Origin of the sequence: Pseudomonas fragi (assembly GCF_002269505.1) — a bacterium.
Classification (GTDB): Bacteria; Pseudomonadota; Gammaproteobacteria; order Pseudomonadales; family Pseudomonadaceae; genus Aquipseudomonas; species Aquipseudomonas fragi_D.
The window spans coordinates 1-57,001 of record NZ_NQKQ01000028.1; the positions used below are offsets into that span (position 1 = coordinate 1).

Annotated in this window: 61 protein-coding genes (1 of these 61 cut by a window edge); 20 read left to right on the plus strand and 41 right to left on the minus strand. The window is 56.3% G+C overall.

Translation table 11 applies throughout. From position 1 onward, the window contains the following. The first annotated feature begins 286 nt into the window (after positions 1-286). Entirely contained in the window at positions 287-985 is a 699-nt protein-coding gene (locus CJU81_RS19790; protein WP_016779215.1) for an OmpW/AlkL family protein, read from the plus strand. 58 nt (positions 986-1,043) lie between these two features. On the opposite strand, the gene CJU81_RS19795 is transcribed toward CJU81_RS19790, so the two are convergent. The 3 genes from CJU81_RS19795 to CJU81_RS19805 form a co-directional block, all read right to left on the minus strand. Then, positions 1,044-1,973 (minus strand): NAD-dependent epimerase/dehydratase family protein, encoded by a 930-nt coding sequence (locus tag CJU81_RS19795; RefSeq protein ID WP_095037942.1) that lies wholly within the window; start codon positions 1,971-1,973, stop codon positions 1,044-1,046. Continuing rightward, a complete protein-coding gene (locus CJU81_RS19800; protein WP_095037943.1) occupies positions 1,966-2,853 on the minus strand; it encodes a sugar nucleotide-binding protein in 888 nt (295 codons plus the stop codon). The genes CJU81_RS19795 and CJU81_RS19800 overlap by 8 nt, the downstream gene beginning before the upstream one ends. 144 nt (positions 2,854-2,997) lie before the next feature. Continuing rightward, complete coding sequence (locus tag CJU81_RS19805; protein WP_095037944.1) at positions 2,998-5,112, minus strand: mechanosensitive ion channel family protein; 2,115 nt, start codon at positions 5,110-5,112, stop codon at positions 2,998-3,000. 673 nt (positions 5,113-5,785) lie between these two features. Between CJU81_RS19805 and CJU81_RS19810 the strand changes: the two genes are divergently transcribed. The 18 genes from CJU81_RS19810 to CJU81_RS19895 all read left to right on the plus strand — a co-directional run bounded on the left by CJU81_RS19810 (position 5,786) and on the right by CJU81_RS19895 (position 26,806). After that, positions 5,786-7,513, plus strand: coding sequence for an AMP-binding protein (locus CJU81_RS19810; RefSeq protein WP_095037945.1), 1,728 nt, complete (start codon positions 5,786-5,788; stop codon positions 7,511-7,513). A gap of 229 nt (positions 7,514-7,742) precedes the next feature. Further along, positions 7,743-8,672 (plus strand): hypothetical protein, encoded by a 930-nt coding sequence (locus tag CJU81_RS19815; RefSeq protein ID WP_095037946.1) that lies wholly within the window; start codon positions 7,743-7,745, stop codon positions 8,670-8,672. A 29-nt stretch (positions 8,673-8,701) separates the two neighbouring features. After that, complete coding sequence (locus CJU81_RS19820; protein WP_095037947.1) at positions 8,702-8,953, plus strand: acyl carrier protein; 252 nt, start codon at positions 8,702-8,704, stop codon at positions 8,951-8,953. Between the two features lie 31 nt (positions 8,954-8,984). Next, the gene (locus CJU81_RS24160) at positions 8,985-9,863 is read left to right on the plus strand and encodes a hypothetical protein (RefSeq protein WP_217902764.1); all 879 of its coding nucleotides are present in this window, start codon (positions 8,985-8,987) and stop codon (positions 9,861-9,863) included. Further along, positions 9,860-10,432: a hypothetical protein gene (locus tag CJU81_RS19830; protein WP_095037948.1), complete on the plus strand. Its 573-nt coding sequence runs from the start codon at positions 9,860-9,862 to the stop codon at positions 10,430-10,432. The genes CJU81_RS24160 and CJU81_RS19830 overlap by 4 nt, the downstream gene beginning before the upstream one ends. Positions 10,433-10,434: 2 nt before the next feature. Continuing rightward, entirely contained in the window at positions 10,435-11,424 is a 990-nt protein-coding gene (locus CJU81_RS19835; protein WP_095037949.1) for a ferritin-like domain-containing protein, read from the plus strand. A gap of 14 nt (positions 11,425-11,438) precedes the next feature. Further along, on the plus strand, positions 11,439-12,416 hold the full coding sequence (locus tag CJU81_RS19840) for a 3-oxoacyl-ACP synthase (protein WP_095037950.1): 978 nt from the start codon (positions 11,439-11,441) through the stop codon (positions 12,414-12,416). A 1-nt stretch (position 12,417) separates the two neighbouring features. Then, a complete protein-coding gene (locus tag CJU81_RS19845) occupies positions 12,418-13,593 on the plus strand; it encodes a pyridoxal-dependent decarboxylase (protein WP_095037951.1) in 1,176 nt (391 codons plus the stop codon). A gap of 10 nt (positions 13,594-13,603) precedes the next feature. Continuing rightward, on the plus strand, positions 13,604-15,178 hold the full coding sequence (locus CJU81_RS19850; RefSeq protein ID WP_095037952.1) for an acyl-CoA ligase (AMP-forming), exosortase A system-associated: 1,575 nt from the start codon (positions 13,604-13,606) through the stop codon (positions 15,176-15,178). Positions 15,179-15,182: 4 nt separating this feature from the next. After that, positions 15,183-16,178 carry a hypothetical protein gene (locus CJU81_RS19855; RefSeq protein ID WP_095037953.1) on the plus strand — a complete coding sequence of 332 codons (996 nt, stop codon included), beginning with the start codon at positions 15,183-15,185 and terminating at the stop codon, positions 16,176-16,178. 36 nt (positions 16,179-16,214) lie between these two features. After that, on the plus strand, positions 16,215-19,217 hold the full coding sequence (locus tag CJU81_RS24165; RefSeq protein WP_217902765.1) for a citrate/2-methylcitrate synthase: 3,003 nt from the start codon (positions 16,215-16,217) through the stop codon (positions 19,215-19,217). Positions 19,218-19,292: 75 nt separating this feature from the next. Further along, a complete protein-coding gene (locus tag CJU81_RS19865) occupies positions 19,293-19,955 on the plus strand; it encodes a class I SAM-dependent methyltransferase (RefSeq protein ID WP_095037954.1) in 663 nt (220 codons plus the stop codon). Positions 19,956-20,018: 63 nt separating this feature from the next. Continuing rightward, complete coding sequence (locus CJU81_RS19870) at positions 20,019-21,041, plus strand: TauD/TfdA family dioxygenase (RefSeq protein ID WP_176464882.1); 1,023 nt, start codon at positions 20,019-20,021, stop codon at positions 21,039-21,041. Between the two features lie 2 nt (positions 21,042-21,043). Beyond that, positions 21,044-22,048 (plus strand): ATP-binding cassette domain-containing protein, encoded by a 1,005-nt coding sequence (locus CJU81_RS19875; protein WP_217902766.1) that lies wholly within the window; start codon positions 21,044-21,046, stop codon positions 22,046-22,048. Beyond that, positions 22,041-23,132 carry an ABC transporter permease gene (locus tag CJU81_RS19880; protein WP_095037956.1) on the plus strand — a complete coding sequence of 364 codons (1,092 nt, stop codon included), beginning with the start codon at positions 22,041-22,043 and terminating at the stop codon, positions 23,130-23,132. Before CJU81_RS19875 ends, CJU81_RS19880 begins: the two co-directional genes overlap by 8 nt. A 47-nt stretch (positions 23,133-23,179) precedes the next feature. Continuing rightward, the gene (locus tag CJU81_RS19885) at positions 23,180-23,722 is read left to right on the plus strand and encodes a permease (protein WP_095037957.1); all 543 of its coding nucleotides are present in this window, start codon (positions 23,180-23,182) and stop codon (positions 23,720-23,722) included. Continuing rightward, on the plus strand, positions 23,719-25,158 hold the full coding sequence (locus CJU81_RS19890) for an FAD-binding oxidoreductase (RefSeq protein ID WP_095037958.1): 1,440 nt from the start codon (positions 23,719-23,721) through the stop codon (positions 25,156-25,158). The genes CJU81_RS19885 and CJU81_RS19890 overlap by 4 nt, the downstream gene beginning before the upstream one ends. Positions 25,159-25,228: 70 nt before the next feature. Next, complete coding sequence (locus CJU81_RS19895; protein WP_095037973.1) at positions 25,229-26,806, plus strand: aldehyde dehydrogenase (NADP(+)); 1,578 nt, start codon at positions 25,229-25,231, stop codon at positions 26,804-26,806. A 122-nt stretch (positions 26,807-26,928) separates the two neighbouring features. Here the strand turns inward: CJU81_RS19895 and CJU81_RS19900 are convergent, their stop codons facing one another. Both CJU81_RS19900 and CJU81_RS19905 read right to left on the minus strand, forming a co-directional pair. Beyond that, positions 26,929-27,453: a single-stranded DNA-binding protein gene (locus CJU81_RS19900; RefSeq protein ID WP_095037959.1), complete on the minus strand. Its 525-nt coding sequence runs from the start codon at positions 27,451-27,453 to the stop codon at positions 26,929-26,931. Positions 27,454-27,462: 9 nt separating this feature from the next. Continuing rightward, complete coding sequence (locus tag CJU81_RS19905; RefSeq protein ID WP_095037960.1) at positions 27,463-28,854, minus strand: MFS transporter; 1,392 nt, start codon at positions 28,852-28,854, stop codon at positions 27,463-27,465. Between the two features lie 197 nt (positions 28,855-29,051). Between CJU81_RS19905 and uvrA the strand changes: the two genes are divergently transcribed. After that, positions 29,052-31,886, plus strand: a complete 2,835-nt coding sequence (gene uvrA / locus CJU81_RS19910) for an excinuclease ABC subunit UvrA (protein WP_095037961.1) — start codon at positions 29,052-29,054, stop codon at positions 31,884-31,886. Positions 31,887-31,952: 66 nt separating this feature from the next. Here the strand turns inward: uvrA and bfr are convergent, their stop codons facing one another. The 36 genes from bfr to rpoB all read right to left on the minus strand — a co-directional run. Then, positions 31,953-32,417, minus strand: coding sequence for a bacterioferritin (bfr, locus tag CJU81_RS19915; protein WP_016779187.1), 465 nt, complete (start codon positions 32,415-32,417; stop codon positions 31,953-31,955). A gap of 164 nt (positions 32,418-32,581) precedes the next feature. After that, entirely contained in the window at positions 32,582-34,021 is a 1,440-nt protein-coding gene (locus CJU81_RS19920; RefSeq protein ID WP_095037962.1) for a catalase, read from the minus strand. Between the two features lie 173 nt (positions 34,022-34,194). Then, positions 34,195-34,581: a 50S ribosomal protein L17 gene (gene rplQ / locus CJU81_RS19925; RefSeq protein ID WP_016779185.1), complete on the minus strand. Its 387-nt coding sequence runs from the start codon at positions 34,579-34,581 to the stop codon at positions 34,195-34,197. Positions 34,582-34,623: 42 nt separating this feature from the next. Continuing rightward, the gene (locus tag CJU81_RS19930) at positions 34,624-35,625 is read right to left on the minus strand and encodes a DNA-directed RNA polymerase subunit alpha (protein ID WP_003176403.1); all 1,002 of its coding nucleotides are present in this window, start codon (positions 35,623-35,625) and stop codon (positions 34,624-34,626) included. 22 nt (positions 35,626-35,647) lie between these two features. After that, positions 35,648-36,268, minus strand: a complete 621-nt coding sequence (gene rpsD / locus CJU81_RS19935; RefSeq protein ID WP_003444359.1) for a 30S ribosomal protein S4 — start codon at positions 36,266-36,268, stop codon at positions 35,648-35,650. 17 nt (positions 36,269-36,285) lie between these two features. Then, the gene (gene rpsK, locus CJU81_RS19940) at positions 36,286-36,675 is read right to left on the minus strand and encodes a 30S ribosomal protein S11 (RefSeq protein ID WP_007924177.1); all 390 of its coding nucleotides are present in this window, start codon (positions 36,673-36,675) and stop codon (positions 36,286-36,288) included. Positions 36,676-36,705: 30 nt separating this feature from the next. Next, positions 36,706-37,062: a 30S ribosomal protein S13 gene (gene rpsM / locus CJU81_RS19945; protein ID WP_016779184.1), complete on the minus strand. Its 357-nt coding sequence runs from the start codon at positions 37,060-37,062 to the stop codon at positions 36,706-36,708. 129 nt (positions 37,063-37,191) lie between these two features. Further along, on the minus strand, positions 37,192-37,308 hold the full coding sequence (rpmJ, locus tag CJU81_RS19950; RefSeq protein ID WP_002555468.1) for a 50S ribosomal protein L36: 117 nt from the start codon (positions 37,306-37,308) through the stop codon (positions 37,192-37,194). Between the two features lie 32 nt (positions 37,309-37,340). Continuing rightward, positions 37,341-38,669 carry a preprotein translocase subunit SecY gene (secY, locus tag CJU81_RS19955; RefSeq protein ID WP_003444361.1) on the minus strand — a complete coding sequence of 443 codons (1,329 nt, stop codon included), beginning with the start codon at positions 38,667-38,669 and terminating at the stop codon, positions 37,341-37,343. Beyond that, positions 38,670-39,107, minus strand: coding sequence for a 50S ribosomal protein L15 (rplO, locus tag CJU81_RS19960; protein ID WP_016779182.1), 438 nt, complete (start codon positions 39,105-39,107; stop codon positions 38,670-38,672). Between the two features lie 3 nt (positions 39,108-39,110). Continuing rightward, positions 39,111-39,287: a 50S ribosomal protein L30 gene (gene rpmD, locus CJU81_RS19965; protein WP_003186033.1), complete on the minus strand. Its 177-nt coding sequence runs from the start codon at positions 39,285-39,287 to the stop codon at positions 39,111-39,113. Positions 39,288-39,289: 2 nt separating this feature from the next. Then, positions 39,290-39,790, minus strand: coding sequence for a 30S ribosomal protein S5 (gene rpsE / locus CJU81_RS19970; RefSeq protein ID WP_003186035.1), 501 nt, complete (start codon positions 39,788-39,790; stop codon positions 39,290-39,292). 3 nt (positions 39,791-39,793) lie between these two features. After that, on the minus strand, positions 39,794-40,144 hold the full coding sequence (gene rplR / locus CJU81_RS19975) for a 50S ribosomal protein L18 (RefSeq protein WP_016779181.1): 351 nt from the start codon (positions 40,142-40,144) through the stop codon (positions 39,794-39,796). Positions 40,145-40,154: 10 nt separating this feature from the next. Then, positions 40,155-40,688, minus strand: coding sequence for a 50S ribosomal protein L6 (gene rplF, locus CJU81_RS19980; protein ID WP_016779180.1), 534 nt, complete (start codon positions 40,686-40,688; stop codon positions 40,155-40,157). A 12-nt stretch (positions 40,689-40,700) separates the two neighbouring features. Continuing rightward, positions 40,701-41,093, minus strand: coding sequence for a 30S ribosomal protein S8 (gene rpsH / locus CJU81_RS19985; RefSeq protein ID WP_003444366.1), 393 nt, complete (start codon positions 41,091-41,093; stop codon positions 40,701-40,703). Positions 41,094-41,304: 211 nt separating this feature from the next. After that, a complete protein-coding gene (gene rpsN / locus CJU81_RS19990) occupies positions 41,305-41,610 on the minus strand; it encodes a 30S ribosomal protein S14 (RefSeq protein ID WP_003444367.1) in 306 nt (101 codons plus the stop codon). 13 nt (positions 41,611-41,623) lie between these two features. Continuing rightward, complete coding sequence (rplE, locus tag CJU81_RS19995) at positions 41,624-42,163, minus strand: 50S ribosomal protein L5 (protein WP_003444368.1); 540 nt, start codon at positions 42,161-42,163, stop codon at positions 41,624-41,626. Positions 42,164-42,185: 22 nt separating this feature from the next. Further along, a complete protein-coding gene (gene rplX, locus CJU81_RS20000; RefSeq protein ID WP_016779179.1) occupies positions 42,186-42,500 on the minus strand; it encodes a 50S ribosomal protein L24 in 315 nt (104 codons plus the stop codon). Positions 42,501-42,511: 11 nt separating this feature from the next. After that, complete coding sequence (rplN, locus tag CJU81_RS20005) at positions 42,512-42,880, minus strand: 50S ribosomal protein L14 (protein ID WP_002555479.1); 369 nt, start codon at positions 42,878-42,880, stop codon at positions 42,512-42,514. A gap of 23 nt (positions 42,881-42,903) precedes the next feature. Beyond that, entirely contained in the window at positions 42,904-43,170 is a 267-nt protein-coding gene (rpsQ, locus tag CJU81_RS20010; protein WP_003194644.1) for a 30S ribosomal protein S17, read from the minus strand. Between the two features lie 2 nt (positions 43,171-43,172). Beyond that, on the minus strand, positions 43,173-43,364 hold the full coding sequence (gene rpmC / locus CJU81_RS20015; RefSeq protein ID WP_003444371.1) for a 50S ribosomal protein L29: 192 nt from the start codon (positions 43,362-43,364) through the stop codon (positions 43,173-43,175). After that, positions 43,364-43,777: a 50S ribosomal protein L16 gene (gene rplP, locus CJU81_RS20020; protein ID WP_016779178.1), complete on the minus strand. Its 414-nt coding sequence runs from the start codon at positions 43,775-43,777 to the stop codon at positions 43,364-43,366. The genes rpmC and rplP overlap by 1 nt, the downstream gene beginning before the upstream one ends. A 12-nt stretch (positions 43,778-43,789) precedes the next feature. Beyond that, positions 43,790-44,476 (minus strand): 30S ribosomal protein S3, encoded by a 687-nt coding sequence (gene rpsC / locus CJU81_RS20025; protein ID WP_003176422.1) that lies wholly within the window; start codon positions 44,474-44,476, stop codon positions 43,790-43,792. A gap of 13 nt (positions 44,477-44,489) precedes the next feature. Further along, positions 44,490-44,822, minus strand: a complete 333-nt coding sequence (rplV, locus tag CJU81_RS20030; protein ID WP_003444373.1) for a 50S ribosomal protein L22 — start codon at positions 44,820-44,822, stop codon at positions 44,490-44,492. Between the two features lie 13 nt (positions 44,823-44,835). Next, positions 44,836-45,111 (minus strand): 30S ribosomal protein S19, encoded by a 276-nt coding sequence (rpsS, locus tag CJU81_RS20035; protein WP_003232420.1) that lies wholly within the window; start codon positions 45,109-45,111, stop codon positions 44,836-44,838. Positions 45,112-45,127: 16 nt separating this feature from the next. After that, complete coding sequence (rplB, locus tag CJU81_RS20040) at positions 45,128-45,952, minus strand: 50S ribosomal protein L2 (protein WP_095037963.1); 825 nt, start codon at positions 45,950-45,952, stop codon at positions 45,128-45,130. 14 nt (positions 45,953-45,966) lie between these two features. Beyond that, the gene (gene rplW, locus CJU81_RS20045; RefSeq protein WP_003444375.1) at positions 45,967-46,266 is read right to left on the minus strand and encodes a 50S ribosomal protein L23; all 300 of its coding nucleotides are present in this window, start codon (positions 46,264-46,266) and stop codon (positions 45,967-45,969) included. Continuing rightward, entirely contained in the window at positions 46,263-46,865 is a 603-nt protein-coding gene (gene rplD, locus CJU81_RS20050; RefSeq protein ID WP_016779176.1) for a 50S ribosomal protein L4, read from the minus strand. The genes rplW and rplD overlap by 4 nt, the downstream gene beginning before the upstream one ends. Before the next feature lie 12 nt (positions 46,866-46,877). Beyond that, positions 46,878-47,513, minus strand: coding sequence for a 50S ribosomal protein L3 (gene rplC, locus CJU81_RS20055; protein ID WP_003444377.1), 636 nt, complete (start codon positions 47,511-47,513; stop codon positions 46,878-46,880). Positions 47,514-47,594: 81 nt separating this feature from the next. Further along, positions 47,595-47,906 carry a 30S ribosomal protein S10 gene (gene rpsJ, locus CJU81_RS20060; protein WP_003186070.1) on the minus strand — a complete coding sequence of 104 codons (312 nt, stop codon included), beginning with the start codon at positions 47,904-47,906 and terminating at the stop codon, positions 47,595-47,597. A gap of 144 nt (positions 47,907-48,050) precedes the next feature. Next, the gene (gene tuf, locus CJU81_RS20065; protein WP_003444379.1) at positions 48,051-49,244 is read right to left on the minus strand and encodes an elongation factor Tu; all 1,194 of its coding nucleotides are present in this window, start codon (positions 49,242-49,244) and stop codon (positions 48,051-48,053) included. A 35-nt stretch (positions 49,245-49,279) separates the two neighbouring features. Beyond that, positions 49,280-51,385: an elongation factor G gene (gene fusA, locus CJU81_RS20070; RefSeq protein ID WP_095037964.1), complete on the minus strand. Its 2,106-nt coding sequence runs from the start codon at positions 51,383-51,385 to the stop codon at positions 49,280-49,282. A gap of 30 nt (positions 51,386-51,415) precedes the next feature. Further along, a complete protein-coding gene (gene rpsG, locus CJU81_RS20075) occupies positions 51,416-51,886 on the minus strand; it encodes a 30S ribosomal protein S7 (RefSeq protein WP_019824369.1) in 471 nt (156 codons plus the stop codon). A 123-nt stretch (positions 51,887-52,009) separates the two neighbouring features. Then, the gene (gene rpsL / locus CJU81_RS20080; RefSeq protein WP_002555494.1) at positions 52,010-52,381 is read right to left on the minus strand and encodes a 30S ribosomal protein S12; all 372 of its coding nucleotides are present in this window, start codon (positions 52,379-52,381) and stop codon (positions 52,010-52,012) included. 216 nt (positions 52,382-52,597) lie between these two features. Next, entirely contained in the window at positions 52,598-56,797 is a 4,200-nt protein-coding gene (gene rpoC, locus CJU81_RS20085; RefSeq protein ID WP_095037965.1) for a DNA-directed RNA polymerase subunit beta', read from the minus strand. 64 nt (positions 56,798-56,861) lie between these two features. Further along, positions 56,862-57,001, minus strand: partial view of a DNA-directed RNA polymerase subunit beta gene (gene rpoB / locus CJU81_RS20090; RefSeq protein WP_095037966.1) — the final stretch only. Its footprint extends 3,934 nt past the window's final position; 140 of the gene's 4,074 nt are visible here — the last part of the coding sequence; its start codon lies off the right edge, out of view; its stop codon occupies positions 56,862-56,864.

Consider the following 57,001-nt stretch of genomic DNA (forward strand, 5'->3'; position numbering starts at 1 on the left):
TTAATACCTGTAAACGATGTACCCGGTCTTAAACGTAAACGATGTACCCGGTTTCTACCCACCCTGGCCCTCTCCCAGAGGGAGAGGGGACTAAAAGCAAAAGCAGGTTTGCGCAACGCCCCCAATCAGCCCCCTCTCCCTCCGGGAGAGGGTTGGGGTGAGGACGCTCTTGGCAATTAACGAATTTTTCACAACTTCACGCTTTCATTGAGCTGGGTCAACTGAACAGGCCCGGGCGCTCATTACCATTGGTTATATAAATTTTAAATATCCCAATGGAGCTCCCATGCACAAGTCTTTGCTCAGCGCAGCCGCCCTTGCGCTCGCCGTCGTCGCACCTCTGGCACACGCGCACACGGAAGGCGACATCATCGTCCGTGCCGGTGCCATCACGGTAAACCCTAAGGCCGACAGCTCCAGCGTCAAGGTTGACCAGGGCCCGCTGGCAGGTGCCGATCTGGGCGGCAAGGCGACCATGAGCAGCGACACGCAATTGGGTCTGAACTTCGCCTACATGATCACCGACCATGTGGGTATCGAACTGCTGGCAGCTACACCGTTTGAGCATGACGTCAAACTCAAGGGCACCGGCCTGGCAGCCGCCAACGGCAAACTGGGTACCCTCAAGCACTTGCCGCCAACCCTGAGCGTTGTGTACTACCCGCTGGACTCCAAGTCGGTATTCCAGCCTTACGTCGGTGCCGGTATCAACTACACCTGGATCTACGACGAACACGTTGGCAGCCGCGCCAGCGCCGAAGGTTTCGACAACTTCAAGGCAAAAAACTCCTGGGGTATGGCATGGCAGTTGGGTGCTGACTACATGCTGACCGACAACATCATGATCAACGCCCAGGCGCGCTATATCGATATCGATACCCGTGCCACCGTGGAAAACAACGCCGTTGCACCGGGCACTCGTGCCAAGGTCAACGTAGACGTTGATCCTTGGGTTTACATGGTTGGCCTGGGCTACAAGTTCTAAACCCGGCAATCATAAAAAAGGCGCCTGTGAAGGCGCCTTTTTTGTGGGCAAAAGTTGCTTAGCGGCCTAGCAGACGCGCCAGCCCGACGCTCATTGGCGTGGTTTCACCCAGTGTAAAGCGTTGCAACAGACGGCTGTTGTCGGCCCGGGAGTGACGAATATCACCCGAACGGGCCGGGCCGTGGCTGATCGGCGGCAACTCGCCGACGACTTCGCTCAGGGCCGCAAGCATTTGGTTGAGCGTAGTGGCTTTGTTCAGGCCAACGTTCACTGCGCCTTCTTCAGCGTTCTCGGTTTCAACGGCTTGCACCAGAATCTTGACCAGATCGCCAACGTAGACGAAGTCACGCGTTTGTTCACCATCACCGAAAATGGTGATCGGCAAACCCTTTTCAGCGCGCTCACTGAAAATGCTGATCACGCCCGAGTAAGGCGAGGATGGATCCTGGCGTGGGCCAAAGATGTTGAAGAAGCGGAAGATAACCGGCTCAAGGCCATGCTGGCGACGATAGAAATCCAGGTAGTACTCACTGGACAGCTTGTCAGCCGCATACGGCGTCAGCGGTGCTTTAGGGGTGTCTTCAACAATCGACTCACCTTCGCCGTTATTGCCGTAGACCGCAGCACTGGAAGCGAAAACAACGCGCTTGATGCCCGCCTCGCGCATGGCTTCGCACACGTTCAGGGTACCGATGAAGTTGCTTTGATGGGTACGCACCGGGTCGTCTACCGAGGCTTGCACCGAAGCAACGGCTGCCAGGTGAACCACCGCGCTGCAACCGGCCATGACTTTGGCAACCAGCGCGGCATCGGCCACATCACCTTCAATCAGTTCGACCCGCGAGTTGTCCATTGGCAAGTTGCTGCGTTTGCCTGTGGACATGTCATCGAGAATTCTTACGGAGTAGCCTTTGGCCAACAAGGCGTCAACCAGGTTGGAGCCAATAAAACCGGCGCCACCGGTGATTAAAACGGGAGCATCAACCATGACGATAAAACCTGTCCAGTAAAGCGGGAAGAGCCGCACGCCAGGCGCGAGGCTTTATCCCGAAGGTGTGTAGAATTTTTTTGCAGGCCAGCACCGCGTGCTGGGGCTCTTCGGCTGCATCCGGGCGCGCGGCATGTGCCTGCGGTGTAGGCGCTTCAATTGCCAGCGGATGTTGCAGGTTGCGGGCTTCGGCCAGGATCGCCTGCCCCAGCGCCAGCGGGGTTGTCGCTTCATGCCCGGCGTAGTGGTACGTCCCCCACAGCGGCGCCGCGCAATCAAGCTGTTTGAGTACCGAGATAATCACCCGCGCGGCATCATCCACCGGCGTCGGGTTGCCCCGTCGGTCATCGGCCATCAACAGCTCACCCGGCTTTTCGGCCTGGGCCAGAAACCGCCCAAGCGTGCCATCGGGGCTGTCATCGAGCAGCCAGCCAAAACGCAGCAACACATGTTGCGGGCAAATCGCCCGCACACTTTGCTCGATACGCCACAACGCCTGCCCACGGATTCCAAGCGGGACGGGTTCGTCCTTTTCGCTGTAGGCCGTTGCACGCGAGCCATCGAACACCCGATAGCTGGAAGGTTGCAGCAAGGTGATGTTGTGATGCTGGCACAACTCGGCCAAACGCTCGACAGCGCGTTCCTGACTAGCAAGCCGGGCCTCGCTTACTGACTGCGCCTGAAACCAGTCGAAGTAGTAGGCCAGGTTGATGACGGCATCCGGGCGGGTGTCATCGAGCAACTGCGTGAGGCTCGCGGCGTCCCAACCGTCTTGCGGCGGGCGCGGGGCTAGGAAATTGATGTCTTCCTCGGCTCCCAGACGAATCAGCGCCTGCCCGAGGGCATTTCCGCCGCCCAATAACATAAGGCGCATTCGCATAAAGTATGCAGGCTCAGTCTATTCAGAACGATGATGTATACCAGAAAATCAGCCGTGAAAGCTGCTGACCATAATCAAGATAGCCGTATTTTGCGGGTTTCTGACCCACTCGTCACTGACAAACTGCCTCATGCTAAAAGGCCTTCATTGAGATCTGGGCGGAACATCCGTCAGTAATACGCCAGACCGCTGCGCCAAAGCCTGCGCTGGCGGCGTTTGTTCCGGCTCACGCACGGGCATCAGAAACCCCTGTGGATAATGTTGCGCGAAATGTACATCTGCCGACTTATCCACAAGCTTTTTCAGCCGGTCGTTGAACGCCCGGCTCACGGTGTTCTGCGCCCCGGACATGGTCCGGAACTGCGCAGTGATGGTCACGCCGTCGAGGTTCATGCTGTCGACCCCGAAGATCGTCAGCGAACCTTGCAGGCTAAGCCTGAGCAACGGGTCTTCACTGATCTGGTTCCCAGCCTCGCGGATCAGGGCCGTGGCTTTATCCATATCCGTGTCATAGGTGAACTGCACTGAGAAAAAGGCATAGGCAAACTGCCGCGAATGGTTGATCACCGCCTTGATTTGCCCAAAAGGCACCGAGTGGACAAAGCCACGCGAGTCTCGCAAGCGCAGGGTACGGATGGTCAACCCCTCGACGGTGCCGGCATGAGCGGAGTCGATCACCACCCAATCGCCGACCGAGATGGTGTCTTCAATAATGATAAACAGCCCGGTGATCACGTCCTGCACCAACTGCTGGGAACCAAAGCCGATGGCCAGGCCTATCACCCCGGCGCCCGCCAGGAAGGGCGCGACGTTCACCCCCAGATTGGCCATTGTGGTGATGGTGCAGATCACCACCAGAATCACTTTTATGGCGTTGCGCGCCAACGGCAGGATGGTTTTGATCCGCGTACTGGGCTCATGGCTGCCGCGCCGGTTGGTGGCAGGTTCCAGCGCCTGTTGGATAGCCGTATCGAGCACGACCCAGGTCAGCCACGTCACCAGCAAGATCAGCAGAATATGGCCCAGCGAATCACTGATGACCTTGCCGGTACTGCTGTCAGAAGCAAAGGCCAGCAACGAAAAACCCCAGATTTTCGCCAGCAACTCAATAAAGGTCACGGCCAGAGCAATACGCAGCAATGCATACACCACGCTTATAAAGCGCTCTTTATAGGCACCCGCATGCTGAGTTCGCGAGCGGAAGGAATGGTGCAAAACCGTGCTCAAAAAAACCGTACCGATCAGCAAACCCGATGTCAGCAACGCACTGCGCAAAGCTCGCTCGCTGCCCTCCCCTACGCCCAGTAAATTGCGCGCGCTGACCAGCAACATCAGCAACACAGGCCAATACCAGAGCACCGAAAAAATACGTAATGACTCCTGCAAGGCGGGTTGCCCCAGGCGTTGTGCCAAAGCCCGATTGCGTATCAGGTGGGCGACTGGACGGCGCAGCCGCACCACCAGCCAGGCAAAAATGCCGCAGGCAACCAGCCCCGCAAAAACCGATAGACAGCTGGCAATATTGCCACCGATTTGCAGCGCAATTTGCGGGCTGCCCATCGCATCACTCAACGCCGAAGAAAAGCCGATCAGGAACAACGGGGTTTTCGAGTACTTGCGAATGATCTGCACCGCACGCCGCTTGTGCCCCGTCTCGAACAAGGTGCTGAGGGACAGCACCAGTGCCACGCAAAACACCCCGCCGCTACCGGCATAGGTCAGGCTCAGACCGAACGAGCGGCCCAGTGTGTCTTGCAAGAATCGGCTGGCGTACAGGGTTAACAACAAGGACAGCAGCGCTGGCAGCATATACGGCGCCACATACCTGACCAGTGCCTGAACCCGTGGTCGGGTTGCAATATAGCGTGCTGCCACCAGATAACGCGCCAGCCATCGCCCGGCAAACATCAGCCCGAAAAACGCGCCAAACCAGATAACCGACAACAGGAAAAAATCGGCCAGCCCGCTCCATGAAGGATGGCTGGATGCCTGCTCGACCAGTACCCCCACTTCGTCTGCCGCACGCTCAGTACGCAGCCCCCAGGTATCCAGCAGGTGCATGCTCAGGCCCAGTTTGTCCTGAACCTCGTCCATGCCAGCACCCAGCGCCCCCAGCAGACCGCCATCAACCAGAACCGGCGGTTTGCCATCTGTCTCTTCGGCCTTGATCACGGACGCCAGCGTGGGCGCGGCATGGAGCAGGCCGTTGCCTGAAAACAACACGACGAACAACAAAATCAACGTTTTGAATTTGAACAAACCCGGGGGCCTCCTGAGCATCCTTGATAAGCCGACCGAATCGAAGTAATTAGGCTCGATACGGGGTGTGCCTGCATTTCGATCAAGGACAGCATAGTCAATGTCACGTCGGGTGCCGGAAATAATCGGCCGGGGCCTGCCTGAAGTTGCCGGCATCCAATACACAACCAGACAAAATGTGTAGCCTTAAAATCAGCCATAACAGCCGCAATAAACACCCGACAGAGGATCCCGTGTTAAATAAATGACAAACATCACTATTGCCGGAGCACTTTGACAACCCGGATAAACAAAAACTTTAAAACTCGGTTTATCTTGCACTCCCCCAAAGACTGACTAAAGACTGCACTTATCACTTATAGCGCCGCTATAGACTACAAAAACAAACGGCGACCCAAGCTGCTTAAATAAAAAACGCACACTACAGCGCGCCCAATGTTTAGAACATTAAACGGCTGCAAACTCACTTCAAAACCAGGCAGTACCGCACAGCACCAGCCAACATGAAAGATTATGAAAGTTTCAACTGACATATTTACAAACACTTTTTCATCCCATAGAGTCAGTCACACCGGGCACTACAGGTTTGTATGCTCATTCGAGCGTTGTATTGAATTTGTAATATTTAACAGACTTGTTTGACTGACTTCCCGGAGATCGGAAATTGGAAACAATGATCGATGCTATTTTGTCTGCCTTGGATAATCCACAGCAAAGCGCACTGCGCCAAATTACTGTTATAGAAGAGAACGGGGAAGAGAAAAGCATTTCCTATGCGGCGCTGGCACAACAAGCATTGGCAGTCTCTTCAGCCCTGAGCGAACTTGGGGTTGTTCGTAATGACCTGGTTATTCTTGCCCTTCCGGCATCTATCGATCATTTGTTACTACTGACTGGATGCGTTTTGATTGGCGCCTTGCCTTGCACCGTCGCGTTGCCTGGAAGGCTCATGGCAGACTCACCGCGCAACCAGATACATGTTGCCTGTCAATTGTTTGCCCCGCGCCTGCTGATCGCATCCGAAAGCAACACCCCCGCACTCCAGAGTTTGCTTGCCCGCCTGCCTGTGCGTGTGGTGTCGAGTGCAGAGGTGAGTGTCGCTGCCAGCGCAGGTTTTCCAGTGCGTGTGGAACGCTGCCAACCGGACAGCGGCCATCATGTGCAACTGACCTCGGGCTCGACCGGACGGCCCAAGGCCGCCATCCTCAGTCATCGCAATGTCATCGCCAACGTGCGTGGTATCGGCGGTGTGGTTGGCTACAGTGCCGAGCGCGGCGACGCCTCTGCCTCCTGGCTGCCGCTGCATCACGACATGGGCCTGGTGACGCTCCTGTCGAACCTGTATTACCAGGCGCCGCTGCTATTGATGCAACCGGCCAGTTTTATTCGCAACCCGCTTGGCTGGCTCAAACGCATGTCCAGCTTTGGTGCAACCACCACGGCGGCGCCAACGTTCGCCCTGCAGTATTGCATTCGCCGTTACCGCGAAGCGTCAATGAAAGAGGTGGATCTCAGCAAGTTGCGCAATATTTTTGTCGGCGCCGAAAGGGTGGATGAAGTCTGCCTGAGGGATTTTGCACAGACATTCTCGCCACACGGTCTTTCACGTTCTGCGCTACAACCCTGTTACGGCATGGCGGAATCGACGTTGGCGGTGACCATGCATAATACGAACTTCAATTATGACGCGCAGGCGCTCTCCTACGTCATTGCTGACCGTATCGACTCCAGTGCGGTGATCGACCATTGGCAGGCACGGCGCGCCGACGAGAACACTCACAGGGTCGAAACCGTACTGTCGATGGGCCGGCCGATTGAGGGCATGCAAGTGGCTGTGAGGGCCTTGGACCGTTCCGACGCCAAGGACCGCGAAGTAGGCGAGATATTTATACGCGGCACCTCGGTCATGTCCGGTTATTTGCCCGCCGACGGCCAGACCGAGCAGTACCAAAGCGGCGACTGGTTTGCCACCGGCGATATAGGCTATCGAGTAGATGAACACGTGTTTGTACTCGGCCGCAAGAAAGAACTCATCATCATCCGTGGCAGTAATTATTTCCCCCATGAAATTGAAGACGTCATTGCCTCGCACCCATTATTGGCCAGCGGTGGTAATGCAATCGCGGCCTTCGGCATCTACGACGAAGCGCAGAGAACCGAGAGCCTGGCCATTCTGATTGAGCTTGAAGCGAAACAGAATCAAATAGAGCTGCGCACCCAACTTCAAAACCAGTTGCGCGAGAAGTTTGGATTTGGTGCCCACGCCATCACCTTCGTAGCACCCGGAAGTTTGCCACGCACCACCAGCAACAAACTTAAACGCCTGGAGTGTCGGACAATTTACCTCCAAACAGTAGCGGACAATAAAGACAAGACCGATATAGAGCAGGTTGTTATTTAAAGTACTCGCAAGCCAGCGACACCGACAGTCTGACGCACTGCAACTTTTAAATACTGGATCACTCACTATGCACACCTTGACGCAAGGTGGGGATACGGGTTTGTCACGCCATTCATTATTGAATCTGTGCGCGCAACCGGTACTTCACCGCTTATCAATATATGGCGAACTTCCTGCTCACTTGATCCAGATTATTTCGCGCGCTTGCGTGCGACTGTTGGATTCAGACATGTTGATATCGCAGACGATGCAAAACTACGAGTCTGCCGAACAATTAAACCGGCCCTCGGTGGCCCTGTCGCAGCCGACCCATGACCTGGAACTTATTCTGGAGCGCATTCAGCAAGACGGTCTGGCGTTGCACTACCGATCTTTCATGCAGAACTTCGCCCATTTGTTTTCGCTGTTCCTGACACCGGATCAATATGCACGGGCCCGCGCCAGCATTGATGCCGGCAGCGCCCTGCGCTTCCTGATGAGCGATGCCGGCGGCCCTTCCCTCACTAGCTGGCGCACTATTGCGCAGCCGGAAGGGGATGGTTTCAAGCTGCATATCGACAAGGTATGGGGCATGTACGCCAACCTTGACGGTATGGCAATCGTTGCCGCCCGCACGCCGGGCTCGTTTTTCCCGTCGGCCTTCCTGGTCTGGCCCGAGCAATACAAGACCCTCAAGCGAACCCTCTGCGGCGAGCCCTTTCTCGGCGATGTCGTGCAGTTGGGTAACGCCAAGGGCACGGTGCAGGTCGCCCAGGAGGATCGCCTGACAGTGGGCGGGCCTGCGGTACTCAAAAAATATCTGACGACGGTACGGCCTTTTCTGGTGCGCGCACTGATGGCCCATGTTGACTGGCTGGAAAGTCAGGGACGCCTCGAACTCACGCCGGACGAACGCGCGTCCCGCGACTTCATCGCCGCCGCCGCCCGCGCCAAGACGCTCTCCGATCGCTACGAGAGCGAAGACGTGCAGCGAGTGCTGGCACTGAAACTCGCCTCCAATGAACTGCTTTTGCATCTGGTCAGCCGCGGCGCCGTGGCGAGTTTTCTCGACCAGCGTGACCTGTTGGCGTTTACCAAAATGGAAGGCAGCTCTTACCGCTGTTACCACGAATTGCGCGCCAGCATGCGCGTAGCCAAGCCTGAATCCGACTCACTCTAATCCGCTCTAACCCCCCAGGAGAAGCACCTATGACAACGACAACTGAAACCCTCAACACGCTGGAACTTCTGAAAAAGGAAGCCGCCAAGATCCTCAATATCGAAACCGTTGATACCCATATCGGCTTGGGCGAACTGGGTATCGATTCACTCAATGTGGTTGAACTGATCGTCTATTGCGAACAGCTCTACGGATCCATTGATCCTGAGCAACTCAACATCACGCAGTACACCACCCTGGAGCAAATCGACACCCAGTTGCATCAGCAACAAGTCGCCTGATCGCCAGCCACCCTCATACCAGAAGCTCAATATGTCGAACTCGCCGCCCTTTGCATCAACGCCGTCACTTGGCACCGTTCCGGCTTTCACGGTCCATACGCTAGCTTACCTGCGCACAGAAACACCCTTTGTGTCGCCTCAGGTCAGCCTGGAGGATGCAGCGTTGGCGCTTGGGCAGCGGGTAGCCGATGAGGCTTGCCGTTATGCAAGCGACGCAGGCCCTATCGACGATTACGTGGTGAGCTCTACCGTGCTGTCACAGTTTCTGGCTGACGGTTCGCCCCATGCAGGTTATTTCCAGGAGGCGATAGCCACCCGTTACGGGCGCTGTCCTGACTGGGTAACCAACGCCTATGAATGCACAGGGTGGGGTTTCATCCTGCGCTATATCCAGAGCAAGGCGCAGTTCAACGGGCGTCGCAGGCTGTTACTGCAGATTGTCGATGCGGACATCCACAATTTTACGTACTGGTTAGGCAACAACCGCTGGGGCAAATCCGGTTTTGGCATCTGCACGTTAGTGATTGACGTGAGTCCAGAAGCCCAAAACATGCTGGTCATCGGCACTTCAAGCCAGGCTAATGCGCTGCTGCAATTAGGGCGAAACCTGCGCAGCTTCACCGAAAGCCGGCCTGGTTTAGGCATCGCGGTACCGTTTTTTCCAGAGATGTCACGCCGCGCCCTGTTCAAGTGCTTCGACACTTCTTGTGTGCACGCCGACCATTACCAACGCTTCGGTCATTCCTTCGGCAGCGACCCCTGGCTTTCGCTACTGGGCGAGCTTGGCGCGGGCTCCGCGCACACCGGCAGCGACTGCATCGTGTCTTCGCTGGCAATGAACGGCTATTTTTCGATTGCTCAGATAACGCTCGCGCCCGATCTGCACTATGCACTGGAAGGTGAAATGTGAAGAACGCGCAAACCTGTTCCCTGCTGTTGCAGCGCAATCCGGATTACAACCTGGCAATCCCTTGTTCGGCTCGCAACCTGCCACTGTTCGAAACGCAAGACTATGCACGCCGAAGTGTGTACGCACACGACAACTCCACGCCTGTGCTGGTCAACAATCAGCAGTACTACACCCTGCTGTCGACGCTGGCCCGGCGTATTTGGGACAGCTGCGGTGAGCAAACGCTGCTCCTGGCGCAAGTCCGAATGCCTTCCATCGACCTTGCGCTGCCAAAAAACCTGCTCGATCCACGTGTGACGCTGGGCGCCCATCTATGCAATGAAGCCTTGTTCTGGGCACACCAGATCCAGACACCGGTGGTCTGGATCAGCGCTGAACAGATTCGGCGCGACCTGTGGGACGGCGGCGATAACCTCGTGCACATCGCAGCCTGGAATACCGCACAAACGCCAGCCATCAACGAGTGGTTCTTACCCGACCTGGACTACTTCGCGGCGCAGGTACATACATCACCTGTGCATGAGCAGTTCACGACCTCTCAACCGAAATGTACGCACGTACAGAGGTGATCATGCAAACCAAGCACGAACAGACACTGGATGATGGCCAGCCGATCAAGTGGAATTTTTCGGTCGAGGCTTATATGTCTCAGACCTACGATTTCAGCGATGACAGCTTGAATGCGCTGTATCAGAAAACCAAGGCCAACCAATGGGATGTCAATACCGACATCGATTGGAGCTACGAGCTCAATCCAGACAATCCACTGGGCATGCCGGACGGCACACTGCTGATCTACGGCACCGATGTCTGGAACAAAATGAATGAACAAAACCGTGCCGAAATTCGTCATCACTCGCAAGGCTGGACCCTGTCACAGGTACTGCACGGTGAACAGGCTGCCTTGATCTGCGCATCGAAACTGGCGGTGGCAGAAGAAAGCCTCTCGGCCCGCCTCTGTGCCGCCGGGCAAATCATCGATGAAGCCCGTCATATTGAAGCTTTCGGTCGCCTGGTGAATAGCAAGCTGCCCATCAGCTACCCCATGAGCAAGGCGCTTAAAGGCCTGCTGCAAGACACCATTACCACCAGCAAACTCGACATGACCAACCTTGGCATGCAAGTGCTGGTCGAGGGCATTGCGCTGTCACTGTTTCAAAGCATGGTCGCCTACACCAAAGACCCTTTTATCAAGGACCTGATGACGCGCATTCAGCGTGATGAGGCGCGCCACTTCGCCATTGGCCGTATCACGCTGGGCAGCGTGTACAAGGAAATGAGCAGCACTGAACGCAAGGAACGCGAAGAGTTTGTGGTTGAAGGTGCTTACACCTTGTACGAACACCTGTGCGCCGACGACATCTGGGAACCGATGGGCTTATCCAAAAAAGAGTGCAGCCACCTGGTCAGGAGCTCGGATGTAGCCAGCTCCATGCGCCGTTCCATTTTCCGGCGGCTGGTACCCACCATCCGTGAAATGGGTTTGCTGACGCCCCGTGTAAGCGATGCCTTTGAAAAGCTCAAAGTGCTGGACTACGCCGCCATGCCAATGCCGGCTTAACAGGAAATACAGTCATGACGCCCTCAACTACTGCGGCAACAAACAGCCCCGCCCCCTTCACGATAGGTATTGAAGCCGCCGCTTACGAATTACCCGGCGAACGCCAGGACATCAATGACTGGGCTCAGCAATACAAGTTGCCCGCCGAGCGCATTGAAATGATCCGTAATGCGGGTTGCCGTTATTTCCATGTGGCACCGGACATCGACGAGGTCGAGCTGGCCAAGCGCGCGGTCGCTCGCCTGCAAGACGAGCACGGCTTCAAGGGCAGCGACATCGGTGCGGTAATCCATGTGCATACCGGGCTGTTCAGCGTACCACCTGCGCCACGCAGTCTGCCGCTGGAAGTGTCGACGGCATTCGGCATAAAGCCTGTCTGGGCCGGCTCGATCGCACAGCTCAATTGCTCGTCGATCAGCGTCGCCATTCAGATGGCCCAGGCCTTGATGAAGGTGCATAGCCAATTGCATACAGTGCTGATCGTGTCATCCGACCGGGTCTTTATCGAGCGTTACCGGGTATTGCAGGCGAGCATCTTAAGTGATGGCGCGGGGTGCTTGCTGGTGACCCGTAACAGCCGCCGTAACCGGGTCGGTGCAACGGCCGTGCGCAACTATGGCAGCTGGTACCTGGGTTCCGTGACCAATAACGCGGTGAAACAGGCCATGTTCAATCTGGAGTGGCACTACACCCGTAAAGTCATGATGGAAGCCGTGGCCGACTGTGGCGTGGCGCTCAGCGATTTCTCCTGCATTTTGCCTTACAACTCCAACCACTCTGGCTGGAACGCGTTCTGTAACGCCATGGCGATTCCCTCCACCACGCTTTATTCAGACAACATCCTGCACAAAGGCCACTCCTTTGGCTCGGATCTGGCGATCAACCTGGCCGATATTGGCTTGAGCAAGGTCGATGCGGGCGCACACCTGATGAACATAACGGAATCGGACAACGGTTCATTTTCGGCATTGACCCTTCATCCGGTGAATTGAAATGGCAGTGACCAACGCCTGCGTGCCTGAAAAGATCGACGCCGCAACGACCGACCAATGGCTGCTGAGTCTGAAAACGCCGTGCTATGTACTGGACCCCACCGTCGTAATGGCGCGTTACGCTGATTTGCGCGAGCGTTTGGGTACACCGTTGATTGTGTCGCTCAAGGCCAATCCCAATCTGGATTTGTTGATCCGCTGTGGCCACGCCTTCATCGACGGTGTAGAGCTGGCCAGCCTGGGTGAACTCGATATTGTCGCGGGTCGCATCAACGCCCCCAAATACGTGAACAATCCGTCGATGGATGAAGCGTTCATGCGCGCGGCCCTGGCCTCTCGCTGCATCTTCATTATCGACAGTCTGGAGCAGGCGCAGCGGCTGATTGGCGTCATCGGTAAACAGGCCGCGCCGCAAACGGTATTGCGCTTGAATGCGGGCCAACTGGTCAGTTCGGGCAAACACGTGGCGGACCATTTCGGCATGAGTCGCCACGACGCCTTACTGACGACGGTCGCATTGGCCCAGGCCAACGTGCCCATCATCGGCCTCCATACCTTTGCGGGCTCCAATAGCTTTCACATTGATGACAAGGGTGCCGATGCCGCCGCCCTTGCCCATGCGCTCGCAGCCTTCGCGCCCCAAGTCGCACGACTTACCGGCCTGCCCGTAACGTTTCTTAACGTCGGCGGCGGTTTCTCCGAGCACTTGCACAACCAGGCACAGACGTTTGACGCGTATCGCCAGCGTATTGCCCCGCTGCACGAAGACTTCAAGGTCGTCCACGAGTCCGGGCGCGGCGTCTTCGCTGGCGCAGGCACGTTCGTGACCCGCGTGCGTTCAGTCAAAGCCTTGGGCGAACGTTACGTTGCCGTCTGCGACGGTGGCCTGAGCCACAACTTCCTGCTGGCCAAAACTGAATCCATGTTGAAGAACTACGCCCAGCCGCGCCTGCTGCGGCGCCAGCAGGCACCCGTTGACGCGCCCCTGCTGGCGACCCAGTTCGTGGGCAGCACCTGCAGCCGCGCCGATGTGATCGGCTGGAATCATGCCGTGTCGGCCCCGCCGAGCGTGGGCGACCTGGTGATCTTCGAGAACTGCGGCGCCTATAACCAGACGTATAGCGTCAGCGCTTTTCTCTCGCAAAGCCCCGCACACACCTATATCCACCAATCCTAGGGACGTCACCATGACCGCCCACATCAGTTTGTACGACCTGTTGAAAGACAGCGCCCAACACCATGGCGAGCGCCGTGCGTTCGCACAAGGCGCAAAGATGGCGACTTATTGCGAACTGCTACAGGACGTGCGCCTGACGGCAGCGAGGCTGGCCGATAGCGGTGTGCAAGCAGGCGAACGCGTCGCTGTCTATGCGGGCAAGCAGTACGAAACCGTCGTCATGTTTCTGGCGATCAATGCCCGGGGCGCGATTCTGGTGCCCATCAATCCTCAGCTCAAAGAGCAACAGGTGCGCCATATCCTGCTGGACAGCGGTGCTCGCTTGCTCGTCAGTACGGGCCCACGCCTCAGACGTATCGAGGCGATGGTGAAGGACATCGAAATCGATACCTGGGCACTGGAAAAACTACAGTCCGACACCCCGAACACGCCGACCGATGCGGCGGATGTCGACACATCCAGCGCCGTCACAGACAGTGATTCTGCGGCCATTTTGTATACCTCCGGCTCAACGGGGCGGCCCAAAGGTGTGGTGCTGTCGCAACGCAACCTGGTGTCTGGCGCCGATAGCGTCGCTCATTATCTGGGCTTGCGGGCCGATGACGTCATCCTCGGAATATTGCCGCTGAGCTTCGATGCCGGACTCAGTCAACTGACCACAGCGCTGGTCAGCGGTGCTTGCTACGCGCCGCTGGATTTCCTGCAAGCGGGCGAAGTCCCGACGTTCTGCGAAGCCCATGGCGTCACCGTGATTACCGGCGTACCGCCGCTGTGGATGCAACTGGCGTCAGTGCAATGGCCACAGCCTGCCGGCGCACGCATTCGCTGCTTTGCCAATACCGGCGGGCATATGCCACCGCCTTTACTGGAGAAACTCAAAAGCGCGTTTCCCCATGCGCTGCCCTACCTGATGTACGGCTTGACCGAGGCTTTCCGCTCGACCTATCTGGCACCGGAAGCGGCCGTCACCCGGCCCGACTCAATCGGCAAGGCGGTCCCTAACGCAGATATTCGCGTGATGCGCCCGAACGGCACCGAATGCGCCGCTGGAGAGCACGGCGAGTTGGTGCACCGGGGGGCGTTCGTCACGCTCGGGTACTGGAATGACCCGGAACTGACCGCCCAACGCTTTCGTCCCTGGCTACACCCGGACCGGCAGATTTCGCGCGCCGAAACAGCGGTCTGGTCGGGCGATATCGTCTACCGCGACAGCGACGACTTTCTGTATTTCGTTGCCCGTAGCGACGACATGATCAAGACCTCTGGCTATCGCGTCAGCCCCACCGAAGTCGAAGAAGTCCTGTTTACCGTGGATGACATCACCGAAGCGGCAGCGTTTGGTGTGCCGCATCCGCAACAGGGCGAAGCCATCATCATCAGCCTGTTCGCCCACCCGCAGATTCAGACCAGCGCCCAGGCACTGATCAAGCTGTGCAGGGACAAACTGCCGACCTATATGGTGCCGCTGCATGTGTCCTTCCATGACTCGCCTTTACCGCGCAACCCGAACGGCAAGATCGACCGAAAGCAGCTGAAGCAGCAGTTTTCCGAGTTTTTCTCCCCCTCACTTACGGTCACGGAATAGCCTCATGCTTCGAATCCGCGCTATCGCTTCTCAGGTTCCCGACACGACCCCATTCCGGGCGGTACAAGCCCAGGAAAAAAACATCGGCTATGGCCATCTGTTGTACAAGTCGGCGGTCTTTTCCATGCCTCGCGGCAGGGGCAGGATTGACGCCGAAGAAGCGCTTCGGCTGCTCCCCACGGCGAACATCGCACTGCCCGTAGCACCCCCTTTGCAAAGCGGCGCCGACCTGGCGCTGGAAGCGGTCGCGCGTTTGCGTGAACAGGTTTCGGCAGAAACGCTGGCACAGGTGACCCACATTGTGGTGACCAATAGCGCCCTTAACCAACGCATTAATGAATCGGTCGCAGGCCGTATCCAGCATGCACTGGGTTTGCCCAAAGCGTTGCCTTTCGCCATCGGCCAATCGGGTACTGCCGGCGTATTCAACGCACTGAGCATGATCGAAGCGTTGGTCAGCCTCGGCGGCAAAGTGCTGTTGGTAGCGTCCGATAAGTGGCTTTACCCGTTCTTTCGCGCCTGGGGTGATCTGGTGGTGTACGGCGACGGCGCAGCCGCCATCTTGCTCGATGGCGAGGGGCAGGCTTCGCCTGGCTGGGGAGTGATACGCGCCTCGGCCATGCACTATGGCGCGGCCATCGACAACCCCTGGGGACTGACGCCTGCCGCCCTGGCTGAACGCCTGCATCCGCTGGCGGTGAGTGCAGCGCAAACAGCGATCGAGCGCTCCGGCCTGAGCGCCAGCGATATCGATTGGGTGTTGCCGGCAGGATTCAGCGACAGCTTCACCCTCGGCGTCAGCCGCGAACTGGGCATTGCGCAAGCGCGACATTTTGAACTCGGTGCCCTGGGCCATCAGTCGAGCGCGGCCCCCTTGCTGTCGCTCATGCGCCTGCGTGCCTCCCTGCCTCGGGGCAAAACGGCCACCGCCCTGCTTTGGGATGCGGCGTTGTGCGGTACCGCTGGCGCCATCGTGGCCGAGATCCAGGCTGACGCCTGAACCCAGATGCAAACCGCTTATTAATCAGGAAAACCTATGTCTGCTTATAAAGTCAGCCTGCGTGAGCTTCGCTTTTTTTTGTGGGAACTGCATAAAACCGACCAGACGTTTCTCGCTCGGGCGCCGTTTAACGACAAGAGTCGTGCCTACTACGATGCCTTGCTGGAGCGCGCCAGGGCGTTCGCTTATGAGTTAGGCAAGGCCTATCAAGCCTCCGATCGGCAGGAATGCCGCTTGCTGGAAAACGGCACAGTCGAAATCCCCAAAGAGTTTCACGGACTCTGGCAGCGCTATAAGGATGAGTGGATTCAGGTACTGGGCATCGACAGTGAATCGCAGCAACCGGCCTTGCCACCCCTGATCCGGCAGACCATCCAGGAAATGTTCATGGGCGCCAACCCGGCGTTCATGACCTACGGCGGCTTCAATTTTCCGGCCATCAAACTGTTGAAGCTGCACGGTACCGCCGCGCAAAAGGCAACGTACCTGCGCAAGCTTCAGCACTACGACTGGGACGCGTGTTTCTGCGCCACCGAGCAGCAGGCGGGCAGCGACCTGACGGCTGTCACCACCCTCGCAAAGCCACTTGAAAACGGCGAATACGCCGTCACCGGCGAAAAAGTCTACATCTCGGCCGGGATGCATACGCTGACCGAAAACACCGTTTACTTTGTCCTGGGCCGCATCAATAGCGCGACCTCGACCTCGTACTCGCTTTCCTGCCTGCTAGTGCCGCGCTTCTGGCCCAATCCAGAAACCGGAGAGCTGGAAGACAACCATGTCGAGTGCACGTCATTGCTGCGCAAAATGGGGTTGAAGGGCTGCGCCAACACCCAACTGGTGTTTGGTCGAAGCGGCACCACCCGCGCCGTGCTGCTGGGCGATCGCAAAAATGCCGGGTTGCTGCAACTGGTGCCCTTGATGAATCAGGCGCGTATGAGCACGGCGATTATCGGCCTGGGTCTGGCTTCCAGCGCCTACTTGCATTCAGCCGATTTCGCCGGCAAACGATTGCAGGGACGGGCTATCAGTCGCACGTCCGATGCCAGCGCCCCCGCTGTGCCCATTATCGAACACGCCGACGTACAGCGCATGTTGCTGGAAATGAAGGCGCGGGTAGAGGGCTGCCGTGGGCTGCTCGGCAAATTGACCGGCGCCTCGACCCAGGCGTTTGCCCTGGAAGCCGAGCCGGTACTGGACGAAGCTCAGGTCGAAAAATACCGCAAGCTGGTGCTGCTGTTCACACCGATATGCAAGGCTTTCGTCTCGGACCAGGCCTGGAAAATCTGCGAGCTGGCGATCCAAGTGCATGGCGGCGTCGGTTATACCGATGCTTACCCTGTCGAGCAAAATGCCCGCGACGTGAAAATCCTGTCGATCTGGGAAGGCACCAACTATATCCAGTCCCAGGACCTGGTACGCGACAAGCTGGGATTTGGCAGAAACTCACGCCTGATCAAGTTTCTGCGCGAAGAGCTGGATGCCTTCTTGAGCAGCAAAATGGGGGTCGGCACTGAACTGCAAGGCCACTTCCCGGTGCTGGAAAACGCCATGATCGCCGTTGAACAGGCGCTTGCACTGATCAATGAGCAGGTGCGTGCAGGTCGCACACACGAAACCAGCCAGTTCTTCACCCGGTTCCTGGAAATGCTCGGCCTCACCGCCAGCGCCTGGGTCTTGCTTGAGTCGGCCTGCCTGGCAGAGCGCCAGTTGCGCCAGCCACTGGGTGCAGAAGAAGCCGCTTTTTACCGTGGCAAGGTCAAGACCGCACAGTATTTTTTCGCCAACATTCTGCCGACTGTCACGCAACACGCACAGACCATAGAAAATTTGCTGGTCGCCCACTGCAGCATTGCGCTGGATGAGCTGGTACAGGCCGACACGCTCGTACCCCCACCGCCGCAGAGCCTGTTTGGCGGACCGCGCACCCTGTATCGCGGCACCAATATCGACGGCGCCACGCTTGAGCCCAATGAAGGCTTGTGGGTCAGGGGGCGCAACCTCAATGACTTGATCGGCATCGTCGACTTCCCCACCGCGCTATGGCTGGCGTGGTTTGGCAATCTGCCGTCTGCTACACAGAGCCAAGCCATTGACGCCGTTCTGGTGCACATCGCTGGCCATCTGTCGCAGGAGCCAACTTATAGACGTGGCATCGAAGCCGTGGCCGCCAGCGGTGCCGGCATCGTTCAAGCCGCCGCCTGCGGCCTTCTCGGCGATTTGGCCGCGCTGGAAACTATCGCTCTGAGCGAAGCGACCGTGCGCGGTTTACCCACGCACCCGGATTTTATCCAGGGCTTGGTCAGCGTTGCCTCAACGCCGCACTTTCTGCAAGCAGCGCTCGGTTATGAAGCCCCCGGCGCAGCACCGATCCAGCACGCCGAGGGCATGCTGGCTGCAATGGGCGCGCCCCACATCGACGCCTTATCCATTCGTGTCGTTGACGCCCTGTTGGTGGCCTGGCACGCCGGGTTCGGCTACATCACGCCAACGGTGCTGGTACCCCGTACCGCCATCGGCACCGGCGTCACCCTTGCGCAGGCCGTGGCGGCCGGTTTCATGGCCAGCGGCCCTAAACATGTCGGCGCAGCAGAAGAAGCCACGACCTGGCTCAAGACCATCAGTGCGCACGCCAGCCATGCGGACATACGCCAGGCGGTCGACCACGCGCTGGATCAGCCCGGCAACCTGTTGTTCGGTTTCGGCCATCCGCTGTTTGTGCAGGACCCACGACCACCGCATATCAGAACCCTGTTTGCAGAATGGGGTTTCGGAGCGCGCTACCTGGAGATTTTCGACGTCGTTTGTGCCCACGTTCTGGAGCGTAAAGGCCTGCGTCCGAATATTGATTTCATCACCGCCGCGACCCTGCTCGATCTCGGCGTGACGCAAGCCCGCTGGAGTGTCGGCCTGGGCCTGTGTGGCCGGGTTGCGGCCATGGTCGCGCATGCCATAGAGCGGCGTGATCGTCCTGCGTTCGGCGTCAGCAGCAAAGCCGCGCGCACGTTATTGGCCACCGTTCCAGTCGGCTGGCTGTAGGACAGCCAGACGCAAACCGCCCTTGCAATGCCAACGCTGAATCCTTGTAACGCCATTTCATACGGGAATTGACACATGTTATTGAAAAACCTGCGCCCTGCCGACGAGTACGATCGTTTTGCCTCGCAAGCACTGGAACCCTGGGACGTGATGTTCGTCACCCGCATCCGCCAGATTGCCCGCGACCTGGCGCCCGGCGCTCTGGTCGATATCGGCACCGCTACAGTCGTGGTCCCGGTGCGTCTGGCGGCCGACCCGGTATTGAAAGGCTGGCATTTCATCGGCCTCGATCTGGACGAAACCATGCTCGAAGGCGGCCGGCCGCGTATCGAAGCGCTGGGCCTGAGCGACACCATCGAACTTAAAGTGGGCGACGCCCTGGACCTGCCCTTCGCGGATAACAGCCTGACCATGGCGGTCAGCCGCGCCACCTTGCACCACTTACCGGACAAGGTGAAAAGCCTGACCGAGATGTACCGCGTACTGCAGCCGGGCGGAGTCGGTCTGGTGCACGACATGCGCCGCGACGTCGCCCCCGAGTTGCTGGAGAAATTCACTCAAATGCGCGCTTCGGTGGGCTATCCACCGACCCATGTTGAAGAAAAGGTCACCCTGCAAGAAGCGCGCGAGCTGGTCATCGAAGCGGGTCTTGACCATTGCACGGTGGTGACCAGCCCCAGTTCCGGCATGGGCGCACTGGGTTTCGAAATCCTCATTAAAAAGCCTTTGCTGGCTTGATAAGCAACTTGCGGGGTAAAGGCTATGGATCAACGTACAGATCAGCTTGAGCACTTTCAGGGAATGCTGGGTCGCTCGCAGGTACAGTGTGGCTTTCTGTCACCTGAGCGCATGCCGCTCGTCATAACGCCTGTCGACAGCAGGCTAAGCGATGACAGCGAGGCTTTTGCGACGTGGTATCGCCAACACCTGTCGATTTTCGACAGCATGCTGCTGGCGTTCAGTTGCCTGTTGTTCCGTGGTTTTGCATTGCGCGGTAACTCGGACTTTCAGGCTATTGCGCAACACTATCCTGAGCATGCGTTCGGTTATATCGGCGGCGCCACGCCCCGCAAGAACATCGAGGGCAGAGTCTACGAATCGACCCGCATCCCGCCCACCCTGAAAATCGGCCTGCATCAGGAAAAGGCCTACATGGCGCACTATCCACAGAAACTCGCCTTCTTTTGCAAACAGCCCTCCCTGGAAGGCGGCGAAACCATACTGTGCGACATGCGAGCCGTCACCCGCCGTCTGCCAACCCAACTGATCGAGCGCTTCAGCGCTGCGCGCATCCAGTATGTGCGTAACTTCCGGGCACCCAGTACGCCGGAGAATGAACCTCGCAACACCCATATGCGTGAATACCACCGGCCCTGGGATGAGGCGTTTCTGACCGATGATCCGCAGCAAGTAGAACAGCTGTGCCGCGATACACACCTCGATTTCCAATGGCTCGAAGACGGCAGCCTCACGGTGTCGCATACCGGTGACGCCGTTTTGAAACATCCGTTGACGGGCGAATCCATCTGGTTCAATCAGCTGTCGACCCAACATAACAACGCCCGCTCCCTCGGCAAGCCCGGTTACGCCTACATCCAGCACGCCTATCAGGACAAACCGGCACGCCCTTACGATGTGCGGCTGGGCGATGGCACGCCGATCTCGGAGGATGAAATCGCTCCGATATACGACGCATTGGAGGCACAGGAGATTGCCTTTCCTTGGCACAGCGGCGACATGCTGTTGATCGATAACATTGCCGTTGCCCATGGCCGCAATCCCTTCAAAGGTCAACGCGATGTCCAAGTCGCGTTGTTCGATTGAACATGAACAGTCAAATCCTTCTGACGGGCGAAAAACACGGGCTGTCCGAACCTGCCCTGCATCGTGAGATGCAGTTGGCACCCACGCGCACTGATGAACCCTATGCGATGGCAGCCAAACTGATCCGGGTCAGCGCTGGCGATTTCCGCTTCGAGGTCCGCGATCTGCATTTTCAACGCGGTCGGCATACCGCCATCATCGGCCCCAATGGCGCCGGCAAGACCACCCTGATCGAAGCCTTGCTCGGGTTCCGTCAGGCGCATCTGGAAGAGGCGCAGATTCTTGGGGTTGCGGCGGCTCGTTTTCTGCAAAGCACCCGCCACCGCAAGCGGCTGGGGGTGCAATTGCAGCGGGTCGAATATGAAGACTCGTCGAATGTCAGGGAAATCCTCGACTTGCATCAGGCCCTGTACGGCAAGCAAGACTCGCAGGTGGCGCAGGCACTGGATATCGAAACGCTGCGCAAACTGCCCTACCGGGCACTGTCACGCGGCCAGAAACAGCGGCTCGATTTGTTCGTGGCGCTGGCCCACCATCCGGAGCTTGTCGTACTTGATGAACCCTTTACCGGGCTTGACCGCGCTTACATCGAGCGGGTCGCGCACCTGCTGCGGTACGACCTGGCTGACCTGACCATCATTATGATTTGCCACTCAGTGGAAGAACTGGATACCGCCAGCGATGTGGTGTGGGTGTGCAAAGGCGGGGTTGAGTATCGAGGGGATAAAGAATCACTGAAGAACCGCTTGGTTGGCGCCTTCCATGCCTATCTGCAGCTGGACGACAGTGATCATCTCAAGGCCATCTACCACCAGCTGGAACGCGAAAGCGCCACGCTGCGGTTGTCGATGCCATCAAACAATGAAATCAGCGTCTATGGCACGCAGGAACTGGACCAATCGATACGTCGCCTGATCGGCAATGTTGCATTCCAGCACTTTGAGTTCGGCCCCACCCATTACCGCGACATGTTGCACCTCTGCGCTCAGGGAGAACAGGATGCTTAGCGTACTGGCGATATTGACGCGCAACGAGCTGCTGGGGTTTTTTCGCAGCAAGTCGGCGCTGTTCTGGGCGCTGGCCTTTCCTATCCTGCTGCTGACCGTGATGCTGATGGCTTTCGGTCATCGTGGCTCACTCGGCACGGTCAATGTCGAGTTCCTGGAGTCTGGCGCCCAGACCAGCTCGGACACCAGCTGCAAGTTGGCGATCCAGCAGGCATTTGCTGGCGGTGATCCCGTAAAGGCCGATTTTTCAACCGTCAGCAACACTGCCGCCATCGCAGCAGACACGGTCCGCATCGTCTTCCCCGCAGGCGAGGGCCCGTTGCAAGTACGCTATGACTTCAACGGCCAGCTCGCGGTACGTGCCGCAGCGCGCGTGATCGAGATTGCTGCGGTCAGGTGTGCGGCGGCCGAGCGCGGCATTGTCTCGACAGACCTGGTGCATTTCGAAGACACGGCCTCTGGCGCCAAGCCCTTCGACTACGGCCAGTTTTTTACCACCGGCATTTTGGTCATCTGTTTGATGTCACTCGGCATCATGTCCACCGCCTTATCGATTGCCAGCTTGCGTGAGCACAACGCCCTCAAGATCTACGCCTGCTTTCCAGTCCCGAAGCTGGTTTTTCTGGCCTCTATCCTCTTGTCGCGGGTAGTCATGATGCTGATTTCGGTGGGTTCCTTGTTGCTGGTGGCGCGGTATGGATACGGCATCGACATCTCGCTGTGGAGTGTGCAGACCTTGCGTGCGTTGCCGGTCATTGTGCTGGGCGGCGTCATGTTGCTGTGCCTCGGCACCCTGCTGGCCAGTCGTACCGCCTCGATAAAAGAAACCGAATTGCTGTGCCATCTGATCCATTACCCGGCCCTGTTCTTCGGCAACCTGACCATCCCGTTGAACGATGCGCCAGCCTGGATCAAAAGCATTCTCTCGGTGATTCCGATCAACCAGTTTGTCTCGGTACTGCGCCAAGTGATGCTCGACGGTGCGCCCCTGCCTTCGCTGTGGCTGCCCTTATTGGCCCTGGCAGGCTGGACCGCATTGTTCCTCACCGCCGCGACCTTCATGTTCCGCTGGCACAAAAGTTAAGCCCCCGACCCGGGCATTTCATTGCATCTCTATTCAAGGAAACCAGCATGTCTATCCGCAAGCTAGGCCGTGCCTATTTGTCGAATGCCAGCGCATTCATTCCGGTCATCGTGTTCCTCTTGTATGGCCGTTTCGGCCCCGGTGAAGCAGGCGTGCGCTGGGAGACCGCGTATGTGGTGAGCGGTATTCTCAGCATTGCGCACTTGTTTTGGCTGTTCAATTACCGCCCTGGGCATTGGATCGCAATGGGCGTCGACCTGTACCTGATGATTGGCGCCCTGTTGGCTTCGGTTTCTACCGCAGCGTTGCAAGTGTGGGGGCAGGAGCTAGGCGCTGCACCCGTGCTGGCGTGCGTGTTCGTAATTGGCATGGGGGCCACCCGGCTTTCTCCCCTCGGTTTCATCGGCGAAACCAGCAGCGATCATGCTTTGGTCCGAAAACTCTCTGTGATGTTGCTGATGGGTGCTGCCATCGCAGTCGCGGTGTCGCTGGTTTTTCGCCATAACACGTTGCTGGGAGGTGTGTTGCCGGTCGTTGCACTGGTGCTCGTTCGCAGCCAATTGCTCAAACGCATGGTTGCGACGCCATGAGCGACCTGGAACCTACCGTGGACCGACAAGCCTCGGGACTCCACGCATTTCTGGCCGAAGTCACTGAAGTGCTGGGGCAGGCGTCGCTGCTGACCGGAGCGGCCTGTGCACCCTATGAAATCGACGTCGCGCAGTGCCGTGGCAAAGCGGCGGCGGTCGTCCTCCCGCGTGATACTGACGCGGTCAGCGCGCTGATGCGCATCGCGGTGCGCCATCGCATACGGCTGGTCGCCCAAGGCAACCGCAGCGGATTGGTGGGCGGCGCCGTCACTGACAACTCCGGCACGCAAGTGATTGTTTCCTTGTCGCGCATCCGCCGAGTGCGCGAAATTGATCCCTTGAACCGCACGGTGATTGTCGAAGCGGGCGCGCTCTTGTCAGAACTGAACCGTCAACTGGAAACCCACTCGCTGCATTTTCCTATTGATGTCGGCAGCGACCCGGCGATAGGCGGACTGATTGGCGCCAATGCCGGCGGCAGCCGCTTGCTCAAGCATGGCGACGTGCGTCATAACCTGCTCGGCATCGAAGTGGTACTGGCCGATGGCGACGGCACGGTGGTGCAGCTACTGGCTCCCTTGCGCAAGAACAATACCGGGCTTGATCTCAAGCAGTTGTTTGTCGGCACCGGCGGTGCATTCGGGATCATTACGGCGGCGACCCTGGAGCTCCAGCGCATCGACCAATCGACGCAAAGCGTTTTTGTCGCCTTGCCTGACCACGCGACAGCGCTGAAGGTGCTGGAGGCTTTCGAACATCACTTTGGCGACCTGCTGTGCGCGTTCGAAGTGATATCCGAAGCGGCGCTCGCCATTACGTTGCGCAACTTCCCCACCCTGCGCCACCCGTTCGGCCAATCGCCGGCCAGCTGTTATGCCTTGATCGAGATCGCCAGCAGCATGCCCGGCTTGCACACGCTTTTTGCGCAACGCACCGAACAGGTGCTGGAAGAACTGTATGAAAGCGGCCGGATTCTCGACGCCGTACTGGGCAATACCCACAGCTTTTGGCCGCTGCGAGACAACCTGCCGTTGGCCATCGCCAAGGAAGGTATTCCACTCTCGTTCGACGTGGCGTTTTCGCGCTCACAATTGGTGGCTTTCCGAGATCAGGCTGCACAGTGGCTAGCGCAGGAACATCCGTTGCTGCAGCTGTACGATTTCGGCCACTTTGCCGACGGTGGCTGCCATTTGATTGTGCTTGTCCCGCACGCGCATATCCCCCAGTACGGCATCGCCAAGCGAGTCGCAGTGCGTAGCGGCATTTATAAGCGGGTGTCCGAAAACGGCGGCTGCTTCAGTGCCGAGCATGGCGTCGGGCCTATAAATGCAGCTTATTACAGCAAGTACACGCCCCCTGAGGTGCAGGAAATCAGCAGGGCCATGCAGCAGTTAATGGACCCGCAAGCTGTACTGGGCCGCTACCGCTATACATAGAACGAACCGCCTGCGCAGTTCAATTCCAAGAAAATCGGGCCTGACGATGGCACAGCAAGCGATAGGAAACATCATGATTACCGGCAAAATGCTCATCGGCCAGTCGGCAGTGCGTGGCGACAACGGATCGCTGTCTGCAATCAACCCTGCCACCCATGAAAAGCTCAGTCCCGACTTCGGCGTCGGCGATATCGCTGACATCGATCAGGCCTGCATGCTGGCGCAGCAAGCCTGCGACCGCTATCGCGCGACCACGGCAGAGCAGCGTGCCCAGTTCCTGGAAGCGATCGCCACGGGCATCCTGGCGTTGGGGGTCACGCTGATCGGGCGCGCGTCTCTCGAATCAGGCTTGCCTGCCGCGCGCCTGATCATCGAACGGGGCCGCACCGTGAGCCAGTTGCGGCTGTTTGCGCAAGTGTTGCGTGACGGCCACTATCTCGGCGCCACCCTGGACTGTGCTTTGCCGGCGCGCCTGCCTTCTCGCCCCGACCTGAGATTGCACAAGATCGCCCTCGGCCCGGTGGCTGTATTTGGTGCAAGCAATTTTCCCCTGGCGTTTTCGGTTGCGGGCGGCGATAGCGCCGCAGCCCTGGCCGCTGGCTGCCCGATAGTGGTCAAGGCACACGAAGCTCATCTCGGTACTTCGGAGCTGGTCGGTCAGGTGATTCAACAGGCAGCCGCTGCCCACAACTTGCCAGAGGGCGTGTTTTCCCTGCTTATAGGTGACGGTAACCCGTTCGGCCAGACCCTGGTCAGCCATCCCGCGATCAAGGCAGTCGCCTTCACCGGTTCGCGTCAAGGCGGCCTGGCGCTAATGCGTACAGCGGCGCAACGCAGCGAACCGATTCCGGTATACGCCGAAATGAGCTGCATCAATCCCGTGTTCCTGTTGCCCCATGCGCTGTCGATGCGCGCCAGCGAAATCGGTCGTGGATTCGTTGAAGCTCTGACGATGAGTGCCGGGCAACTGTGCACCAATCCGGGCTTGGTGATTGCTATGGAAGGCTTGCCTCTGACCCAGTTTTACAACACGGCCCAGGACGCCCTGTGCAAAAAGGCGGCAGCAACCATGCTGACGCCGGGCATTCATCATGCCTACCTCGCCGGAATTGAAGAGACAGGCAAGACCAACGGTGTTACGACGCTGGGGCAAGGTTGCCCTGCAGAAAAACCCTGTACAGCGCAAGCCACAGTGTTCGTAACGGATGCAGCCACCTTTCTGACGACAGAACGACTGAGCGACGAAATATTCGGCCCCAGCTCGCTGATAGTCGCCTGCAAGAATGAAGATGAAATGCTGGCGGTCGCCGAGCACCTGTCTGGACAGCTGACGGCGACCCTGCAACTGGATGACGCTGATCATGCGCTGGCCAGAAAACTGCTGCCCGTCCTTGAGCGCAAGGCCGGCCGCATCTTGGTGAATGGTTATCCGAACAACGTCGAGGTCACTCACGCGATGGTGCATGGAGGCCCGTTCCCGGCCAGTTCGGACAGTCGCAGTAGCTCAGTCGGCGCCAGTGCCATCGACAGGTTCTTGCGGCCGGTGTGCTATCAGGACCTGCCTGCGGCCTTGATGCCGGCTGCGCTACAGGATGGCAACCCGCTAGAACTGTGGCGCACGGTCAATGGTCAATGTGTGCTTGCCTGAGTCGAAATGTTCCTGATGAGAACAACACTTCAACGTTAAAAAAACACGACGCAAAGCCATAAAAAAAGCCCCTATACAGGGGCTTTTCATCTGAATCTTTACCTGAATGTCACAGGTAATTATCAGAACGGGATATCGTCATCAAAGCTGTCGAAATCCGGAGCTGGCTGTGGAGCCTGCTGCTGTGGCGCTGGACGCGACTGCTGTTGTTGCGGTGCAGGGCGTTGAGCCTGCTGACGCGGAGCAGACTGCTGAGGCTGCTGGTAGTTGTTGCCACCACCCTGGTTTTGCTGGTCGCCCTGTGGACGGCCACCCAGCAGCTGCATGGTGCCTTGCATGTCGACCACGATTTCTGTGGTGTAACGCTTGATACCGTCTTTTTCCCATTCACGGGTTTGCAGCTTGCCTTCGATGTACACCTGCGAACCCTTGCGCAGGTATTCACCAGCGATTTCGGCAACTTTGCCGAACATCGATACACGGTGCCATTCAGTCTTTTCGACTTTCTGGCCGGTTTGCTTGTCAGTCCATTGTTCGCTGGTTGCCAGACTCAGGTTGGTCACGGCATTACCGTTAGGCAAGTAGCGAACTTCGGGATCCTGGCCGCATGTGCCGACCAATATAACTTTGTTAACCCCACGGGCCATAACGTTCTCCTAGGCTTCGCACGTCGGCGCTGGGTTAACCAACTGCTCGAGTGTCGCGCGATCCAATAGTTCGGTGTCCAATTTGATATAAATCGCAGACTCTTCAGTCACGATCACTGCATCTGTAACGCCATTGACTGCCTTTAAACGCTCAGCCAGACCTGCTTCGCGCAGCGCCTCGGGTGATAACGGCAGGCGCAGGCTTGTTACGTACGGTGGTTCGCGCATGGTAACAGCAAAGGCCAGCCAGAGTGCAGCCAGACCTGCGCATCCAAGGAACACAACCGACAAACCGCCATGCTGGAACAACCAGCCGCCGAGTATGCCGCCCAGTGCCGAACCGAGGAATTGGCTGGTGGAATAAACCCCCATTGCCGTGCCCTTGCCGCCTGCGGGTGAAACTTTGCTGATCAGCGAAGGCAGTGAAGCCTCCAACAGGTTGAACGCGGTGAAAAACACCACGGTGCCGATCACCAACGCCCGCAAGCTGTCGCCGAACTTCCAGAAGAATAGCTCAGTGAGCATCAACGTAATGACGGCGCCGAGTAAAACTCGTTTCATTTTGCGTTTCTTTTCGCCGTAGATGATGAACGGAATCATGGCGAAAAAAGAAATCAGCAAGGCCGTCAGGTACACCCACCAATGCTGCTCCTTGGGCAAACCGGCCTTTTCGACCAGCGCCAGCGGCAAGGCAATGAAGCTCGACATCAACATGGCGTGCAACACAAAAATGCCAAGGTCCAGGCGCAACAGATCGGGGTGACGCAAGGTCGGCAGCAAAGCCTGCTTCGCCACACCGGACTCACGATGCTGCAAGGTCCCGGTGGAACGCGGCACCATGAACATCACGATCACGATCCCGCACAGTGCCATTGCCCCCGTGGCCAGAAACAGACCGGATAACCCGAATGCACGGGTCAGCAACGGCCCCACGACCATTGCAACAGCAAATGACAACCCGATGGTCATGCCGATCATGGCCATCGCCTTGGTGCGATGCTGTTCACGGGTAAGGTCCGACAACAGCGCCATGACAGCTGCTGAAATCGCCCCTGCGCCTTGCAGGATACGTCCCGCAATAACGCCCCAGATCGAATCGGAATTGGCCGCCAGCACACTGCCCAGAGCAAAAACGATCAACCCCAGGTAGATCACCGGGCGCCGCCCGATACGGTCTGAAATAACACCAAACGGGATCTGAAAAATGGCTTGGGTCAGGCCATAAGCGCCAATTGCCAGACCAATCAGGGCGGGCGTTGCACCGGCAAGGTCCATCCCATAGGTTGCCAACACCGGCAACACCATAAACATGCCCAGCATACGGAAGGCGAACACAAGGGCCAGACCGCTTGCTGCCCGGGTCTCGCCGCTGCTCATGCGTTCGCTGTGGGGATCGTGCATGGAAAAACCTCATGTGAACCGGCGGCGATTCTATCAGTCCCATCGAGTAACAGCACATACACGAGAGTGCCGCGACGCTTTGTCACGCAAAAGTTATAAAGGCTGCTTGAATGACAGTGTGCCATCAAGGCCTGCACAGCTTTCGCACAGATCCGTATACTCATTCGTTTACGTTATGCCCGCCAAGCGAGGCCGCAGTGGACAAGATCCTGATACGTGGGGCACGAACCCACAACCTGAAGAACATCGACCTGACCCTGCCAAGGGACAAACTGATCGTCATCACCGGACTGTCTGGCTCCGGCAAATCATCCCTTGCGTTTGACACGCTGTATGCCGAAGGCCAGCGACGTTATGTCGAGTCGCTGTCAGCCTATGCGCGGCAGTTCCTTTCGATGATGGAAAAGCCTGACGTCGATACCATCGAAGGTCTGTCGCCGGCGATTTCCATCGAACAGAAATCGACCTCGCACAACCCGCGCTCCACCGTCGGCACCATCACCGAAATCTACGATTACCTGCGTCTGCTGTATGCCCGCGTAGGTATTCCGCGCTGCCCCGATCACGATATTCCACTGGAAGCCCAGACCGTCAGCCAAATGGTTGATCTGGTGTTGGCGCAGCCTGAAGGCAGCAAGCTGATGTTGCTCGCGCCGGTCATTCGCGAGCGCAAGGGCGAACACTTGTCGGTGTTTGAAGAGCTGCGCGCCCAAGGTTTTGTTCGGGCACGGGTCAATGGCAAGCTCTGCGAGCTGGACGAATTGCCCAAGCTCGACAAGCAGAAAAAACACACCATTGATGTAGTGGTTGACCGCTTTAAAGTGCGCGCCGATCTGCAGCAGCGTCTGGCCGAGTCGTTCGAGACCGCGCTGAAACTGGCCGATGGCATTGCCCTGGTCGCGCCGATGGACGATGAGCCGGGCGAAGAGATGATCTTCTCAGCGCGCTTCGCCTGCCCGATTTGCGGCCACGCGATCAGCGAGCTGGAACCCAAGCTGTTCTCCTTCAATAACCCGGCAGGGGCATGCCCGACCTGCGATGGTTTGGGGGTCAAGCAGTTCTTCGATATCAAGCGCCTGGTCAATGCCGAGCTGACCCTGGCCGAAGGGGCGATACGCGGCTGGGACAGGCGTAACGTCTATTACTTCCAGATGCTCGGGGCGCTGGCCAAGCATTACGACTTCAGCCTTGAGGTGCCTTTCAGCGAACTGCCGGCCGACAAGCAAAAAGTCATTCTGTATGGCAGCGGCACGCAAAACGTAGATTTCCGTTATCTGAATGACCGCGGCGACATCGTCAAGCGTGCGCACCCGTTCGAAGGCATCGTGCCAAACCTTGAGCGCCGTTACCGCGAAACCGAATCGGCCACCGTGCGCGAAGAGCTGGCCAAGTTCTTGAGCACTCAGTCTTGCCCGGATTGCCGCGGCACACGACTGCGGCGCGAAGCCCGGCATGTGTGGGTCGGCGAAAAAACCCTGCCGGCCGTGACCAATATGCCGATCGGTGACGCAACCGAGTACTTCAGCACGCTGAGCCTGACCGGGCGTCGTGGTGAAATTGCCGACAAGATCCTTAAGGAAATTCGCGAACGCCTGCAGTTCCTGGTGAATGTGGGCCTGGACTATCTGTCCCTGGACCGTAGTGCCGATACCCTGTCAGGCGGTGAAGCCCAGCGTATTCGTCTGGCTAGCCAGATTGGCGCGGGTCTGGTCGGGGTGCTGTATATCCTCGACGAGCCCTCCATCGGCTTGCATCAGCGCGATAACGATCGACTGCTGGGCACCCTCAAGCATCTGCGCGATATCGGCAACACCGTGATTGTGGTTGAACACGACGAAGACGCCATTCGCCTGGCTGACTACGTTGTGGATATCGGCCCGGGCGCGGGTGTGCATGGTGGCCATATTGTCGCGCAAGGCACGCCTGCCGAAGTCATGGCTCATCCGGACTCACTGACCGGCAAGTACCTGTCGGGGCGTGTGAAGATTGCCGTACCTGCCAAGCGCACACCGCGCAACAAGAAGCTGACACTGTCGCTCAAGGGCGCTCGCGGCAATAACTTGCGCAACGTAGACCTGGAGATACCGATCGGCCTTTTGACCTGTGTGACCGGGGTTTCCGGTTCGGGCAAGTCGACCCTGATCAACAACACACTCTACCCGCTCAGCGCCACGGCCCTGAATGGCGCGACCACGCTCGAAGCGGCGGCGCACGACAGCATCAAGGGGCTTGAGCATCTGGACAAAGTCGTCGATATCGACCAAAGCCCGATTGGCCGTACGCCGCGCTCCAACCCTGCAACCTACACCGGGCTGTTTACACCAATCCGCGAGTTGTTCTCGGGTGTGCCTGAGTCGCGCTCGCGCGGTTACGGCCCCGGGCGTTTCTCCTTCAACGTGAAGGGCGGACGCTGCGAGGCCTGTCAGGGCGATGGCCTGATCAAGGTAGAAATGCACTTTCTGCCGGACATCTATGTGCCTTGCGATGTGTGCAAGAGCAAGCGGTATAACCGTGAAACCCTTGAGATCAAATACAAGGGCAAGAGCATCCACGAAGTGCTGGAAATGACCATCGAAGAAGCGCGAGTGTTCTTCGATGCAGTGCCTGCACTGGCGCGCAAGCTGCAAACGCTGATGGATGTAGGTCTGTCCTATATCAAGCTCGGACAATCGGCCACCACGCTGTCAGGCGGTGAAGCGCAACGGGTCAAGTTGTCCCGCGAGCTGTCCAAGCGCGATACCGGCAAGACCCTGTATATCCTCGATGAGCCTACAACCGGTTTGCACTTTGCCGATATCCAGCAATTACTGGATGTACTGCATCGTCTTCGTGATCACGGTAATACCGTAGTCGTGATCGAGCACAACCTGGACGTGATCAAGACGGCTGACTGGCTGGTGGATCTTGGGCCTGAAGGTGGCTCCAAAGGTGGGCAGATTATTGCCACCGGGACACCGGAAGAAGTAGCCGAGATGAAGCAATCACATACTGGCTTCTATCTGAAGCCACTGTTGATTCGCGACAAGGCTTAAATCGCGGTACAAAAAAGCCCCTGTCATCGTGAGATGGCAGGGGCTTTTTGCTGAGGCTTATGCCGATCAGAACTGCGATTGCAGGTAGTTCTGCAGACCAATCGACTTGATCAGGCCCAGCTGTTTTTCCAGCCAGTAAGTGTGATCTTCTTCTGTGTCTGCCAACTGAACACGCAGCATGTCGCGGCTCACATAGTCCTTGTGCAGCTCGCACAGGGCGATGCCTTTGCACAGGGCGGCACGGACCTTGTATTCAAGGCGCAGGTCGGCAGCGAACATCTCAGGCACTGTGGTGCCCACATCCAGATCATCCGGGCGCATGCGCGGCGTGCCTTCGAGCATCAGAATCCGGCGCATCAACGCATCAGCGTGTTGTGCCTCTTCTTCCATTTCGTGGTTGATGCGCTCGTACAGCTTGGTGAAACCCCAATCCTCGTACATACGGGAATGGACAAAATATTGGTCACGCGCAGCCAACTCGCCGGTCAGCAACGTGTTGAGGTAATCGATTACATCCGGGTGGCCTTGCATCGCCGTACATCTCCCTGCTTGAAAGACTGTAGTTTGAACCAAGCGGCCTGAGAGGTCACGGCTAAATCGCAATAAAAACCCTGTTTTGAAGAGAAAAGAGGGTTAAAAAACGCAAAAACCGCCCAATTGAGGGCGGTTCTGCTTCTCACTTAGAGTTAGTTACGCTATACACCCAGCGCCTTGGCAACACCATCGCCGTAAGCCTGATCAGCGTTGTAGAAATGCTGCAGCTGACGCTCGACGACATCACTCGACACACCGGCCATAGCGCCTGCGATGTTGTCGATCAGCAGGGCTTTCTGCTCGTCGTTCATCAAACGGAACAGGGCACCGGCGTGGCTGTAGTAATCGCTGTCCACGCGATGATCATAACGATCTGCGGCACCACTCAGGGCCAATGGTGGCTCAGCGTATTGAGGCGCTTGTTTCGGCGCGTCGCCATAGCTGTTTGGTTCATAGTTCGGCGCAGCGCCGCCATTGTTGCCGAAGGCCATAGAGCCATCGCGCTGATAGTTATGCACAGGCACCCGTGGCGAGTTGATCGGCAGGTGCTGGTGGTTGGTGCCTACACGGTAGCGATGGGCATCGGCATACGCGAACACACGGCCTTGCAGCATACGGTCAGGCGACAGACCCACACCGGGGATCATGTTGCTTGGGCCAAACGCCGCCTGCTCCACTTCCGCAAAGTAGTTCAGCGGGTTGCGGTTCAGCTCCAGCTCACCGATTTCAATCAGCGGGAACTCCTTTTGCGACCAAGTCTTGGTCACATCAAACGGGTTCTCGTAGTGGGCAGCAGCTTGCGCCTCGGTCATGACCTGCATGCACACGCGCCATTTCGGGAAATCACCACGCTCAATGGCTCCAAACAAGTCGCGCTGTGCGTAGTCCGGATCGGTACCGGCAAGACGTGCAGCTTCAGCAGGCGGCAGGTTCTTGATGCCTTGCTTGGTCTTGTAGTGCCATTTGACCCAGTGACGCTCACCCGCAGCGTTAATCAGGCTATAGGTATGGCTACCGAAGCCGTGCATGTGGCGATAGCCATCGGGAATGCCACGATCAGAAAACAGGATGGTGACCTGGTGCAGCGACTCAGGTGAGTGCGACCAGAAGTCCCACATCATCTGTGCACTTTTCAGGTTGCTTTGCGGCAAGCGTTTTTGGGTGTGGATAAAGTCAGGAAACTTCAGCGGATCACGAATGAAGAAGACCGGTGTGTTGTTACCCACAATGTCCCAGTTGCCTTCCTCGGTGTAGAACTTGAGCGCGAAGCCACGTGGATCACGCTCGGTATCTGCAGAGCCACGTTCACCCCCTACCGTGGAGAAGCGCAGAAAAGTCGGGGTTTGCTTGCCAATGGTGTCGAACAACTTGGCGCTGCTGTACTGAGTCATGTCACGGGTCAGGGTAAAGGTGCCATGTGCGCCTGAACCTTTGGCATGTACACGGCGTTCCGGAATGTTTTCACGGTTGAAGTGCGCGAGTTTTTCGATGAGGTGAAAATCGTCGAGCAGCAATGGGCCACGAGGGCCGGCAGAACGAGAATTCTGGTTATCAGCAACTGGAGCGCCGCTGGCGGTTGTAAGCGTTTTGGTCTGGCTCATGTGTTTGCTTCCTCAGTCAGTCTTTGTACTGCCGGCTAATCGGCTGAGGAGGAGTATTGACCATGAACTAAACATGGGCAAATGCATTAAATGATCAAGATCAATAGATAATGATAATCGAACGCACACAAAAAACCGGGCACTAGGCCCGGTTCTTTGTAGAGACTGACGTCTTACTCAGCGGATACAGCTTCACCGCCAACTGGACGATCAACCAACTCGACGTACGCCATAGGCGCGTTGTCGCCAGCGCGGAAACCGCACTTGAGGATGCGCAGGTAGCCACCCTCACGAGTTGCATAACGCTTGCCCAGATCGTTGAACAGCTTACCAACCATGGCTTTCGAACGAGTACGGTCGAAGGCCAGACGGCGGTTAGCAACAGAATCAATCTTGGCCAGAGTAATCAGCGGCTCAGCAACGCGACGCAATTCTTTGGCTTTCGGCAGAGTCGTTTTGATCAGCTCGTGCTCGAACAACGACACTGCCATGTTTTGAAACATAGCCTTGCGGTGCGAGCTAGTGCGGCTCAGGTGACGACCACTTTTACGATGACGCATGGTTCATTCCTTACCAAACACAACGTTCGGTGATTACGACGATCAGGCAGTCGCCTTGTCGTCCTTCTTAAGACTTGCAGGCGGCCAGTTGTCGAGGCGCATGCCGAGGGACAGACCACGGGAGGCCAGAACGTCCTTGATTTCAGTCAAGGATTTCTTGCCCAGGTTCGGAGTCTTCAACAGTTCTACTTCGGTGCGCTGAATCAGGTCACCGATGTAGTAAATGTTCTCCGCCTTAAGGCAGTTGGCCGAACGCACGGTCAGTTCCAGATCGTCAACAGGACGAAGCAGGATCGGATCGATCTCGTCTTCCTGCTCGATTACCACTGGCTCGCTGTCACCTTTGAGGTCGACGAATGCAGCCAACTGCTGTTGCAGGATGGTTGCAGCACGACGAATGGCCTCTTCAGGGTCCAGTGTACCGTTGGTTTCCAGATCAATAACCAGCTTGTCCAGGTTAGTACGCTGCTCGACACGGGCGTTTTCCACCACGTATGCGATACGGCGAACCGGGCTGAACGAAGAATCCAGCTGCAAGCGACCAATGCTGCGGCTTTCGTCTTCATCGCTCTGACGCGAGTCTGCTGGTTCATAACCACGACCACGAGCTACGGTGAGCTTCATGTTCAAGGCGCCGTTAGACGCCAGGTTGGCGATTACGTGATCGGGATTAACGATCTCGACATCATGATCCAGCTGAATATCGGCAGCGGTAACCACCCCCGAACCCTTCTTCGACAAGGTCAGCGTAACTTCGTCACGGCCGTGCAGCTTGATAGCCAGACCTTTAAGGTTCAACAGGATTTCAATTACGTCTTCCTGTACACCTTCGATGGCGCTGTACTCGTGGAGCACACCGTCAATCTCGGCCTCGACTACTGCACAGCCTGGCATTGAGGACAACAGGATGCGGCGCAGCGCGTTGCCCAGGGTGTGGCCAAAACCACGCTCGAGAGGCTCGAGAGTGATTTTAGCGCGGGTTGGACTGACAACTTGCACATCAATATGGCGAGGTGTCAGGAACTCATTTACCGAAATCTGCATGGATGCACCTATTTTCTAGCCCTTACTTGGAGTAGAGCTCGACAATCAGGCTTTCGTTGATGTCGGCGGACAGATCACTGCGAGCAGGAACGTTCTTGAAAACGCCCGACTTCTTCTCAGTGTCTACTTCTACCCATTCTACGCGGCCACGTTGGGCACACAGATCGAGAGCTTGGACAATGCGAAGCTGGTTCTTTGCTTTCTCGCGGATAGCGACCACGTCACCAGCACGAACCTGGTAGGACGGAACGTTTACGGTCTGACCGTTAACGCTGATCGACTTGTGCGATACCAACTGACGAGATTCGGCACGAGTAGAACCGAAACCCATACGGTATACGACGTTATCCAGGCGGCATTCGAGCAGTTGCAGCAGGTTTTCACCGGTTGCACCTTTTTTGCCAGCAGCTTGTTTGTAGTAGCCGCTGAACTGACGCTCGAGAACGCCGTAGATACGACGGACCTTCTGCTTTTCACGCAGTTGGGTACCGTAGTCGGATTGGCGACCGCGGCGTTGGCCGTGGATGCCTGGAGCAGCTTCAATATTGCACTTCGATTCGATAGCGCGCACACCACTCTTCAGGAAGAGATCAGTGCCTTCACGACGTGCCAGTTTGCATTTTGGACCAATGTAACGAGCCATTCTTTACAGTCTCCTGATTACACGCGGCGCTTCTTCGGCGGACGGCACCCGTTGTGCGGGATTGGCGTCACGTCGGTGATGCTGGCGATCTTATAGCCACAGCCGTTCAAAGCACGGACAGCGGACTCACGACCTGGACCTGGGCCCTTGACGTTAACGTCAAGGTTTTTCAGGCCATATTCCAGCGCAGCTTGACCAGCACGTTCAGCAGCTACTTGAGCAGCGAACGGGGTGGACTTGCGTGAACCGCGGAAACCCGAACCACCAGAGGTAGCCCAAGAAAGCGCGTTACCCTGACGATCCGTGATGGTCACGATGGTGTTGTTGAAAGACGCGTGGATGTGGGCGATGCCATCAACCACTGTCTTTTTAATTTTTTTACGAGGACGAGCAGCAGGTTTTGCCATGACTAAATTCCTGTCGATTCGCTGGTGCGATTACTTGCGGATCGGCTTACGCGGACCTTTGCGAGTACGCGCGTTGGTCTTGGTACGCTGACCGCGTACTGGAAGACCACGACGATGGCGCAGACCGCGGTAGCAGCCCAAGTCCATCAAGCGTTTGATTTTCATGTTGACTTCACGACGCAGGTCACCTTCAGTGGTGAACTTCGCCACTTCGCCACGCAGCAACTCAATCTGCTCGTCGCTCAGATCCTTGATCTTAGCGGCTGGGTTTACACCAGCATCCGCACAGATTTTCTGTGAGGTAGTGCGACCAACACCATAGATGTAGGTCAGCGAGATAACAGTGTGCTTGTTATCTGGAATGTTAACGCCTGCAATACGGGCCATTCAGTGGGACTCCAATTGACAGCTACCTACGCCCCGGAAGCCAAGAAATAGGGCGCGAGATAATATCGCTGTAATAACAAATAATCAACCCAGCAGCGCACTAGCTGCTGGGCTTCAAACAGATCACACTCAGCCTTGGCGCTGTTTGTGACGTGGTTCCGCGCTGCAAATTACCCGAACAACACCTTCGCGGCGAATAATCTTGCAGTTACGGCACAGCTTTTTCACCGATGCACGAACTTTCATCACCAACTCCTCTCACCTTACGGGGTAGTACTTCAGCGGAGCATGCCGCTGCCGTAGCCCTTCAGGTTGGCTTTCTTCATCAGGGATTCGTACTGGTGCGAAACGAGGTGCGATTGTACTTGGGACATGAAGTCCATAACAACCACAACAACGATCAGCAACGAGGTCCCGCCAAGGTAGAACGGAACGTTTGCCGCAACCACCAGGAACTGGGGCAACAGGCACACGGCCGTCATATAAAGAGCACCGAACAGAGTCAAACGAGTCAAAACGCCATCAATATAGCGTGCCGACTGCTCGCCTGGACGGATACCCGGAATAAAGGCACCGGACTTCTTCAGGTTTTCCGCTACGTCTTTCGGATTGAACATCAACGCCGTATAGAAGAAGCAGAAGAAAATAATCCCTGCACTAAACAGCAGAATATTCAACGGCTGACCAGGAGCGATCGACTGCGAGATGTCCTGCAACCAGCCCATACCTTCAGACTGACCGAACCAGGCACCCAGCGAAGCCGGGAACAGCAAAATGCTGCTCGCAAAAATAGCCGGGATAACGCCGGCCATATTCACTTTCAGCGGTAGGTGGCTAGTCTGCGCAGCAAACACCTTGCGGCCCTGCTGACGCTTGGCGTAGTGAACAGCAATACGACGCTGACCACGCTCAATGAACACCACAAAACCGATAATCGCTACTGCCAGCAAACCGATAGCAACCAGAGCGAAGATATTGATATCGCCCTGACGTGCAGACTCGAAAGACTGCCCGATTGCTCTCGGAAGACCGGCGACGATACCCGAAAAAATCAACATCGAGATACCGTTGCCAACACCACGCTCAGTAATCTGCTCACCCAGCCACATCATGAACATTGCACCCGCCACAAACGTGGTTACTGCAACGAAATGGAAGCCCAGGTCACCAGTGAACGCTACGCCCTGCCCTGCCAGACCAATGGACATGCCAATAGCCTGGACAAGAGCAAGAGCGACAGTGAGGTAGCGGGTGTACTGGCTAATCTTGCGACGGCCAGCTTCACCTTCCTTCTTCAACTGCTCCAGCTGCGGGCTGACAGCGGACATAAGCTGCATGATGATCGATGCCGAAATGTACGGCATGATCCCCAGCGCAAAAATACTCATCCGCTCCAGCGCGCCGCCGGAAAACATGTTGAACAAGCTAAGTATGGTCCCCTCATTCTGTCGAAACAGGTCCGCCAACCGGTCCGGGTTAATACCTGGAACTGGGATGTGTGCGCCTATCCGGTAGACGATAATCGCCAGGAATAGAAAACGCAGTCGAGCCCAGAGCTCGGATAACCCGCCTTTGCTGAGCGCTGAGAGAGCACCTTGCTTAGCCATTTATTCCTCGAACTTGCCGCCAGCTGCTTCGATAGCCGAACGCGCACCTTTGGTGGCGCCGATTCCCTTGCCGATAGTGACAGCGCGAGTAACTTCACCGGACAGCATGATTTTCACACGCAGTACGTTGACGTTGATCACGTTGGCATCTTTCAGGGTCTGCACAGTTACGATGTCGCCTTCCACTTTAGCCAGCTCGGACAAACGCACTTCTGCGCGATCCATGGCTTTCAGGGATACGAAACCGAACTTAGGCAGACGGCGATGCAGTGGCTGTTGGCCGCCTTCAAAGCCTGGAGCGATGGTGCCACCGGAGCGGGAAGTCTGACCTTTGTGACCACGGCCACCAGTCTTACCCAAACCACTACCGATACCACGGCCCGGACGATGCTTTTCGCGACGGGAACCCGGCGCTGGACTCAGATCATTGAGTTTCATCGATTAACCCTCTACACGCAGCATGTAGTAAGCCTTGTTGATCATCCCGCGATTCTCGGGAGTATCAAGTACTTCTACAGTGTGACCGATGCGACGCAGACCCAGACCCTTAACGCACAGTTTGTGGTTAGGGATGCGGCCGGTCATGCTTTTGATCAGCGTTACTTTAACGGTAGCCATGATCAGAAGATCTCCTTGACACTTTTGCCACGCTTGGCGGCAATAGACTCAGGAGACTGCATAGCTTTCAAACCTTTGAAAGTGGCGTGAACCACGTTTACCGGGTTAGTCGAGCCGTAGCACTTAGCCAGTACGTTCTGAACGCCAGCAACTTCGAGGACAGCACGCATAGCGCCGCCAGCGATGATACCGGTACCTTCAGAAGCAGGCTGCATGTAAACCTTGGAAGCGCCGTGGGCGGATTTCATGGCGTACTGCAGAGTGGTGCCGTTAAGGTCCACTTGGATCATGTTGCGGCGAGCAGCTTCCATTGCCTTCTGGATCGCAGCAGGCACTTCACGTGACTTGCCACGGCCGAAGCCAACGCGCCCTTTACCATCACCAACCACGGTCAACGCGGTGAAAGTGAAGATACGGCCGCCTTTAACGGTTTTGGCTACGCGGTTAACTTGAACCAGCTTCTCGATGTAGCCTTCGTCGCGCTTTTGGTCGTTATTTGACATAACTTAGAACTCCAGCCCAGCTTCACGAGCAGCCTCAGCCAGCGCTTTCACGCGGCCGTGGTACTTGAAGCCAGAGCGGTCGAAAGCCACCTGCGAGACGCCAGCGGCTTTTGCACGCGTAGCGACCAGCTGGCCAACCTTTGTGGCCGCGTCGATGTTGCCAGTGGCACCATCACGCAGTTCTTTGTCCAAAGTCGAGGCGCTTGCCAGGACTTTGCTGCCGTCGGCCGAGATGACCTGGGCGTATATGTGCTGTGCCGAGCGGAACACGCAGAGACGCACGACTTCTAGTTCGTGCATTTTCAGACGTGCTTTGCGAGCGCGGCGCAGGCGAGTAACTTTTTTGTCGGTCATTTGCTATGCCCTACTTCTTCTTGGCTTCTTTACGACGGACGACTTCGTCCGCGTAACGTACACCCTTGCCTTTATAAGGCTCTGGCGGACGGAAACCGCGGATCTCAGCGGCCACCTGACCTACCAGCTGCTTATCAATACCCTTGATCAGGATATCGGTTTGGCTAGGAGTCTCAGCGGTGATGCCTTCCGGCAACTCGTAATCCACTGGGTGCGAGAAGCCAAGAGCCAGGTTCAGCACTGTGCCTTTTGCTTGCGCTTTGTAACCAACACCGACCAGCTGGAGCTTGCGCTCGAAGCCTTGGCTTACGCCTTGGACCATGTTGTTTACCAACGCACGAGTGGTACCAGCCATTGCGCGAGTTTGTTGATCGCCATTGCGAGCAGCGAAACGCAGCTCACCAGCTTCTTCAACAATCTCAACGGACGAATGGATGTTCAGTTCTAGAGTACCCTTGGCACCCTTCACCGAAAGCTGTTGGCCGGCGAATTTTACTTCGACACCAGCTGGCAGCTTAACGGGGTTCTTAGCGACGCGTGACATGCTTATCCCCCCTTAGAACACAGTGCAAAGAACTTCGCCGCCGACACCGGCAGCGCGCGCAGCACGATCCGTCATCACACCTTTGCTGGTGGAGACGATAGACACACCCAGACCGCCACGAACTTTCGGCAGATCTTCGGAGGACTTGTACTGACGCAGGCCTGGACGGCTAACGCGCTTAACTTCTTCGATAACCGAACGGCCTTCGAAGTACTTCAGCTCGATAGACAGCAGTGGTTTGATTTCGCTGCTGATCTGATAATCCGCGATGTAACCTTCGTCTTTGAGAACTTTGGCTACAGCTACCTTCAACGTGGAAGATGGCATGCTTACGACGGACTTTTCAGCCATCTGGGCATTACGGATTCGAGTTAGCATGTCCGCTAACGGGTCCTGCATACTCATGGGCTAGACGCTCCTGATACAAAAAGAATTAGCCTTGCGGCTACAACTGTCGCCGAGTACTCAATGCTTAAAAAGCACGGGCTCAGGCGAGCCGGTCATTCTAGACACACGGCAGAAATGAATCAAGCCCCAATAGGGGCTTGATTCATATTCAAGGTCACCGGCTGTCAGGATCTTGCAACCCTGACAGGGGTGACTTTGCCTGTACGCCTTACCAGCTGGCTTTAACCAGACCTGGAACGTCGCCACGCATTGCTGCTTCACGCAATTTGTTACGGCCAAGGCCGAACTTGCGGTAAACACCATGCGGACGGCCAGTCAGGCGGCAGCGGTTACGCATGCGCGCAGCGCTTGCGTCACGTGGCTGCTTCTGCAGAGCAACTTGAGCTTCCCAACGTGCTTCTGGACTTGCGTTCAGATCCACGATGATAGCTTTCAGTGCTGCACGCTTCTTGGCGAACTTGGCAACCGTGAGCTGACGTTTCAGCTCGCGGTTTTTCATGCTCATCTTAGCCATGGTCCTACTCCAATCAGTTGCGGAACGGGAATTTGAAAGCACGCAGCAAGGCGCGACCTTCATCATCCGTCCGTGCAGTGGTGGTCAGGGTAATGTCCAGACCGCGGAGAGCATCGATTTTGTCGTAGTCGATTTCCGGGAAGATGATCTGCTCTTTAACGCCCATGCTGTAGTTACCACGACCATCGAAGGACTTGGCATTCAGGCCGCGGAAGTCGCGTACCCGAGGCAGGGAGATCGACAGCAGACGATCCAGGAATTCGTACATACGCTCACGGCGCAGAGTAACCTTAACGCCGATCGGCCAGCCTTCGCGAACTTTAAAGCCTGCGATGGACTTGCGAGCGTAGGTCACTACACATTTTTGACCCGTGATTTTTTCCAAATCAGCTACAGCGTGCTCGATGATTTTCTTATCACCGATCGCTTCGCCCAAACCCATGTTCAGGGTGATTTTGGTAACGCGCGGAACTTCCATCACGTTCGAAAGCTTAAGTTCTTCCTTAAGTTTCGGAGCGATTTCCTTCCGGTAAATCTCTTTTAGTCGTGCCATGGTCTCATCTACCTAGCAGTGTTCAAGCATCAACCGCTTTTTGGGTCGACTTGAAGACACGAATTTTTTTGCCTTCTTCTACTTTGAAACCAACGCGATCTGCTTTGCTGGTTTCGCTGTTGAAGATGGCCACGTTAGAAGCGTCCAGTGGAGCTTCTTTCTCGACGATACCGCCTTGTACGCCCGACATCGGGTTAGGCTTGGTATGACGCTTAACCAGGTTCAGACCACCAATAACCAGACGGTTATTAGCGAGAACCTTAAGCACCTTACCGCGCTTACCTTTGTCTTTGCCGGCGATCACGATGATCTCGTCGTCACGACGAATCTTTTGCATGTCGGATCTCCTTACAGCACTTCTGGGGCGAGCGAGACGATCTTCATGAACTTCTCAGTACGAAGTTCACGGGTCACTGGCCCAAAGATACGGGTGCCGATCGGCTCTTGCTTGTTGTTCAGAAGAACAGCAGCGTTGCCATCAAAGCGGATAATGGAGCCATCAGCACGACGTACGCCGTGACGAGTGCGGACTACAACAGCAGTCATCACTTGGCCTTTTTTCACTTTACCGCGAGGAATTGCTTCCTTCACGGTAACTTTGATGATGTCACCGATACCAGCGTAACGACGATGGGAGCCACCCAGCACCTTGATGCACATAACGCGGCGTGCGCCGCTGTTATCGGCCACATCGAGCATGGATTGAGTCTGAATCATATAATTTCTCCGACCCCTAGTCCTTAGACTTCCACAGCGCGTTCGAGAACATCAACCAGAGCCCAAGACTTGGTCTTGGCCATCGGACGAGTTTCACGAATAGTGACTTTGTCGCCGATGTGGCACTGATTGGTTTCGTCGTGTGCGTGCAGCTTAGTCGAACGCTTAACGTATTTACCGTAGATCGGGTGCTTAACGCGACGCTCGATCAGTACGGTGATGGTTTTGTCCATCTTGTCGCTGACAACACGGCCAGTCAGCGTACGGACAGTCTTTTCGGCTTCAGCCATGATTACTTACCTGCCTGCTGTTTGAGCACAGTCTTCACGCGAGCGATGTCACGCTTAACTTGCGAGAGCAGATGCGACTGCCCCAACTGGCCAGTTGCTTTCTGCATACGCAGATTGAACTGGTCGCGCAGCAAGCCGAGCAGTTGCTCGTTCAGCTGCTGTGCGGATTTTTCACGAAGTTCATTCGCTTTCATCACATCACCGTCCGTTTAACAAAGGAGGTGGCGAGCGGCAGCTTTGCAGCAGCCAGGGCGAAAGCCTCACGCGCCAGCTCTTCAGTAACACCCTCGATTTCATACAGGACTTTGCCTGGCTGAATCTGGGCAACCCAATATTCCACGTTACCCTTACCTTTACCCATACGAACTTCTAGGGGCTTCTTGGAAATAGGCTTGTCCGGGAACACACGGATCCAGATCTTGCCGCCACGTTTAACGTGACGGGTCAGTGCACGACGCGCTGATTCGATCTGACGAGCGGTGAGACGACCACGAGCAACAGACTTCAGCGCGTATTCGCCGAAGCTGACTTTGCTACCGCGCAATGCCAAGCCACGGTTGTGGCCAGTCATTTGCTTGCGGAACTTCGTACGCTTAGGTTGTAACATTTGGCGTACCCCTTACTTAGCAGCTTTTTTACGAGGCGCTGGTGCTTGTGGCTTCAGTTCTTCTTGGCGACCACCAATTACTTCGCCTTTGAAGATCCAAACCTTTACACCGATCACACCGTAAGTGGTGTGAGCTTCGTAGTTGGCATAGTCGATGTCGGCACGCAGGGTGTGCAATGGCACACGACCTTCGCGATACCATTCAGTACGTGCGATTTCAGCACCGCCGAGACGACCGCTCACTTGGATTTTGATGCCTTTGGCACCAATGCGCATAGCGTTCTGTACAGCGCGCTTCATCGCGCGACGGAACATTACACGACGCTCCAGCTGCTGAGCTACGCTCTGCGCAACCAGCATACCGTCGAGTTCCGGCTTGCGGATCTCTTCGATATTGATGTGCACAGGCACACCCATTTGCTTGGTCAGGTCCTGACGCAGTTTCTCAACATCTTCACCTTTCTTCCCGATAACGATACCAGGACGAGCGGTGTGGATGGTGATACGTGCAGTTTGGGCCGGACGATGGATATCGATACGGCTTACGGACGCGCTTTTTAGTTTGTCTTGGAGGTATTCACGCACCTTCAGATCAGCGAACAAATAGTCCGCATAAGTCCGGCCGTCTGCGTACCAGACGGAGGTGTGCTCCTTGACGATTCCCAGGCGAATGCCAATGGGATGTACTTTCTGACCCATCTCTTCGACTCCGTTACTTGTCAGCAACCTTGACAGTGATATGGCAAGACCGCTTGACGATGCGATCAGCGCGGCCTTTGGCACGCGGCATGATGCGCTTCAGCGAACGCCCTTCGTTGACGAAAACGGTGGCGACTTTCAAGTCGTCAACGTCTGCGCCTTCGTTATGCTCGGCGTTGGCTACGGCCGACTCCAGCACTTTCTTGATGATCTCGGCGGCTTTCTTGTTGCTGAAAGCCAACAGGTTGAGCGCTTCGCCCACCTTCTTCCCGCGGATCTGGTCGGCGACCAAGCGGGCTTTCTGGGCGGAGATTCGAGCGCCCGACAACTTAGCGGCTACTTCCATCGTTCCTTACCCCTTAACGCTTGGCTTTCTTGTCTGCCACGTGCCCACGATAAGTGCGGGTACCGGCAAACTCGCCTAGTTTATGGCCAACCATGTCTTCGTTCACGAGAACTGGGACATGAAGACGACCGTTATGCACAGCGATGGTCAGACCGACCATTTGTGGCAGGATCATCGAACGACGCGACCAGGTTTTCACCGGTTTGCGATCGTTCTTTTCCGCCGCCACTTCGATCTTCTTCAGTAGGTGAAGATCAATAAAAGGACCTTTTTTCAGAGAACGTGGCACTGTCGTATCCCTCTATTTACTTGCGACGACGGACGATCATTTTGTCGGTACGCTTATTACCACGAGTCTTCGCGCCCTTAGTCGGGAAGCCCCATGGCGATACCGGATGACGACCACCAGAGGTACGACCTTCACCACCACCATGTGGGTGGTCAACCGGGTTCATGGCAACACCACGAACGGTTGGGCGAACGCCACGCCAGCGTTTGGCACCAGCTTTACCCAGCGAACGCAGGCTGTGCTCGGAGTTCGAGACTTCACCCAGGGTCGCACGGCATTCAGCCAGGACTTTACGCATTTCACCAGAGCGCAGACGCAGGGTCACATAGACACCATCACGAGCGACCAGCTGAGCCGAAGCACCAGCGGAACGTGCGATTTGCGCGCCTTTACCCGGCTTCAATTCGATGCCGTGTACGGTGCTACCAACTGGAATGCTGCGCAGTTGCAACTGGTTGCCCGGCTTGATCGGAGCCAAAGCACCCGAAATCAGCTGGTCGCCAGCGCTCACGCCTTTAGGGGCGATGATGTAACGGCGTTCGCCGTCTGCGTACAGCATCAGAGCGATGTGAGCAGTACGGTTTGGATCGTATTCGATACGCTCAACAGTGGCTGGAATGCCATCTTTGTCGTTGCGACGGAAGTCGACCATACGGTAATGCTGCTTATGACCACCACCGATGTGACGAGTGGTAATACGGCCATTGTTGTTACGACCACCAGTCTTCGATTTCTTCTCGAGCAGCGGTGCGTGAGGAGCGCCTTTATGCAGCTCCTGGTTGACCACCTTGACCACATGACGGCGGCCAGGGGAAGTCGGTTTGCATTTAACGATTGCCATGATGCACCCCTTCCTTACTCAGCACTGCTGCTGAAATCGAGATCTTGGCCTGGCTGAAGGGAGATTACTGCCTTCTTCCAGTCATTACGCTTGCCCACGCCGCGAGCGGTGCGCTTGCTCTTACCCAGAACATTCAGGGTAGTAACACGCTCAACTTTCACGCTGAACAGGCTTTCGACGGCCTTCTTGATTTCCAGCTTGGTTGCATCAGTAGCAACCTTGAAAACGAACTGGCCTTTCTTGTCTGCCAGAACCGTAGCCTTCTCGGAAACGTGCGGGCCAAGCAGAACTTTAAATACGCGTTCCTGGTTCATCCCAGCAGCTCCTCGAATTTCTTCACGGCCGACACGGTGATCAACACCTTGTCGTATGCGATCAGACTAACTGGATCGGAACCTTGCACGTCACGTACATCAACGTGTGGCAGGTTACGAGCAGCCAGGTACAGGTTCTGATCAACACCTTCAGACACGATCAGGACATCAGTCAGACCCATGCCATTCAGCTTGTTGAGCAGATCTTTGGTTTTCGGCGCTTCAACAGCGAAGTCCTGAACCACGACCAGACGATCAGTACGCACCAGCTCAGCAAGGATGGAACGCATTGCTGCGCGATACATCTTCTTGTTCAGCTTCTGGGAGTGATCCTGAGGACGAGCTGCGAAAGTGGTACCGCCGCCGCGCCAGATTGGGCTACGGATAGTACCGGCACGAGCACGGCCAGTACCTTTCTGACGCCAAGGGCGCTTACCGCCACCACGAACGTCGGAACGGGTCTTTTGCTGCTTGCTACCTTGACGGCCGCCGGCCATGTAGGCCACGACTGCTTGGTGAACCAGCGTCTCGTTGAACTCGCCGCCGAAAGTCAGTTCGGAAACTTCGATCGCTTGAGCGTCATTTACATTTAATTGCATGTCAGCTTCCCCTTAACCGCGAGCCTTGGCCGCTGGACGTACAACCAGGTTGCCGCCAGTAGCGCCAGGAACAGCACCCTTGACCAACAACAGATTGCGTTCAGCGTCGACGCGCACTACTTCCAGGGACTGCACGGTCACGCGCTCAGCGCCCATATGACCGGACATTTTTTTGCCCTTGAATACACGACCAGGAGTCTGGCACTGGCCAATAGAGCCCGGGACGCGGTGGGAAACGGAGTTACCGTGAGTGTTGTCTTGGCCACGGAAATTCCAACGCTTGATCGTACCCTGGAAGCCTTTACCTTTGGACTGACCGGTCACATCGACCATCTGACCAGCAGTGAAGATTTCAGCGTTGATCAGATCGCCTGCCTGGTACTCGCCTTCTTCAAGGCGGAATTCCATTACGGTACGACCGGCTGCAACGTTTGCTTTAGCGAAGTGACCCGCTTGAGCAGCAGTTACACGCGAAGCGCGACGCTCGCCGACAGTGACTTGCACTGCACGATAGCCATCGGTTTCTTCAGTTTTGAACTGGGTGACGCGATTCGGCTCGATCTCAATGACCGTGACCGGAATGGAGACACCTTCTTCGGTGAAAATACGGGTCATACCGCATTTACGACCGACTACACCAATAGTCATGTTGTAAACCTCATGAGTGTACGGGGCTTTCACCCGCTATGGCCGCCCATTTCAGAGCGTTACACGACTAAGACCCAAGTCTTAGCCGAGGCTGATCTGCACTTCCACACCGGCCGCAAGATCAAGCTTCATAAGTGCATCAACGGTTTTATCCGTTGGCTGGACGATGTCCAGTACGCGCTTATGAGTACGGATCTCGTACTGGTCACGCGCGTCTTTGTTGACGTGCGGGGAGACCAGAACGGTGAACCGCTCTTTACGGGTAGGCAGTGGAATTGGACCACGCACTTGAGCACCAGTACGTTTCGCGGTTTCCACGATTTCCTGGGTTGATTGGTCGATCAGGCGATGGTCAAAAGCCTTCAACCTGATACGGATTTGCTGATTTTGCATTGGATTTCAGACTCCAGATTGCTGTTCCCACCGAGCGCAATACGCCCGTTAAAAGGAGGCGCAATTCTATAGACGACCCCAGTAGGTGTCAACTCAATAAAAAAAGCCCCCGCTGAGCGGGGGCTTTTTTTAGGCAATCATCACTTACGCGATGATTTTGGCTACAACGCCAGCGCCAACGGTACGACCGCCTTCACGGATTGCGAAACGCAGACCGTCTTCCATTGCGATGGTTTTGATCAGGGTAACAACCATTTTGATGTTGTCGCCCGGCATTACCATCTCAACGCCTTCCGGCAGTTCGCAGTTACCAGTTACGTCAGTAGTACGGAAGTAGAACTGAGGACGGTAGCCTTTGAAGAACGGAGTGTGACGACCGCCTTCTTCTTTGCTCAACACGTACACTTCAGCTTCGAAGGTAGTGTGTGGCTTAACCGAGCCTGGCTTAACCAGAACCTGGCCACGCTCTACGTCGTCACGCTTGGTGCCGCGCAGCAGCACGCCGCAGTTCTCGCCCGCACGACCTTCGTCGAGCAGCTTACGGAACATTTCAACGCCGGTGCAGGTGGTGACAGTAGTGTCACGCAGACCAACGATTTCCAGCGGATCTTGAACGCGAACGATACCGCGCTCGATACGACCAGTTACAACAGTACCGCGACCGGAGATCGAGAATACGTCTTCGATTGGCATCAGGAACGGCTTGTCGATAACACGTACTGGATCTGGAATGTAGGTATCCAGAGTTTCAACCAGTTTACGAACGGCAGTGGTGCCCATTTCGTTGTCGTCTTTGCCTTCCAGCGCCATACGAGCCGAACCGATGATGATCGGAGTGTCGTCGCCTGGGAAGTCGTAAGTCGACAGCAGGTCACGAACTTCCATCTCAACCAGTTCCAGCAGCTCAGCGTCGTCTACCAGGTCAGCCTTGTTCAGGAAAACCACGATGTACGGAACGCCAACCTGACGGGACAGCAGGATGTGCTCACGGGTTTGTGGCATCGGACCATCAGCGGCCGAACAAACCAGGATAGCGCCGTCCATCTGAGCAGCACCGGTGATCATGTTCTTCACATAGTCAGCGTGACCTGGGCAGTCAACGTGAGCGTAGTGACGGATCAGCGAGTTGTATTCAACGTGCGCAGTGTTGATGGTGATACCGCGAGCTTTTTCTTCTGGCGCGCTGTCGATTTTATCGAAGTCAACGATGGCCGAACCGAAAATCTCGGAGCAAACACGGGTCAGAGCTGCAGTCAGCGTGGTTTTACCATGGTCAACGTGACCGATAGTGCCAACGTTGACGTGCGGTAGGGAACGATCAAATTTTTCTTTAGCCACGACAATTAACTCCTTGCCTAAAGGACTGAACTAAATCAGCCTTGTTTTTTAGTAACAGTTTCGACGATGTGCGCCGGAGCTGTATCGTATTTTTTGAATTCCATAGAGTAGCTTGCGCGACCCTGAGACATGGAACGAACGTCGGTCGCATAACCGAACATTTCACCCAACGGCACTTCAGCACGAATTACTTTGCCGGAGACCGTATCTTCCATACCCTGGATCATGCCGCGACGACGGTTCAAGTCGCCCATCACGTCACCCATATAGTCTTCAGGTGTAACAACCTCTACCGCCATGATCGGCTCAAGCAGCTCACCGCCACCTTTGGTAGCCAGTTGCTTGGTCGCCATGGAAGCAGCCACCTTAAACGCCATCTCGTTGGAGTCGACGTCGTGGTAAGAACCATCAAACACGGTAGCCTTCAGGCCGATCAGCGGATAGCCGGCAACAACACCGTTCTTCATCTGCTCTTCGATACCCTTCTGGATAGCCGGGATGTATTCCTTAGGAACCACACCACCTACCACTTCGTTCACGAACTGCAGACCTTCCTGACCTTCGTCAGCAGGTGCAAAACGAATCCAGCAGTGACCAAACTGGCCACGACCGCCGGACTGACGAACGAACTTGCCTTCGATCTCACAGTTCTTCGTGATGCGCTCACGATAGGAAACCTGAGGCTTACCGATGTTGGCTTCGACGTTGAACTCACGGCGCATCCGGTCAACCAGGATGTCCAAGTGCAGCTCGCCCATGCCAGAGATGATCGTTTGACCAGTCTCTTCATCAGTTTTAACGCGGAAAGATGGATCTTCCTGAGCAAGCTTGCCCAGTGCAACACCCATTTTTTCCTGGTCATCCTTGGTCTTAGGCTCTACGGCAACCGAAATAACCGGCTCCGGGAAGTCCATGCGTACCAGAATGATTGGCTTGTCAGCGTTGCACAAAGTCTCACCAGTGGTGACGTCCTTCATGCCGATCAAGGCCGCGATGTCACCAGCGCGTACTTCCTTGATTTCTTCACGGGCGTTTGCGTGCATTTGCACCATACGACCCACGCGCTCTTTTTTGCCTTTAACCGAGTTGATTACGCCGTCGCCGGAGTTCAACACGCCCGAGTAAACTCGAACGAAGGTCAAGGTACCCACGAATGGGTCGGTAGCGATCTTGAACGCCAGAGCCGAGAACGGCTCGCTGTCGTCTGCATGACGCTCCAGCTCGATAGTCTCGTCATCCGGGTCAGTACCCTTGATGGCAGGAATATCAGTAGGAGCAGGCAGGAAGTCGATAACGGCGTCGAGAACCAGGGGAACACCCTTGTTCTTGAAGGAAGAACCGCAAACAGCCAGAACGATCTCACCAGCGATAGTACGCTGACGCAGAGCCGCCTTGATTTCCGCGATGGTGAATTCTTCACCTTCGAGGTACTTGTTCATCAGCTCTTCATTGGCTTCGGCCGCAGCCTGAACCATGTTGTCGCGCCACTCGTCAGCAAGATCTTTCAGCTCAGCTGGAATTTCTTTGCGAACAGGAACCATACCTTTGTCAGCATCGTTCCAGTACACAGCTTCCATGTTGATCAGATCAATCTGACCCTGGAAGTTGTCTTCGGAACCGATAGCCAACTGGATTGGAACTGGAGTGTGGCCCAGACGCTTCTTGATCTGCTCAATAACGCGCAGGAAGTTGGCGCCAGCACGGTCCATCTTGTTTACGTAAACAAGACGTGGAACGCCGTATTTGTTGGCTTGACGCCATACGGTTTCCGACTGAGGCTCAACGCCCGAGGTACCACAGAACACAACAACCGCGCCGTCGAGTACGCGCAGGGAACGTTCAACTTCAATAGTGAAGTCAACGTGGCCCGGGGTATCGATTACGTTGAAGCGATGCTCATCCTTGTACTGCTTGGCAGAGCCCTTCCAGAAGGCGGTAATGGCAGCAGAAGTAATGGTAATACCACGCTCCTGCTCCTGAACCATCCAGTCTGTGGTCGCGGCGCCATCATGCACCTCGCCCATTTTGTGACTTTTGCCAGTGTAAAACAGTACGCGCTCGGTGGTGGTGGTTTTACCAGCATCCACGTGAGCGACGATACCGATGTTACGGTAGCGACTAATCGGAGTAGTACGAGCCATAAAGCCCTCGCAAAATTAGTGAAGCTGAAATTAGAAGCGGTAGTGCGAGAAAGCTTTGTTAGCTTCGGCCATACGGTGCACGTCTTCACGCTTCTTAACAGCAGCACCTTTACCTTCAGCAGCGTCCAACAGTTCGCCAGCCAAACGCAGAGCCATAGACTTCTCGCCGCGCTTGCGGGCGAAGTCTACCAACCAGCGCATTGCCAGGGCGTTACGACGGGACGGGCGAACTTCGACCGGAACCTGGTAAGTAGCACCGCCTACACGGCGCGACTTCACTTCGACCAGCGGAGCGATGGCGTCGAGAGCTTTCTCGAAGATTTCCAGGGGATCGCTGTTCTTGCGTTCTTTAACCTTTTCCAGCGCGCCATAAACGATACGCTCGGCAACGGCTTTCTTGCCGCTTTCCATTACGTGGTTCATGAACTTGGCCAGAATTTGGCTTCCGTATTTTGGATCGTCAAGCACATCGCGCTTGGCTGCTACGCGTCTTCTTGGCATGGATAAGCCCTCAAACGGTCTTCAGGTTAGCTCGGAACCATTACACCCAGTGGATGCACGTCCGACCTTACTCTTATCGACTCAGAAAAAAAGAAATCTGCATTATTTACCGGAAACCGAAGACTACTTCGGCTTCTTGGTACCGTACTTCGAACGACCTTGGTTACGACCTTTAACGCCGGAAGTATCCAAAGAGCCGCGAACGGTGTGGTAACGAACACCTGGCAAGTCTTTTACACGACCGCCACGAATCAGTACCACGCTGTGTTCTTGCAGGTTGTGACCTTCACCACCGATGTACGAGGAAACCTCGAAACCGTTGGTCAGGCGCACACGGCATACTTTACGCAGTGCCGAGTTAGGTTTTTTCGGCGTAGTTGTATACACACGGGTGCATACGCCACGACGTTGCGGGCAGTTTTGCAGCGCAGGTACGTCGGATTTCTCGACGATACGCTTACGCGGCTGACGTACCAGCTGGTTGATAGTTGCCATCTACTAGCTCCACTGTTGTCTTGCGACGCTATTGTCTTGCAAGAAAAGCAAAATGGCAGGAACGAATTCCCGCCAAATTTAGGGGTACAAGAGTCTAAAGAGGATCTTGCCCCCAGTCAAGGCAAGGCCCCGACCTTCCTACCCATCAAACCCAGACAAAATGTCTCGATTCGATGAACGGAACTGCCGGGGCCCACCCTTCATCTACCGCAGAACTCAGTTACCGCTCGAGTTCAGCGCTTCGGTCAGTGCAGCTTCCACTTCACTGGCGCTTACGCGCAACGGCTTGTCAGCCTCACGGCGGCGCTTGCGCTCGCTGTGGTATGCCAAACCGGTACCTGCCGGGATCAGACGACCCACGACAACGTTTTCTTTCAGGCCGCGCAGATAATCGCGCTTGCCGGTTACCGCTGCTTCGGTCAGTACGCGGGTGGTCTCTTGGAAAGAGGCCGCGGAGATGAACGATTCAGTCGACAACGACGCCTTGGTGATACCCAGCAGAACGCGAGTGAACTTGGATACGAATTTATCTTCGCCACCCAAACGTTCGTTCTCGGTCAACACCTGGGTCAACTCCATCTGGTCGCCCTTGATGAAGGTGGAATCACCAGACTCGGCAATCTCAACTTTACGCAACATCTGACGCAAAATGGTCTCGATGTGCTTATCGTTGATTTTTACGCCTTGCAGACGGTAAACGTCCTGGATCTCGTTAACGATGTACTTGGCCAGCGCACTCACACCCAGCAGACGCAGGATGTCGTGTGGATCGCTTGGACCGTCGGAGATAACTTCACCGCGGTTCACTTGCTCGCCTTCGAAGACGTTCAGGTGACGCCACTTTGGAATCAGCTCTTCGTACGGATCAGTACCGTCGTTCGGAGTGATAACCAGACGGCGCTTGCCTTTGGTTTCTTTACCGAACGCGATGGTGCCGCTGACTTCAGCCAAAATCGAGGCTTCTTTCGGACGACGGGCTTCGAACAAGTCAGCAACCCGTGGCAGACCACCGGTGATGTCTCGAGTTTTCGAAGTCTCTTGCGGAATACGAGCGATAACGTCACCGATCGCGATTTCCGCACCATCCGCTACACCGACCAGGGCGTTGGCTGGCAGGAAGTACTGAGCCGGTACGTCGGTACCTGGCAACAGCAGATCCTTGCCGTCCACACCTACCATCTTCACGGCTGGACGGATGTCCTTGCCGGCAGCTGGACGGTCTTTGGCGTCAAGTACTTCAATGTTGGTCATACCGGTCAATTCGTCAGTCTGACGCTTGATCGTGATGCCTTCTTCCATGCCCACGTAGGTCACGGTACCTTTCATTTCGGTAACGATTGGGTGAGTGTGAGGATCCCACTTGGCTACGATCGAGCCAGCGTCAACCTTGTCACCTTCTTTAACCGAAATCACGGCGCCGTACGGCAGCTTGTAGCGCTCACGCTCACGACCGAAGTCATCAGCGATGGCCAGCTCACCGGAACGGGATACAGCTACCAGGCAGCCATCCACTCGTTCAACGTGCTTCAGGTTGTGCAGACGGACTGTACCGCCATTCTTCACCTGAACGCTGTCAGCAGCGGAGGTCCGGCTTGCCGCACCACCGATGTGGAACGTACGCATGGTCAGCTGTGTACCCGGCTCACCGATCGACTGTGCAGCGATTACGCCGACAGCTTCACCGATGTTCACCTGGTGACCACGAGCCAGATCACGGCCGTAGCACTTGGCGCAGATACCGAAACGGGTTTCGCAGCTGATTGGCGAGCGTACGATCACTTCGTCGATGCTGTTCAGCTCGATGAATTCAACCCACTTCTCGTCAACCAGAGTGCCGGCAGGAACGATAACTTCCTCGGTGCCCGGCTTGAATACGTCACGGGCGATAACTCGACCCAGTACGCGCTCACCCAATGGCTCAACTACGTCGCCGCCTTCGATGTGCGGAGTCATCAGCAGACCGTGTTCGGTGCCGCAGTCGACTTCAGTCACAACCAGATCTTGCGCCACGTCTACCAGACGACGAGTCAGATAACCAGAGTTAGCTGTCTTCAAGGCGGTATCCGCCAGACCCTTACGAGCACCGTGAGTCGAGATGAAGTACTGAAGTACGCTCAAACCTTCACGGAAGTTCGCAGTAATCGGCGTTTCGATGATGGAACCGTCCGGCTTGGCCATCAGACCACGCATACCGGCCAGCTGACGGATCTGCGCAGCAGAACCCCGTGCGCCGGAGTCGGCCATCATGTACATCGAGTTGAACGATTCTTGCTCGACTTCGTTGCCGTGGCGGTCGATTACCTTCTCTTTCGAGAGGTTGGACATCATCGCCTTGGAAACTTCATCGTTAGCTTTCGACCAAAGGTCGATTACTTTGTTGTACTTCTCGCCCTGGGTTACCAGGCCGGAGGCGTACTGACTTTCGATCTCTTTCACTTCATCGGTTGCAGACGCGATGATGCGGGCTTTTTCATCCGGGATAACGAAGTCGTTAACACCGATGGAAACGCCGGAAATGGTCGAGTAAGCAAAACCTGTGTACATCAGCTGGTCAGCGAAGATCACGGTCTCTTTCAAACCAACCACGCGGTAGCACTGGTTGATCAGCTTGGAGATCGCTTTTTTCTTCATCGGCAAGTTGACGACGTCGTACGACAGACCTTTTGGCACAACCTGGAACAACAGCGCACGGCCGACGGTGGTGTCGACGATACGGGTGTTGCTCACGCTGCCGCCATCACGGTCGTTGACGGTTTCGCTGATGCGAACCTTGACCTTGGCATGCAGTGCGGCTTCGCCAGCACGGAATACACGGTCAACTTCTTGCAAGTCAGCGAATACACGACCTTCGCCTTTGGCGTTGATCGCTTCACGAGTCATGTAGTACAGACCCAGTACAACGTCCTGCGACGGTACGATGATTGGCTCACCGTTGGCTGGCGACAGAATGTTGTTGGTCGACATCATCAACGCACGCGCTTCCAACTGGGCTTCCAGTGTCAGCGGTACGTGCACGGCCATTTGGTCGCCGTCGAAGTCGGCGTTGTACGCAGCACAGACCAGAGGGTGCAGCTGGATAGCCTTACCTTCGATCAGTACCGGTTCAAACGCCTGGATACCCAGACGGTGAAGGGTCGGTGCACGGTTGAGAAGCACCGGGTGTTCGCGGATAACTTCAGCGAGAACGTCCCAAACTTCCGGCAGCTCGCGCTCAACCATCTTCTTGGCAGCTTTGATGGTGGTAGCGAGACCACGCATTTCCAGCTTGCCGAAAATGAACGGTTTGAACAGCTCGAGAGCCATCTTCTTCGGCAGACCGCACTGGTGCAGACGCAAGGTCGGACCTACGGTAATTACCGAACGACCCGAGTAGTCAACACGCTTACCGAGCAAGTTCTGACGGAAACGACCCTGCTTACCCTTGATCATGTCAGCCAGGGATTTCAGAGGACGCTTGTTAGAACCGGTGATAGCGCGACCACGACGGCCGTTGTCGAGCAAGGCATCGACAGCTTCCTGCAACATACGCTTTTCGTTGCGCACGATGATGTCCGGAGCGGACAGATCAAGCAGGCGCTTCAAGCGGTTGTTACGGTTGATCACTCGACGGTACAGGTCGTTGAGGTCGGAAGTCGCGAAACGACCGCCATCCAACGGTACCAGAGGACGCAGATCTGGCGGCAGAACCGGCAGAACGGTCAGCACCATCCACTCAGGAAGGTTGCCGGAGCCCAGGAAGGCTTCCATCAACTTCAGGCGCTTGGACAGTTTTTTGATCTTGGTTTCGGAGTTGGTTTGCGGAATTTCTTCGCGCAGACGGCCAATCTCGTGTTCCAGATCGATAGCGTGAAGCAGTTCACGGACAGCTTCAGCACCCATGCGGGCATCAAAGTCGTCGCCGAACTCTTCCAGCGCTTCGAAGTACTGCTCATCGTTCAGCAGCTGACCTTTTTCCAGAGTGGTCATACCCGGATCGATAACGACATAGCTCTCGAAGTAGAGAACGCGTTCGATATCACGCAGGGTCATGTCCATCAGCAAACCGATACGGGACGGCAGCGATTTCAGGAACCAGATGTGAGCAACCGGCGATGCCAGTTCGATGTGAGCCATACGCTCGCGACGGACCTTGGCCAGTGCGACTTCAACGCCACACTTCTCACAGATCACACCGCGGTGCTTCAAGCGCTTGTACTTACCGCACAGGCACTCGTAATCCTTAACCGGGCCAAAGATTTTGGCGCAGAACAGGCCGTCACGCTCAGGCTTGAACGTACGGTAGTTGATGGTTTCCGGTTTTTTAACTTCACCGAACGACCACGAACGGATCATCTCAGGCGATGCCAATCCAATACGGATGGCGTCGAACTCTTCGACTTGACCCTGGTTTTTCAGCAAATTCAGTAGGTCTTTCAAGGCCTTTCCTCCTGGCGGAGCAGAGAGCGGGCCATACAGCCCCGCTCTCGATTCGCGTCACGTGTTATTCGGTTTCCAGATCGATATCGATGCCGAGGGAACGAATTTCTTTGATCAACACGTTGAAGGACTCGGGCATGCCCGGCTCCATACGGTGATCGCCGTCCACGATGTTTTTGTACATCTTGGTACGACCGTTCACAT

What these genes read in the sequence shown, in the direction of transcription:
- CJU81_RS19790 (WP_016779215.1), top strand. Translation starts at nt 287, where the DNA reads ATGCACAAGTCTTTGCTCAGCGCAGCCGCCCTTGCGCTCGCCGTCGTC.
- CJU81_RS19795 (WP_095037942.1), bottom strand. Translation starts at nt 1,973, where the DNA reads ATGGTTGATGCTCCCGTTTTAATCACCGGTGGCGCCGGTTTTATTGGC.
- CJU81_RS19800 (WP_095037943.1), bottom strand. Translation starts at nt 2,853, where the DNA reads ATGCGAATGCGCCTTATGTTATTGGGCGGCGGAAATGCCCTCGGGCAG.
- CJU81_RS19810 (WP_095037945.1), top strand. Translation starts at nt 5,786, where the DNA reads ATGATCGATGCTATTTTGTCTGCCTTGGATAATCCACAGCAAAGCGCA.
- CJU81_RS19815 (WP_095037946.1), top strand. Translation starts at nt 7,743, where the DNA reads ATGTTGATATCGCAGACGATGCAAAACTACGAGTCTGCCGAACAATTA.
- CJU81_RS19820 (WP_095037947.1), top strand. Translation starts at nt 8,702, where the DNA reads ATGACAACGACAACTGAAACCCTCAACACGCTGGAACTTCTGAAAAAG.
- CJU81_RS24160 (WP_217902764.1), top strand. Translation starts at nt 8,985, where the DNA reads ATGTCGAACTCGCCGCCCTTTGCATCAACGCCGTCACTTGGCACCGTT.
- CJU81_RS19835 (WP_095037949.1), top strand. Translation starts at nt 10,435, where the DNA reads ATGCAAACCAAGCACGAACAGACACTGGATGATGGCCAGCCGATCAAG.
- CJU81_RS19840 (WP_095037950.1), top strand. Translation starts at nt 11,439, where the DNA reads ATGACGCCCTCAACTACTGCGGCAACAAACAGCCCCGCCCCCTTCACG.
- CJU81_RS19845 (WP_095037951.1), top strand. Translation starts at nt 12,418, where the DNA reads ATGGCAGTGACCAACGCCTGCGTGCCTGAAAAGATCGACGCCGCAACG.
- CJU81_RS19850 (WP_095037952.1), top strand. Translation starts at nt 13,604, where the DNA reads ATGACCGCCCACATCAGTTTGTACGACCTGTTGAAAGACAGCGCCCAA.
- CJU81_RS19855 (WP_095037953.1), top strand. Translation starts at nt 15,183, where the DNA reads ATGCTTCGAATCCGCGCTATCGCTTCTCAGGTTCCCGACACGACCCCA.
- CJU81_RS24165 (WP_217902765.1), top strand. Translation starts at nt 16,215, where the DNA reads ATGTCTGCTTATAAAGTCAGCCTGCGTGAGCTTCGCTTTTTTTTGTGG.
- CJU81_RS19865 (WP_095037954.1), top strand. Translation starts at nt 19,293, where the DNA reads ATGTTATTGAAAAACCTGCGCCCTGCCGACGAGTACGATCGTTTTGCC.
- CJU81_RS19870 (WP_176464882.1), top strand. Translation starts at nt 20,019, where the DNA reads ATGCTGGGTCGCTCGCAGGTACAGTGTGGCTTTCTGTCACCTGAGCGC.
- CJU81_RS19875 (WP_217902766.1), top strand. Translation starts at nt 21,044, where the DNA reads ATGAACAGTCAAATCCTTCTGACGGGCGAAAAACACGGGCTGTCCGAA.
- CJU81_RS19880 (WP_095037956.1), top strand. Translation starts at nt 22,041, where the DNA reads ATGCTTAGCGTACTGGCGATATTGACGCGCAACGAGCTGCTGGGGTTT.
- CJU81_RS19885 (WP_095037957.1), top strand. Translation starts at nt 23,180, where the DNA reads ATGTCTATCCGCAAGCTAGGCCGTGCCTATTTGTCGAATGCCAGCGCA.
- CJU81_RS19890 (WP_095037958.1), top strand. Translation starts at nt 23,719, where the DNA reads ATGAGCGACCTGGAACCTACCGTGGACCGACAAGCCTCGGGACTCCAC.
- CJU81_RS19900 (WP_095037959.1), bottom strand. Translation starts at nt 27,453, where the DNA reads ATGGCCCGTGGGGTTAACAAAGTTATATTGGTCGGCACATGCGGCCAG.
- CJU81_RS19905 (WP_095037960.1), bottom strand. Translation starts at nt 28,854, where the DNA reads ATGCACGATCCCCACAGCGAACGCATGAGCAGCGGCGAGACCCGGGCA.
- bfr (WP_016779187.1), bottom strand. Translation starts at nt 32,417, where the DNA reads ATGCAAGGCCACCCGGATGTAATCGATTACCTCAACACGTTGCTGACC.
- CJU81_RS19920 (WP_095037962.1), bottom strand. Translation starts at nt 34,021, where the DNA reads ATGAGCCAGACCAAAACGCTTACAACCGCCAGCGGCGCTCCAGTTGCT.
- rplQ (WP_016779185.1), bottom strand. Translation starts at nt 34,581, where the DNA reads ATGCGTCATCGTAAAAGTGGTCGTCACCTGAGCCGCACTAGCTCGCAC.
- CJU81_RS19930 (WP_003176403.1), bottom strand. Translation starts at nt 35,625, where the DNA reads ATGCAGATTTCGGTAAATGAGTTCCTGACACCTCGCCATATTGATGTG.
- rpsD (WP_003444359.1), bottom strand. Translation starts at nt 36,268, where the DNA reads ATGGCTCGTTACATTGGTCCAAAATGCAAACTGGCACGTCGTGAAGGC.
- rpsK (WP_007924177.1), bottom strand. Translation starts at nt 36,675, where the DNA reads ATGGCAAAACCTGCTGCTCGTCCTCGTAAAAAAATTAAAAAGACAGTG.
- rpsM (WP_016779184.1), bottom strand. Translation starts at nt 37,062, where the DNA reads ATGGCCCGTATTGCAGGCGTTAACATTCCAGATAACAAGCACACTGTT.
- rpmJ (WP_002555468.1), bottom strand. Translation starts at nt 37,308, where the DNA reads ATGAAAGTTCGTGCATCGGTGAAAAAGCTGTGCCGTAACTGCAAGATT.
- secY (WP_003444361.1), bottom strand. Translation starts at nt 38,669, where the DNA reads ATGGCTAAGCAAGGTGCTCTCTCAGCGCTCAGCAAAGGCGGGTTATCC.
- rplO (WP_016779182.1), bottom strand. Translation starts at nt 39,107, where the DNA reads ATGAAACTCAATGATCTGAGTCCAGCGCCGGGTTCCCGTCGCGAAAAG.
- rpmD (WP_003186033.1), bottom strand. Translation starts at nt 39,287, where the DNA reads ATGGCTACCGTTAAAGTAACGCTGATCAAAAGCATGACCGGCCGCATC.
- rpsE (WP_003186035.1), bottom strand. Translation starts at nt 39,790, where the DNA reads ATGTCAAATAACGACCAAAAGCGCGACGAAGGCTACATCGAGAAGCTG.
- rplR (WP_016779181.1), bottom strand. Translation starts at nt 40,144, where the DNA reads ATGACCGACAAAAAAGTTACTCGCCTGCGCCGCGCTCGCAAAGCACGT.
- rplF (WP_016779180.1), bottom strand. Translation starts at nt 40,688, where the DNA reads ATGTCACGCGTCGCTAAGAACCCCGTTAAGCTGCCAGCTGGTGTCGAA.
- rpsH (WP_003444366.1), bottom strand. Translation starts at nt 41,093, where the DNA reads ATGAGTATGCAGGACCCGTTAGCGGACATGCTAACTCGAATCCGTAAT.
- rpsN (WP_003444367.1), bottom strand. Translation starts at nt 41,610, where the DNA reads ATGGCTAAGATGAGCATGAAAAACCGCGAGCTGAAACGTCAGCTCACG.
- rplE (WP_003444368.1), bottom strand. Translation starts at nt 42,163, where the DNA reads ATGGCACGACTAAAAGAGATTTACCGGAAGGAAATCGCTCCGAAACTT.
- rplX (WP_016779179.1), bottom strand. Translation starts at nt 42,500, where the DNA reads ATGCAAAAGATTCGTCGTGACGACGAGATCATCGTGATCGCCGGCAAA.
- rplN (WP_002555479.1), bottom strand. Translation starts at nt 42,880, where the DNA reads ATGATTCAGACTCAATCCATGCTCGATGTGGCCGATAACAGCGGCGCA.
- rpsQ (WP_003194644.1), bottom strand. Translation starts at nt 43,170, where the DNA reads ATGGCTGAAGCCGAAAAGACTGTCCGTACGCTGACTGGCCGTGTTGTC.
- rpmC (WP_003444371.1), bottom strand. Translation starts at nt 43,364, where the DNA reads ATGAAAGCGAATGAACTTCGTGAAAAATCCGCACAGCAGCTGAACGAG.
- rplP (WP_016779178.1), bottom strand. Translation starts at nt 43,777, where the DNA reads ATGTTACAACCTAAGCGTACGAAGTTCCGCAAGCAAATGACTGGCCAC.
- rpsC (WP_003176422.1), bottom strand. Translation starts at nt 44,476, where the DNA reads ATGGGTCAGAAAGTACATCCCATTGGCATTCGCCTGGGAATCGTCAAG.
- rplV (WP_003444373.1), bottom strand. Translation starts at nt 44,822, where the DNA reads ATGGAAGTAGCCGCTAAGTTGTCGGGCGCTCGAATCTCCGCCCAGAAA.
- rplB (WP_095037963.1), bottom strand. Translation starts at nt 45,952, where the DNA reads ATGGCAATCGTTAAATGCAAACCGACTTCCCCTGGCCGCCGTCATGTG.
- rplW (WP_003444375.1), bottom strand. Translation starts at nt 46,266, where the DNA reads ATGAACCAGGAACGCGTATTTAAAGTTCTGCTTGGCCCGCACGTTTCC.
- rplD (WP_016779176.1), bottom strand. Translation starts at nt 46,865, where the DNA reads ATGCAATTAAATGTAAATGACGCTCAAGCGATCGAAGTTTCCGAACTG.
- rplC (WP_003444377.1), bottom strand. Translation starts at nt 47,513, where the DNA reads ATGACTATTGGTGTAGTCGGTCGTAAATGCGGTATGACCCGTATTTTC.
- rpsJ (WP_003186070.1), bottom strand. Translation starts at nt 47,906, where the DNA reads ATGCAAAATCAGCAAATCCGTATCAGGTTGAAGGCTTTTGACCATCGC.
- fusA (WP_095037964.1), bottom strand. Translation starts at nt 51,385, where the DNA reads ATGGCTCGTACTACTCCGATTAGTCGCTACCGTAACATCGGTATCGTC.
- rpsG (WP_019824369.1), bottom strand. Translation starts at nt 51,886, where the DNA reads ATGCCAAGAAGACGCGTAGCAGCCAAGCGCGATGTGCTTGACGATCCA.
- rpsL (WP_002555494.1), bottom strand. Translation starts at nt 52,381, where the DNA reads ATGGCAACTATCAACCAGCTGGTACGTCAGCCGCGTAAGCGTATCGTC.